The 57,069-nt window shown below is 72.4% G+C and carries 46 protein-coding genes; 32 read left to right on the forward strand and 14 right to left on the reverse strand.

Features of this window, described 5'->3' with window-relative positions:
• The 3 genes from ACJOT3_RS02170 to ACJOT3_RS02180 form a co-directional block, all read right to left on the reverse strand.
• A partial coding sequence (locus ACJOT3_RS02170; RefSeq protein WP_406968151.1) for an NAD(P)-dependent oxidoreductase occupies nucleotides 1–696 on the reverse strand: 696 nt, incomplete at its 3' end.
• Nucleotides 697–741: 45 nt separating this feature from the next.
• Nucleotides 742–960, reverse strand: a complete 219-nt coding sequence (locus ACJOT3_RS02175; protein WP_406968153.1) for a helix-turn-helix transcriptional regulator — start codon at nucleotides 958–960, stop codon at nucleotides 742–744.
• Nucleotides 953–1,426, reverse strand: a complete 474-nt coding sequence (locus ACJOT3_RS02180; protein WP_406968155.1) for a hypothetical protein — start codon at nucleotides 1,424–1,426, stop codon at nucleotides 953–955. Before ACJOT3_RS02180 ends, ACJOT3_RS02175 begins: the two co-directional genes overlap by 8 nt.
• Nucleotides 1,427–1,659: 233 nt before the next feature.
• On the opposite strand from ACJOT3_RS02180, the gene ACJOT3_RS02185 reads away from it, so the two are divergent.
• A complete protein-coding gene (locus tag ACJOT3_RS02185) occupies nucleotides 1,660–3,048 on the forward strand; it encodes an MATE family efflux transporter (protein WP_406968157.1) in 1,389 nt (462 codons plus the stop codon).
• Here ACJOT3_RS02185 and ACJOT3_RS02190 read toward each other — a convergent pair.
• Nucleotides 3,045–3,725, reverse strand: a complete 681-nt coding sequence (locus ACJOT3_RS02190) for a GntR family transcriptional regulator (RefSeq protein WP_406968159.1) — start codon at nucleotides 3,723–3,725, stop codon at nucleotides 3,045–3,047. The two genes, ACJOT3_RS02185 and ACJOT3_RS02190, sit on opposite strands and share 4 nt — an antisense overlap.
• Nucleotides 3,726–3,798: 73 nt before the next feature.
• Nucleotides 3,799–5,139, reverse strand: a complete 1,341-nt coding sequence (locus ACJOT3_RS02195; protein ID WP_406968161.1) for a molybdopterin-binding protein — start codon at nucleotides 5,137–5,139, stop codon at nucleotides 3,799–3,801.
• 78 nt (nucleotides 5,140–5,217) lie between these two features.
• Between ACJOT3_RS02195 and ACJOT3_RS02200 the strand changes: the two genes are divergently transcribed.
• From ACJOT3_RS02200 to fdhD, 5 genes are all read left to right on the forward strand, one after another.
• Nucleotides 5,218–6,201 (forward strand): 2-dehydropantoate 2-reductase, encoded by a 984-nt coding sequence (locus ACJOT3_RS02200; RefSeq protein WP_406968163.1) that lies wholly within the window; start codon nucleotides 5,218–5,220, stop codon nucleotides 6,199–6,201.
• A 112-nt stretch (nucleotides 6,202–6,313) separates the two neighbouring features.
• Nucleotides 6,314–8,278 (forward strand): molybdopterin oxidoreductase family protein, encoded by a 1,965-nt coding sequence (locus ACJOT3_RS02205; protein WP_406968165.1) that lies wholly within the window; start codon nucleotides 6,314–6,316, stop codon nucleotides 8,276–8,278.
• A 221-nt stretch (nucleotides 8,279–8,499) separates the two neighbouring features.
• Entirely contained in the window at nucleotides 8,500–10,542 is a 2,043-nt protein-coding gene (locus tag ACJOT3_RS02210; protein ID WP_406968167.1) for an NAD(P)H-dependent oxidoreductase subunit E, read from the forward strand.
• A complete protein-coding gene (locus ACJOT3_RS02215) occupies nucleotides 10,539–11,480 on the forward strand; it encodes a 2Fe-2S iron-sulfur cluster-binding protein (protein ID WP_406968169.1) in 942 nt (313 codons plus the stop codon). The genes ACJOT3_RS02210 and ACJOT3_RS02215 overlap by 4 nt, the downstream gene beginning before the upstream one ends.
• Before the next feature lie 135 nt (nucleotides 11,481–11,615).
• Nucleotides 11,616–12,497, forward strand: coding sequence for a formate dehydrogenase accessory sulfurtransferase FdhD (gene fdhD / locus ACJOT3_RS02220; protein ID WP_406968171.1), 882 nt, complete (start codon nucleotides 11,616–11,618; stop codon nucleotides 12,495–12,497).
• 120 nt (nucleotides 12,498–12,617) lie between these two features.
• Here the strand turns inward: fdhD and ACJOT3_RS02225 are convergent, their stop codons facing one another.
• The 3 genes from ACJOT3_RS02225 to sucC are packed head-to-tail and all read right to left on the reverse strand — an operon-like array spanning nucleotide 12,618 to nucleotide 16,303.
• A complete protein-coding gene (locus tag ACJOT3_RS02225) occupies nucleotides 12,618–14,180 on the reverse strand; it encodes an aldehyde dehydrogenase family protein (RefSeq protein ID WP_406968173.1) in 1,563 nt (520 codons plus the stop codon).
• Nucleotides 14,177–15,118 carry a succinate--CoA ligase subunit alpha gene (gene sucD / locus ACJOT3_RS02230; RefSeq protein WP_406968175.1) on the reverse strand — a complete coding sequence of 314 codons (942 nt, stop codon included), beginning with the start codon at nucleotides 15,116–15,118 and terminating at the stop codon, nucleotides 14,177–14,179. Before sucD ends, ACJOT3_RS02225 begins: the two co-directional genes overlap by 4 nt.
• Before the next feature lie 15 nt (nucleotides 15,119–15,133).
• On the reverse strand, nucleotides 15,134–16,303 hold the full coding sequence (gene sucC / locus ACJOT3_RS02235) for an ADP-forming succinate--CoA ligase subunit beta (protein ID WP_406968177.1): 1,170 nt from the start codon (nucleotides 16,301–16,303) through the stop codon (nucleotides 15,134–15,136).
• 141 nt (nucleotides 16,304–16,444) lie between these two features.
• Between sucC and ACJOT3_RS02240 the strand changes: the two genes are divergently transcribed.
• The 6 genes from ACJOT3_RS02240 to ACJOT3_RS02265 all read left to right on the forward strand — a co-directional run bounded on the left by ACJOT3_RS02240 (nucleotide 16,445) and on the right by ACJOT3_RS02265 (nucleotide 25,628).
• A complete protein-coding gene (locus tag ACJOT3_RS02240) occupies nucleotides 16,445–17,950 on the forward strand; it encodes an MFS transporter (protein WP_406968179.1) in 1,506 nt (501 codons plus the stop codon).
• Nucleotides 17,951–18,046: 96 nt separating this feature from the next.
• Entirely contained in the window at nucleotides 18,047–19,753 is a 1,707-nt protein-coding gene (locus ACJOT3_RS02245) for a thiamine pyrophosphate-binding protein (protein ID WP_406968181.1), read from the forward strand.
• 15 nt (nucleotides 19,754–19,768) lie between these two features.
• Nucleotides 19,769–20,998, forward strand: a complete 1,230-nt coding sequence (frc, locus tag ACJOT3_RS02250; RefSeq protein WP_406968183.1) for a formyl-CoA transferase — start codon at nucleotides 19,769–19,771, stop codon at nucleotides 20,996–20,998.
• Between the two features lie 4 nt (nucleotides 20,999–21,002).
• A complete protein-coding gene (locus ACJOT3_RS02255; RefSeq protein WP_406968185.1) occupies nucleotides 21,003–23,156 on the forward strand; it encodes an acetate--CoA ligase family protein in 2,154 nt (717 codons plus the stop codon).
• Nucleotides 23,157–23,427: 271 nt separating this feature from the next.
• Nucleotides 23,428–25,059, forward strand: coding sequence for an Nramp family divalent metal transporter (locus ACJOT3_RS02260; RefSeq protein ID WP_406968187.1), 1,632 nt, complete (start codon nucleotides 23,428–23,430; stop codon nucleotides 25,057–25,059).
• Nucleotides 25,059–25,628: a hypothetical protein gene (locus ACJOT3_RS02265; RefSeq protein WP_406968189.1), complete on the forward strand. Its 570-nt coding sequence runs from the start codon at nucleotides 25,059–25,061 to the stop codon at nucleotides 25,626–25,628. Before ACJOT3_RS02260 ends, ACJOT3_RS02265 begins: the two co-directional genes overlap by 1 nt.
• A gap of 101 nt (nucleotides 25,629–25,729) precedes the next feature.
• Here ACJOT3_RS02265 and ACJOT3_RS02270 read toward each other — a convergent pair whose 3' ends face one another.
• Both ACJOT3_RS02270 and ACJOT3_RS02275 read right to left on the reverse strand, forming a co-directional pair.
• Nucleotides 25,730–27,553: a calcineurin-like phosphoesterase C-terminal domain-containing protein gene (locus ACJOT3_RS02270; protein ID WP_406968256.1), complete on the reverse strand. Its 1,824-nt coding sequence runs from the start codon at nucleotides 27,551–27,553 to the stop codon at nucleotides 25,730–25,732.
• A 450-nt stretch (nucleotides 27,554–28,003) separates the two neighbouring features.
• Complete coding sequence (locus tag ACJOT3_RS02275; protein WP_406968191.1) at nucleotides 28,004–28,471, reverse strand: MarR family winged helix-turn-helix transcriptional regulator; 468 nt, start codon at nucleotides 28,469–28,471, stop codon at nucleotides 28,004–28,006.
• 175 nt (nucleotides 28,472–28,646) lie between these two features.
• On the opposite strand from ACJOT3_RS02275, the gene ACJOT3_RS02280 reads away from it, so the two are divergent.
• The 3 genes from ACJOT3_RS02280 to ACJOT3_RS02290 all read left to right on the forward strand — a co-directional run bounded on the left by ACJOT3_RS02280 (nucleotide 28,647) and on the right by ACJOT3_RS02290 (nucleotide 33,101).
• Nucleotides 28,647–29,408 carry a MerR family transcriptional regulator gene (locus ACJOT3_RS02280; RefSeq protein ID WP_406968193.1) on the forward strand — a complete coding sequence of 254 codons (762 nt, stop codon included), beginning with the start codon at nucleotides 28,647–28,649 and terminating at the stop codon, nucleotides 29,406–29,408.
• A 148-nt stretch (nucleotides 29,409–29,556) separates the two neighbouring features.
• A complete protein-coding gene (locus ACJOT3_RS02285; protein ID WP_406968195.1) occupies nucleotides 29,557–31,110 on the forward strand; it encodes an MFS transporter in 1,554 nt (517 codons plus the stop codon).
• Nucleotides 31,111–31,172: 62 nt separating this feature from the next.
• Nucleotides 31,173–33,101: a S9 family peptidase gene (locus ACJOT3_RS02290; RefSeq protein WP_406968197.1), complete on the forward strand. Its 1,929-nt coding sequence runs from the start codon at nucleotides 31,173–31,175 to the stop codon at nucleotides 33,099–33,101.
• 27 nt (nucleotides 33,102–33,128) lie between these two features.
• Here the strand turns inward: ACJOT3_RS02290 and ACJOT3_RS02295 are convergent, their stop codons facing one another.
• Nucleotides 33,129–33,314, reverse strand: coding sequence for a hypothetical protein (locus ACJOT3_RS02295; protein WP_406968199.1), 186 nt, complete (start codon nucleotides 33,312–33,314; stop codon nucleotides 33,129–33,131).
• Nucleotides 33,315–33,381: 67 nt separating this feature from the next.
• On the opposite strand from ACJOT3_RS02295, the gene ACJOT3_RS02300 reads away from it, so the two are divergent.
• Nucleotides 33,382–34,614: an RNA-guided endonuclease InsQ/TnpB family protein gene (locus tag ACJOT3_RS02300; RefSeq protein WP_406968201.1), complete on the forward strand. Its 1,233-nt coding sequence runs from the start codon at nucleotides 33,382–33,384 to the stop codon at nucleotides 34,612–34,614.
• A gap of 437 nt (nucleotides 34,615–35,051) precedes the next feature.
• Here the strand turns inward: ACJOT3_RS02300 and ACJOT3_RS02305 are convergent, their stop codons facing one another.
• Together ACJOT3_RS02305 and ACJOT3_RS02310 are read right to left on the reverse strand one after the other, a co-directional pair.
• Nucleotides 35,052–35,990, reverse strand: coding sequence for a CPBP family intramembrane glutamic endopeptidase (locus tag ACJOT3_RS02305; RefSeq protein WP_406968203.1), 939 nt, complete (start codon nucleotides 35,988–35,990; stop codon nucleotides 35,052–35,054).
• A 173-nt stretch (nucleotides 35,991–36,163) separates the two neighbouring features.
• Entirely contained in the window at nucleotides 36,164–36,808 is a 645-nt protein-coding gene (locus ACJOT3_RS02310; protein WP_406968205.1) for a hydrolase, read from the reverse strand.
• Nucleotides 36,809–37,170: 362 nt separating this feature from the next.
• On the opposite strand from ACJOT3_RS02310, the gene ACJOT3_RS02315 reads away from it, so the two are divergent.
• The 16 genes from ACJOT3_RS02315 (at nucleotide 37,171) to ACJOT3_RS02390 (ending at nucleotide 56,307) form a co-directional block, all read left to right on the forward strand.
• On the forward strand, nucleotides 37,171–38,223 hold the full coding sequence (locus ACJOT3_RS02315) for a pirin family protein (RefSeq protein ID WP_406968207.1): 1,053 nt from the start codon (nucleotides 37,171–37,173) through the stop codon (nucleotides 38,221–38,223).
• A 16-nt stretch (nucleotides 38,224–38,239) separates the two neighbouring features.
• The gene (locus ACJOT3_RS02320; RefSeq protein WP_406968209.1) at nucleotides 38,240–38,638 is read left to right on the forward strand and encodes a GNAT family N-acetyltransferase; all 399 of its coding nucleotides are present in this window, start codon (nucleotides 38,240–38,242) and stop codon (nucleotides 38,636–38,638) included.
• Nucleotides 38,635–39,093, forward strand: coding sequence for a carboxymuconolactone decarboxylase family protein (locus ACJOT3_RS02325; RefSeq protein WP_406968211.1), 459 nt, complete (start codon nucleotides 38,635–38,637; stop codon nucleotides 39,091–39,093). Before ACJOT3_RS02320 ends, ACJOT3_RS02325 begins: the two co-directional genes overlap by 4 nt.
• Nucleotides 39,094–39,122: 29 nt before the next feature.
• Nucleotides 39,123–40,406: a glutaminase gene (locus ACJOT3_RS02330; protein WP_406968213.1), complete on the forward strand. Its 1,284-nt coding sequence runs from the start codon at nucleotides 39,123–39,125 to the stop codon at nucleotides 40,404–40,406.
• A 398-nt stretch (nucleotides 40,407–40,804) separates the two neighbouring features.
• Nucleotides 40,805–41,113: a GNAT family N-acetyltransferase gene (locus ACJOT3_RS02335; protein ID WP_406968215.1), complete on the forward strand. Its 309-nt coding sequence runs from the start codon at nucleotides 40,805–40,807 to the stop codon at nucleotides 41,111–41,113.
• Nucleotides 41,114–41,149: 36 nt separating this feature from the next.
• A complete protein-coding gene (locus ACJOT3_RS02340) occupies nucleotides 41,150–41,404 on the forward strand; it encodes a (4Fe-4S)-binding protein (RefSeq protein WP_406968217.1) in 255 nt (84 codons plus the stop codon).
• A 95-nt stretch (nucleotides 41,405–41,499) separates the two neighbouring features.
• Nucleotides 41,500–42,384, forward strand: coding sequence for a VOC family protein (locus tag ACJOT3_RS02345; protein ID WP_406968219.1), 885 nt, complete (start codon nucleotides 41,500–41,502; stop codon nucleotides 42,382–42,384).
• Nucleotides 42,381–42,692: a MoaF-related domain-containing protein gene (locus ACJOT3_RS02350; protein WP_406968221.1), complete on the forward strand. Its 312-nt coding sequence runs from the start codon at nucleotides 42,381–42,383 to the stop codon at nucleotides 42,690–42,692. Before ACJOT3_RS02345 ends, ACJOT3_RS02350 begins: the two co-directional genes overlap by 4 nt.
• Before the next feature lie 2 nt (nucleotides 42,693–42,694).
• Nucleotides 42,695–43,090, forward strand: a complete 396-nt coding sequence (locus ACJOT3_RS02355) for a nuclear transport factor 2 family protein (RefSeq protein ID WP_406968223.1) — start codon at nucleotides 42,695–42,697, stop codon at nucleotides 43,088–43,090.
• 329 nt (nucleotides 43,091–43,419) lie between these two features.
• Nucleotides 43,420–45,306, forward strand: coding sequence for a S9 family peptidase (locus ACJOT3_RS02360; RefSeq protein WP_406968225.1), 1,887 nt, complete (start codon nucleotides 43,420–43,422; stop codon nucleotides 45,304–45,306).
• Between the two features lie 58 nt (nucleotides 45,307–45,364).
• A complete protein-coding gene (locus ACJOT3_RS02365; protein WP_406968227.1) occupies nucleotides 45,365–46,069 on the forward strand; it encodes a DUF3159 domain-containing protein in 705 nt (234 codons plus the stop codon).
• Nucleotides 46,070–46,091: 22 nt separating this feature from the next.
• On the forward strand, nucleotides 46,092–47,501 hold the full coding sequence (locus ACJOT3_RS02370) for an MFS transporter (protein WP_406968229.1): 1,410 nt from the start codon (nucleotides 46,092–46,094) through the stop codon (nucleotides 47,499–47,501).
• Complete coding sequence (locus ACJOT3_RS02375) at nucleotides 47,498–49,342, forward strand: carboxylesterase/lipase family protein (RefSeq protein ID WP_406968231.1); 1,845 nt, start codon at nucleotides 47,498–47,500, stop codon at nucleotides 49,340–49,342. Before ACJOT3_RS02370 ends, ACJOT3_RS02375 begins: the two co-directional genes overlap by 4 nt.
• 228 nt (nucleotides 49,343–49,570) lie before the next feature.
• Nucleotides 49,571–52,219, forward strand: a complete 2,649-nt coding sequence (locus tag ACJOT3_RS02380; protein ID WP_406968233.1) for an ATP-binding protein — start codon at nucleotides 49,571–49,573, stop codon at nucleotides 52,217–52,219.
• A gap of 393 nt (nucleotides 52,220–52,612) precedes the next feature.
• On the forward strand, nucleotides 52,613–54,265 hold the full coding sequence (locus ACJOT3_RS02385; protein WP_406968235.1) for an alpha/beta fold hydrolase: 1,653 nt from the start codon (nucleotides 52,613–52,615) through the stop codon (nucleotides 54,263–54,265).
• A 305-nt stretch (nucleotides 54,266–54,570) separates the two neighbouring features.
• On the forward strand, nucleotides 54,571–56,307 hold the full coding sequence (locus ACJOT3_RS02390) for a hypothetical protein (protein WP_406968237.1): 1,737 nt from the start codon (nucleotides 54,571–54,573) through the stop codon (nucleotides 56,305–56,307).
• A 6-nt stretch (nucleotides 56,308–56,313) separates the two neighbouring features.
• Here ACJOT3_RS02390 and ACJOT3_RS02395 read toward each other — a convergent pair whose 3' ends face one another.
• Nucleotides 56,314–56,859 carry a DUF3995 domain-containing protein gene (locus ACJOT3_RS02395; protein ID WP_406968239.1) on the reverse strand — a complete coding sequence of 182 codons (546 nt, stop codon included), beginning with the start codon at nucleotides 56,857–56,859 and terminating at the stop codon, nucleotides 56,314–56,316.
• Nucleotides 56,860–57,069 lie beyond the last annotated feature (210 nt).

A 57,069-nucleotide genomic window follows, 5' to 3' on the forward strand; every position in this document is an offset into this window, starting at 1 on the left:
CGCCGCCCCGCTCAGCGCCGAGGGCGTCCGGCGGCCGACGATCGCCGGCGCCTCGTGGACCAGCTCGTCGTTGGTGAGGGCGTCCACCATGAACAGCGCGAAGTCCACCCGGCGCGTGATGTTGCTCGTGAGCGCGGGGTCCCCGACGTGGCGGCGCCACACGGGCAGGCCCTGGCTCTCGCCCTCCTCCAGGTCGCTGCCGCGCACGACCGTCCACCGGGTGTCGCTGGCGAAGATCCGCCGGCACGCCTCCACCTGGTCGTCGATGTCGGCGAAGCGGGTCAGCCGCGCGATCGGGCCGAAGACCTTGATGAACGCCCTGAGCTTCCACGGGTACACGTCCCGCCCGTCGCGGGTGATGTGCCAGCCGCACGAGAAGACCAGGCGCGCCCCGGGGTCGGCCTGCTCCAGGACCGCCCGCGCCGTGCCCGTCGCGTAGCCGTGCACACCCCAGGGGACCAGGACGGTGAGCACGCCGTCGCACCCGGCGACCGCCCGTGCGATGACGTCTCGGTCGTCGGTCGCCCCCGCCACGACGGTGATGCGGTCCTTGAACTCGTCCAGCTTGCCCACGCTGCGCTCACGGCACACGCCGACGACCTCGTACCCCCGGTCCAGCGCGTGCCGCACCATGTACCGGCCGAGCTTGCCCGAGGCGCCGACGATGCAGATCCTCGGCCCGCCACGACTGTTCATCTTCGTTCTCTCCTTGTCATATCGGTCATGTCGGCCCCGAGCCGCTCATTCCTCGGGGTACTGGAAGACCTCGTCGAGCGGCACACCGAACGCCCGGGCGATCTGGAACGCCATCTCCAGCGACGGCGAGTAGCGCCCCCGTTCGATGGCGATGACCGTCTGGCGGGTGACACCGATGCGTTCGGCCAGGTCGGCCTGGGTCATCTCGCCGTGGGTGAACCGCAGGGCGCGGATCCGGTTGGTGACCCGGGTCGGCTTAACCATGGAAGGCACCGTGGTAGGCGCGAATCTTGGCGACGGCCCCCCACGTCGCTCCGATGGAGCCGAACAGGAACAGGGCGTTGCCGATCCAGAAGTGGTCCACTTCGAGCATCGCCAGCACCAGGACGCCCGCGGCGCCGAAGGCGGTGACGGCCTGGGCCAGGCGGTCGCCGTAGTGGTCGATCTGGCTGTCGCGCACGTCGCCCCGGGGCTGCACCTCCCGGCCGACGACGGCCGCCGCGATCGAGACGAGGATGCCCCCCACGATGGTGGCGACGAGCGTCGCGCCGATCGTCCACAGCATCGGACCGGCCCAGGCGACCTCCGAGGCGGGCTGGTCCCGCAGGTGGGGCAGGACCACGGCGAGGTAGACGACGGCCGCCGCGGGCGTGACGAAGGCGGCCACCCACGCGTTCCGCTGCCCGAACGTCATGGCGACGGGACCTTCCGGGTCGGCGTCTCGGATCATCGCCCTCTCCCTTCCATGTCAAGAATCATTAACATGCTTCAATGTAAAGCACCTTTGACATGAGGTCAATGATTCTAGACATGGAAGGGCATCGTCCCAGCGTGGACGACGCCCCTCCGGCACTCGCGCGGGGCCCGCCCCCGGCAGCCGCGGGCGCAGCGGGCGCCGCCGCGAGATCATGGCGAGGCCTTCACGGCAGGGGCGGGAGACGGGTGCGGGAGACGGGTGACCGGATGGGTGGGACGGACAGCGGCGGCCACACCACGCTGACCAGGCGCAACTTCGCGGGTTTCGCCTCGATGATGCTCCTGCTGGAGTTCATCATCGTGGGCATGGGGGCCGTCGACCTCCTGATGATCGCCCCGCTCGGGGTGGACCACATCGCCGCGCTGGGGCTGGGCGACCTCATCGCCATCGCGGTCTTCGCGTTCTTCACGGGCCTGGTGCACGCCTACGCCGGCCGGGTCGCCATCGCCGAGGGCGGGGGCGAGCTGTCCCGGCGCCTGCCGGTGCTGGCGGCCGCCTCCCTCGTCGTCCTGCTGGGGTTCCAGGCCCTGGGGGTGCTGCTGGCCGCGGTCATGGGGCCCGCGCTGTCCGCCATCGGCCAGGCCCCGGAGATCGTCCCGGCGGTCGACGCCTACCTGGACATCCGGTTGAGCGGGATCGTGCCCGCCCTCGTCGCCTCCGTGCTGGGTGTCACCCTGCGCGTGTGCGGGGCCCGGAACCGGGCGACGGTCGTCCTGGCCCTGGGGTTCACGGCCAACCTGGTGCTGGACTATCTGTTCCTGTACACGGGCCTGTCCGGGCTGTTCGCCACCCCCGAGAGCGGCGTCGCCTTCGCGACGGTGCTGGCCCAGACGCTGATGGTCCCGGTGGGGGCGTGGTTCCTGTTCCGGGTCCTACGGGACCGCGGCGACCGCCTCCCCCGCCCCGGCGCCGCGGCCGTCGGCGCCGAGCTGCGCAGCCTGGCCCCCACGGCGTGCGGGATCGGGGGCCGCCACGTCAACGACTACATGAGCGCCACCGTGCCCATCCTGTTCATCGGCACCCTGGGGGCGGGGGCCGTGGCGGCCACCGCGGTGGCGGGCAAGCTCTACACCCTGTACTGCCGCCTGCCCCAGTCGTGCTTCGAGGCGGCCTTCGTCTTCTACGGCTACGTCGGCGAGTCCTCCCGGGAGGTGCTCGTCAGAACGTTCCGGACGGTCACCGGCTACTCCGGCGTGGTCACGGCGGCCAGCGCCATGATCGCCCTGGCCGCCACCCCGTGGCTGGTGGCGGCGTTCTCCGGTGAGGGGGTGGACCGTGCCCTGGCGCAGTCGATGTTCCTGGCGTACATGGTCAGCATGCCGGTGTACTTCTTCGACCAGATCCTCGCCCGCTTCCTGGCCGTGCACCAACGCGGGAACGTGCTGTTCGGGGCCTCCACCCTGACCTACGCCGTCGCCCTGCCCCTGGCCTGGTGGTCGGTGTTCGTCCTGGACTCGGCCTTCTGGGCCATCGCGAGCAGGGGCGCCGTCTTCGCGCTGTCCGCCCTCGCCTTCTGGTGGGTGCTGCGGCGGATCTGGGCGGCGGGCCGCACCCCCGCCGAGGAGGCCGGTGCCGACCGCCCGCCCGCCACCTAATGCGCGCCGTCGACCTCTTCGTGGTAGGTGCGGCGGGTGCGCTCGGTGTGCTCGCTCATGAGCTCGCGGGCCCGGGCCGTGTCGCCCCGCTCGATGACCTCGACCAGCTGCTCGTGCTCGTCCCAGGAGGCCGAGCCGCGGATGCCCGCGACGGGTGCGTAGTACCAGCGGACCCGGCGGTCGACCTGGGCGGCGAGTTCGGCGAGGACCCGGTTGCCGGAGGCCTCGGTGACGGTGCGGTGGAAGTCGGCGTTGGCCTTGACGACGGCCTCGGTGTCCGCGCGGCCGGTGGCCTCCCGGCCGGCCGCGACCAGTTCGCGCATGAGCCGGATCTGCTCGGGTGAGGCGTGCTCGGCGGCGAGCCGGGCGGACTCGGCCTCCAGCATCGCGCGGACGGCCAGGAGCTGGTCGGCCTCGCTCTCGGTGGGGGTGTGCACGTACGCGCCGTAGCCGGGCCGCAGGTCCACCCAGCCCTCGTTGCTGAGCCGCTGCATGGCCTCGCGGATGGGCTGGCGGGAGACGCCGAGGGTCCCGGCCAGCTCGGTCTCGACCAGGTGCTGGCCGGGCGAGAGGGCCCGGGTGGTGATCAGGTCGAGGATGGCCTCGTAGACGGACTCCCGCAGTGGGACCGGGCGCTGGATCCGTCCTGCGACGGCGTTCAATCCCTGCGAGGCCATGAGGAGTCTCCAGATTCCGGCGGCGTGGTCGGGTTCGCTGTAGACAGTGTACGAAGTGCACGGGGTGCGCGGGTCACCAGGGCATCCCGACGAGTTCGACGCGCCCCGGCGGGCGGCCGGGCGGGACGACCGCGAGGGCGTCGGCGACGGCGGCCGCGCGCAGGTCGGCGGAGCCGGTGGCGGGCAGCTCCACGGCGAGGTCGCGGCTGACGCGCACCGGGACCAGCCGGACGTCGTGGGAATGGGGCCGGGTGTCGCCGATGAGCCGGACCCGGCGCCCGGTGTGCGCCGGGTCGCGGCGGCCGGCGCGGCCGCTCAGGGCGGGGACGAGCAGGGTGAGGGCGGCGGCCAGGGCCGCGCCGGGGTTGCCCGGCAGCCCGACGACCACGGTTCCGGAGGGTAGGACGGCCAGGAGCTGCGGGTGTCCGGGGCGGCAGGCCACCCCGTCGACCACGAACCTCGCGCCGAGGCCGGCCAGCGCCGCGCGCAGGTGGTCGGCCGGGCCCCGGGAGGAGGAGCCGCAGACGGCGACGAGGTCGGTCCCCGACGCCTCCCCCAGGGCCTCTTCGAGGTCCCTCCGCCGGTCCGCCAGCAGGTCGGGGGGCGCGCACGCACCTCCGGCCCAGGCCACCAGACCGGGCAGCACCGGGCCGATGGCGTCGCGGACCGTCCCGGGGCGCGGGACGCCCTCCCGCACCACCTCGTCACCGGTGATCAGAACGCGGACCCGGGGTCGGAGCACCGGCAGGGTGTCCCGGCCCAGCCCGGCGGCCAGGCCCAGGAGCGCGGGGGTGACGGGGCTCCCGGCGGGGGCGGCCACCGACCCGGCCGGGGTGGTCTCGCCCCGCAACCGCAGGTGCCGCCCCGGCTCGGTCTCCCCCCTCAGCAGGGCCGTGCCCCCTGGTCCGGGCGCGCCACCCGAGTCCCCGGCGGCCCCCGTCGGACCCTCGATGGCCCTCGGGTCCGCGGTCCGTCCCGGTCCGGCCGGGCTCAGGGTGGCGCGCTCGTAGGGGAGGACGGAGGTGGTGCCGTCCGGTACGACGGCGCCCGTGGCTATCTCCACCGCCTCTCCCCGGTCCAGGCGGGCCACGGGCCCGCGGTGTCCGGCCAGTGTTCGTCCCAGGACGGTCCAGGGCCCCTCGCCGCAGACGGCGTAGCCGTCCATGGCGGCGCTGTCCAGGACGGGGACGTCGACCGCGGAGACGAGGTCGGCCCCGAGCGTGGCGCCCAGGGCCGCGGGGAGCGGAACCTCCGCCACGGGCGCGACGCCCCCGGCGACGGCCCCGGCGGCACCCTCGGCGCCGACCTCGCGCGCCAGTTCGCGGGCCCGGAGCCAGGACGTCGGCGCGTGCTCCCGCCGACGACCGTGGAGACGAAGAACCGGAGAAGTTTCCGAGGTGACCGAGTCGGGCATTCCTTCTCTCCCTGCCGTGGTGAGGAGACGTCACGGCAGAGCATACTGTATACAGTATGGCGAATGGAAGGAGTTCCCATGCGCATCGCCGTTCTCGGCGCCGGAGCGATCGGCGCCTACGCGGGCGCCGCGCTGCACCGCGGCGGAGCCGATGTCCACCTCATAGCCCGCAACGAGCACCTGCGGGCCCTGCGCGAGCGGGGCGTCCGGGTGCTCAGCCCCCGCGGCGACTTCACCGCGCACCCCCACGCCACGGACGACCCCGCCGAGATCGGCCCGGTGGACGTCGTCCTGCTCGGCCTCAAGGCCCAGCACTACGCCGGGTGCGGCCCGCTGCTGCGCCCGCTCCTGGGCCCGAACACCGCCGTGGTCGCCGCGCAGAACGGCATCCCGTGGTGGTACTTCCACGGGGTGCCGGGCCCGCTCGCGAACAGGAGGATCGAGAGCGTCGACCCGGGCGGCGCGGTCAGCCGGGTGATCCCGGTCGAGCGCGCCATCGGCTGCGTGGTCTACGCGGCCACGGAGATCGTCGAGCCGGGGGTGGTCCGGCACATCGAGGGCACCCGGTTCTCCATCGGTGAGCCGGACCGCTCCGACTCCCGGCGCTGCCGCGACCTGTCCGCGGCGATGGTGGCCGGCGGGCTCAAGTGCCCGGTCGAACCCGACCTGCGGGTGGACATCTGGGTGAAGCTGATGGGCAACATCGTCTTCAACCCGCTCAGCGCGCTCACCCGCTCGACCATGGCGCAGATCTGCCGCCACCGCTCGACCCGGGACCTGGCCCGCACCATGATGCACGAGACCCTGGACGTGGCCGCCCGGCTGGGCGTGCACCCCGACATCTCCGTCGAACGCCGGCTCGCGGGCGCGGAGCGGACCGGCGACCACCGCACCTCCACCCTGCACGACCTGGAACGGGGCCGACCCATGGAGCTGGACGTCATCCTGTCCGCCGTGGTCGAACTGGCCGACCTGACCGGGGCTCCCGCGCCCACCCTGCGCGCGGTCGACGCCGTGGCCGGCCTGCTGAACCAGCGGGTCTCCGAGCCCGCCCCCGTCTAGCCCGCCGTTCGGAGTCCCCTTCCCCTCCCCCTTCCAGCGGTCGCCCATTGCCCCGACCCGTAACATTGCATACAGTATTCTCTTCAAGGCCACGAACGCCAAGCGAGGCCACATGCGTCGTTCCGAAGACTTCTCCGCCCCCTACGACCGACTCACCCGCCCCCTGGTCCGCGAACACGGCGAGCTGCGCCCGGCCTCCTGGGAGGAGGCCCTGGACCGCGCCGCCGCCGGGTTCCGGCAGGGCATCGACCGCTACGGGCCGAACTCCTTCGGCATGCTCTCCTGCGCCCGGGCCACCAACGAGATGAACTTCGTCGCGCAGAAGTTCACGCGCGTCGTCGTAGGCACCAACAACGTCGACTCCTGCAACCGCACCTGCCACGCGCCCAGCGTCGCGGGGCTGTCCGCCGCCTTCGGGTCCGGCGGCGGCACCTCCTCCTACGCCGAGATCGAGGACACCGACCTCATCGTCATCTGGGGCGGCAACCCGCGCTTCGCGCACCCGATCTTCTTCCAGCACGTGCTCAAGGGCGTGCACAACGGGGCCCGGCTCTTCGTCGTGGACCCCCGGCGCACCCCCACCGCCGAGTGGGCCGACCGCTGGTTCGGCCTCAACGTGGGCACCGACATCCCGCTGGCGCACGCGGTCGGCCGGGAGATCCTGCACGCCGGGCTCGCCAACGAGTCCTTCATCGAGCGCGCCACCAGCGGCATCGACGAGTACCGCGCGCTGGTGGAGCCGTGGACGCTCGCCGCGGCCGAGGCCGAGACCGGCGTACCGGCCGAGGCCGTCCGCGAGCTCGCCCACGCCTACGCCCGGGCCGAGCGCGCCCAGCTGTGCTGGACCCTCGGCATCACCGAACACCACAACGCGACCGACAACGTGCGCTCGCTGATCAACCTGTCCCTGCTGACCGGGCACGTCGGCCGGCACGGCTCCGGGCTCAACCCGCTGCGCGGCCAGAACAACGTGCAGGGCGGCGGCGACATGGGCGCCATCCCCGACCGGCTGGTCGGGTTCCAGGACATCCTGGACCCGCGGGTCCGGGAGCCGTTCGAACGCGCCTGGGGCCGGCCGATCCAGGGGCGCAAGGGCCTGAACCTCACCCAGATGTTCGAGGCCATGGAGGAGGGCGAGCTCAAGACCCTCTACGTCATCGGCGAGAACCCCGTGCAGTCCGAGCCCGAGACGCACAAGACCACCGCCCGGTTGCAAGCCCTGGACCACCTGGTGGTCCAGGACATCTTCCTCACCCGCACCGCCGAGCTCGCCGACGTCGTGCTCCCGGCCAGCGCCGCCTGGTGCGAGTCGGACGGCACGTTCACCAACAGCGAGCGCCGGGTCCAGCTGGTGCGCAAGGCCCTGGACCCGCCCAAGGGCGCCAGGGACGACATCGAGATCATGTGCGAGCTGGCCACCCGGCTCGGCCACCCGTGGGAGCGCCCGGCGGCCGAGGAGATCTGGGACGAGGTGCGCTCGCTGTCCCCCATGCACCGGGGCATGACCTACGCACGCCTGGCCGAGCTGGACGGCATCCAGTGGCCCTGCTACTCCGAGGACACCCTGGAGCCGAGCTACCTGCACTCCCGCCTGTGGTCCAAGGACCCGGAGCTGCGGGGCGAGCCCGCGCCGTTCGGGATCGTGGGCCACTCGCCGCCGGTGGACCTGCTGGACGAGGACTTCCCGTTCCGGCTCACCACCGGCCGCCGCCTGGACGACTACAACACCGGGGTGCAGACCGGGGGTTTCTCCTCGCCGCTGCGGCGGGGTGAGCTGCTGGACCTGTCCCCGGAGGACGCGGCCAAGCTCGGGATCGAGGACGGCGAGACGGTCCGGGTGACCTCCCGCCGCGGTTCGGTCCTGGTCCCGGCCTCGATCACCGCGTCCATGCGGCCGGGACTGGTGTTCATGACCTTCCACTTCCCGCACCAGGTCGACACCCAGCTGCTGACCATCGACGCCACCGACCCCATCGCGGGGACCGCCGAGTACAAGGCGGCCGCCGTACGGATCGAACGCCTGGGGCCCCGGCCCGCGGCCGAGCGGAGGGGCGCCCCGGACGAGGTGCTCCGCTAGCCCGCTGGCCCGCCGACCTGTGAAAGGCGAAGGGCGGACCGTCCCCCCAGCCCCCTGGCGGGACGGTCCGGCCCGTGTCCGTTGGACCGGACGCCCGGAGGGACCGCCTCCGCCACCGGATTCGCATCGGTGACGAGGGTTGTCAATCCGGAACCCCCATCCTACTGTCTCCTGTATACAGAATCCTGTGATCTGTCTTACACGATTGAGGTGATCCGGGCGTGGACCTGCGCATTCAGGACGAGGCGGCCACCGCCGCCGAACGCGACGCCGTCGACTCACTCTTGGGCACGCCCGAATCCGGCTGGGACGGCGGCACCCGCCAGGACTCCGACCTGCGCTACGCCCGCGGTGGGCACGCCGCCCGCGACCGGCGCGACCTGCTGCTGCCCGCCCTGCACGCGGTCAACGACCGGGTGGGCTGGATCAGCCGCGGGGCGCTCGACCACATCTGCCGCAGACTCACCGTCCCCCCGGCCGAGGCCTACGCCGTCGCCTCCTTCTACGCCATGTTCGCCCTGCGCGAGCGCCCCCGGCGGGTCGTGCACCTGTGCACCGACATCGCCTGCGCGGCGGCGGGCTCGGGCGCGCTGCGCGACCGGCTGGCCCAACGCCTGGGCCCGCCCGGATCCCACACCGACGCCGCCGACCCCGACGCCCCCGCCACCACCTGGCACGAGAGCCCGTGCCTGGGCATGTGCGAACGCGCCCCCGCGGCGCTCGCCCTCCAGGCCGGGGCGCCGGCCCGGTACGCGGTCGCGGCTCCGGCCACCCCCGAGGGCCTGGACGCCCTCGCCGACGGCGCGCCCCGCGGGCAGGAGCCGACCAACGGTCACCGCTCCCCCGGCTCCGGGGCCGCCACCACCTTCCACCCCGACCCCCTCCCCGGCGCCTCCCCCGAACCCGCCCCCGAGGACGCCGTCCCCGACGCGGGAGCCCCCCACCACGTCCTGCTGCGCCGGATCGGCCGCGTCGACCCGCTCAGCCTGGACGACTACCGTTCGGCGGGCGGCTACGCGGCGCTGCGCGAGGCCCTGCGCCTGGGCCCCGCCGGGGTGATCCGCGAGGTCACCGACTCCGGGCTGGTCGGCCGGGGCGGGGCCGCCTTCCCCACCGGGCGCAAGTGGAACGCCACCGCCCAGCAACCGGACACCCCGCACTACCTGGTGTGCAACGCCGACGAGAGCGAGCCGGGCACCTTCAAGGACCGCGTCATCATGGAGGGCGACCCCTTCTCCGTGGTCGAGGCCATGACCGTCGCCGGGTACGCGATCGGCGCCCGCACCGGCTACCTCTACATCCGCGGCGAGTACCCCCGGGCCCTGCGGCACCTGGAGAACGCCATCGCCCTGGCCCGGGAGCGCGGGCTGCTCGGCGCCGACATCCTGGGGTCGGGCTTCTCCTTCGACATCGAGATCCGGCGCGGCGCGGGCGCCTACATCTGCGGCGAGGAGACCGCCATCTTCGGCTCCATCGAGGGCCGGCGCGGCGAGCCCCGCACCAAGCCGCCGTTCCCGGTGGAGAAGGGGCTGTTCGGCAAGCCGACCACGGTGAACAACGTGGAGACCCTGGTCAACGTGCTCCCCGTCCTGCTGATGGGCGGGCCGGCGTACGCCGCCGTGGGCACCGAGGGGTCCACCGGCCCCAAACTGTTCTGCCTGTCCGGCGGGGTGCGCCGCCCCGGCCTGTACGAGCTGCCGTTCGGGGCCACCCTGGGCGACCTGATCGAGGCGGCGGGCGGGCCGCCGCAGGGGCGTTCGATCCGGGCCGTGCTCCTGGGCGGGGCGGCCGGGACCTTCGTGCGGGCCGACGAGCTGGACATCCCGCTGACCTTCGAGGGGGCGCGCGCCGCCGGGGCCTCGCTGGGTTCGGGCGTGGTGCTGGTCCTGGACGACACCGCCGACCTGCCCGCGATCCTGGCCCGCGTGGCCGCCTTCTTCCGCGACGAGTCCTGCGGGCAGTGCGTGCCCTGCCGGGTCGGCACCGTACGGCAGGAGGAGTCCCTGCTGCGCCTGCGCGCCGGGGCCTCCCCCGCCACGGAGATCCCGCTGCTGCGCGAGGTCGGCCTGGCGATGCGGGACGCGTCGATCTGCGGGCTGGGCCAGACCGCCTGGAACGCCGTGGAGTCCGCGATCGACCGGCTCGGCCTCTACGCCGAGGACCGCCCCGCCACCGACACCCCCGACCCCGCTCCCGCCGCCGCCCCCGGCGGCACGGCGACCCCGGCCCCGGGCGACCGGGCCGCGACCGAGGAGGCCCGATGACCGTCCCCGTACTCCTGCCCACCCCCCGACGGCTGATCGACGCGACCATCGACGGCGAGGCCGTCCGCGTACCCGAGGGCACCACCGTCCTCGAAGCCTGCGAGGCGGCCGGGACCGACGTGCCCACCCTCTGCTACGGCGACACGCTCACCCCGCGCAACGCCTGCCGCGTGTGCGTGGTGGAGGTGGAGGGCGCCCGCACGCTCGCCCCGGCCTGCTCGCGCGAACTGGAGGCCGGCATGAGCGTGGCCACCGACTCCGAACGGGTGCGGCACAGCCGCAAACTGGTCCTGGAGCTGCTGGGCTCGTCCGTGGACCTGTCCACCACCCCCGAGGTCGCCGAGTGGATGGAACGCTACGGGGCGCGGCCCGAGCGGTTCGGCCCCCGGGCCGAACCCGCCGCCCTCGGGGTCCGCGACGCCCGGCACGCGGGAGAGCACGAGCCCGGCGACGGCTCGGTGGCGGCGACCGTCGAGCAGCCCGCCAAGGTGGACAACGACCTCTACGTGCGCGACTACTCCAAGTGCATCACGTGCTACAAGTGCGTGGACGCCTGCGGCGACCAGTGGCAGAACTCGTTCGCGATCGGGGTGGCCGGGCGCGGGTTCGACGCCCGCATCTCCACCGAGCACGACGTGGCGCTCCCCGACTCGGCCTGCGTGTACTGCGGGAACTGCATCGAGGTGTGCCCGACCGGGGCGCTGTCGTTCGCCACGGAGTTCGACATGCGCAGGGCCGGGACCTGGAACGAGGAGGCGCAGACCGAGACGACCACGGTGTGCACCTACTGCGGGGTCGGGTGCAACGTGACCCTGCACGTGCAGGACAACCGGATCGTCAAGGTGTCGTCCCCGCACGACAACCCGGTGACCCACGGCAACCTGTGCATCAAGGGCAGGTTCGGCTTCCAGCACGTACAGCGACGCGGCGACGCCTGAACGCGGCGCGGCGGCCGGGCCCCGACGCGGCGGCCCGGCCCCGCGCACCGATTCGACGCTTCATCCCCTCGACACCGACATGTCGGGAGGAGTAGACCAGTAGACGGCTCGAACGCCGGGAGGCGGTGGTGGGGCATGGGACGGGTGACCGCCCGTGAGAAGGTCCTCAGGATCAGGGAGGGGGTCGAGAGCGAGCGCGTGGACACCCTGGTCGTGGAGGAACCGCTGGAGATCAGGCTGGACGGCTCCCCGCTGAGCATCACCATGCGGACCCCCGGGAGCGATTTCGACCTCGCCGCCGGGTTCCTGGTGAGCGAAGGGGTGGTGTCCGAGGCCTCGCAGCTCACCGCCATCCGCTACTGCGCCGGGGCCACCGAGGACGGGTCCAACACCTTCAACGTGCTGGACGTGTCCCTGGCCCCCGGGGTGCCGCGCCCCGACACCTCGCTGGAGCGCAACTTCTACACCTCGTCCTCGTGCGGACTGTGCGGCAAGGCCAGCCTCGACGCCGTGCGCACCAAAGCGCGGTGGCCCGTCACCGACGACGGACTGCGGATCGACGTGCCCACCCTCACCGCGCTCCCGGACCGCCTGCGCGCGGCCCAGCGGGTGTTCGACCGCACCGGCGGACTGCACGCGGCCGGGCTGTTCACCGCCGCGGGCGAGCTGCTGGCCCTGCGCGAGGACGTGGGACGGCACAACGCGGTGGACAAGCTGGTCGGCTGGGCGCTGCGCTCGGGCCGGCTCCCGCTGCGCGAGACGGTGCTGATGGTGTCGGGACGCGCCTCCTTCGAGCTGGTCCAGAAGGCGTGGATGGCGGGCATCCCCGTGATGGCCGCCGTCTCGGCCCCCTCGTCCCTGGCCGTCGAACTGGCCGCGGAGGCGGGCATGACGCTCGTCGGCTTCCTGCGCGGCACCTCCATGAACGTCTACAGCGGAAGGGACCGCGTTCTCCTGGAGAGGGCGCTCACCGCGCCCTCGGCGGCCCCAGGGGCCTCGCACCCTCCGCACCGGTAGGCGCGGCCCTGGCCGGTGCGTTCCAGCCCCCCGTACCGACCAGGGCCGATACCGGACTCCTCGCATATCCGCGTGGCCGACGGGCCCGGAGGGCACACCCTCCGGGCCCGTTCGGTACGCCTAGTGCACCGCCCCCTCCCAGCCCCGGGGGCGCAGGGTGTAGTGCGGGAAGTTGCCGGGCGGCCGCTCGCCGGCGGGCCCCCGGGTGACCGCGTGCACGAGGAGCGCACCGCCCACGAAGGCACCGCGCCAGGAGTCGCCCAGGCCGCCGAACAGCTCGTCGCGGTCGCCGCGCGAGCGGGGGCGGTTGACGCCGACCTTGAAGGCCCGCACCCCGGCGGCCAGGCGCACGGCCGTGTCGGTGTCGTCGCAGGAGAGCGTGGCGACCAGGGCGCCGTTGCTCGCGTTCATCGCCGCCATGAGCTCGGCCTCGGTGTCGACCAGCACGATCGAGTCGACCGGCCCGAAGGGCTCGGCGTGGAAGAGCGGCGAGGACCTGGGCGGCTCCAGCAGGGCCACGGGGGCCACGTAGGCGTCGGTGTTCTGGTCGGGGAGCAGCAGGGCGTCGGCCAGGGACCCGCGGTACAGGGGCACCGCCCCGCCCGCGACGGCCTCCGCCACCCGGTCGTTGAGCTCCTTGGCCTTGGCCGCGTTGATCAGCGGCCCGAAGTCGAGTTCGGGCAGGTCGTCGGCGGGGGCGGCGACCGCGAGCGGGTGGCCGAACCGCACCCCGGCCGCCGCGGCCAGGTACGCCTGGAGGAAGTCGGCGAACCGGGAGCGCTGCACCACGAACCGGGGGTAGGCCGTGCAGCGCTGCTTGGCGTAGTCGAAGGTCTTGCGGATCTGGCCGGAGAGGGTGTCCCAGTCGTCGAACTCCCACACGCCCCAGCAGTTCAGCCCCTCCTGTTCCAGAATGTGGGGCCGGTCCAGGTCCGCCAGGTCGGCGGCGACGCGGCCGCCGGTGTCCCGGCCGCCGACGAAGGACACGCAGCCGATCTCCGGGCTGCGCACCAGTGCCGGGGCGAGGTCCCGGCCGCCCCCGCCGACCAGGGTGAACGGCAGGCCCGCCCGCGCGGCCAGGGCGACCGCGAGGGTGAGGCAGACGAGCCCGCCGTCGGTGGGCGTCTTGGCGATCACCCCGTTGCCCGCCAGGGCCTGCACGCACATGGCGTGCGCCAGGACGCTCATCGGGTAGTTCCAGCTGGCGATGTTGCTGACGGGCCCCTCCAGCGCCCGCCTCCCGTCCAGCATCCCGTCGATCTCGTCCAGGTACCACTCCACCCCGGAGATGGCGCGGTCGACGTCCTGGCGGGCCAGCCGCCAGGGCTTGCCGATCTCCCAGACGAGTGCCAGGGCCAGGGTGTCGCGGTGTTCGCTCCAGGACCGGACCGCGGCGCGGACACGGGTGCGCCGCTCGTCCAGCGGGACCCGGGCCCAGGCGCGGTGTTCGACCGCGGCCGCCGCCACGGCCCGGGCCGCGGTGGCGGCGTCGAGCATGGGCGGCCCGGCGATCTCGGTGCCGTCCACCGGGGAGTGGGAGGTGCGGGGCAGCCCGTCGGCGCGCCACCGGCCGCCCCAGCGGTTGTGCACCCGGTCGGGTCCGAAGGCCTCGGGGGCCGCCTCCCGGCAGCGGGCGTACAGGGCCGCCCACTCCGTCCCGGGTTTGAGGATCGTCGCCGTCATGGGGTCGCGGACGCCCGCGCCGGGGCGCGGCCGTCCTCCTCCTCTCGGCCGTCGGCGGCCGCCAGGGCGGACCGGGTGAGCCGGGCCGTTTCGCTGGGGGTCTTGCCGACCTTGACGCCGGCGGCCTCCAGGGCCTCCTGCTTCGCGGCGGCCGTGCCCGAGGAGCCCGACACGATGGCGCCCGCGTGGCCCATGGTCTTGCCCTCCGGGGCGGTGAAGCCCGCGACGTAGCCCACGACGGGCTTGGTCACGTTCTCCTTGATGAACGCCGCCGCCCGCTCCTCGGCGTCGCCGCCGATCTCACCGATCATCACGATCACGTCGGTGTCCGGATCGGCCTCGAAGGCCGCCAGGGCGTCGATGTGGGTGGTGCCGATGATCGGGTCGCCGCCGATGCCCACCGCGGTGGAGAAGCCGATGTCGGACAGCTCGTACATCATCTGGTAGGTGAGCGTCCCGGACTTGGACACCAGCCCGATCCGCCCCGGCTTGGTGATGGTGGCGGGGATGATGCCGGCGTTGGACTGGCCCGGGGTGATCAGCCCGGGGCAGTTGGGGCCGATGATGCGGGTGGTGTTGCCCTTGCTCTGGGCGTAGGACCAGAACTCGGCGGTGTCGTGCACCGGGATGCCCTCGGTGATCACCACGGCCAGGCCGATGGAGGCGTCGATGGCCTCGATCACGGCGTCCTTGGTGAACTTGGGCGGCACGAAGATCACCGTGACGTCCGCGCCGGTCTTCTCGATCCCCTCGGCGACCGTGCCGAAGACGGGGATGTCGGTGCCGTCGAAGTCGACCGACTGGCCGGCCTTGCGCGGGTTGACCCCGCCCACGATGTTGGTCCCGGAGGCGAGCATGCGGCGGGTGTGCTTGGTGCCCTCCGAGCCGGTCATGCCCTGGACGAGGACCTTGCTGTCCTTGGTGAGGAAGATGGCCATGGTGTGTTGCTCCCTCTACTTCGCCGCGAGCTGCGCGGCCTGCGCGGCGGCGCCGTCCATCGTGTCGACCTGTCGCACGGCCGGGTGGGCGCGATCGGTGAGGATCTGCCGGCCCAGCTCGGCGTTGTTGCCGTCCAGCCGGACGACGAGCGGCTTGGTGACGTCCTCGCCGCGGCCCTCCAGCAGCTCCAGGGCCTGGACGATGCCGTTGGCGACCGCGTCGCAGGCGGTGATGCCGCCGAAGACGTTGACGAACACGCTCTTGACGGCGGGGTCGCCCAGGATGATCTCCAGGCCGTTGGCCATCACCTCGGCCGAGGCGCCGCCGCCGATGTCGAGGAAGTTCGCGGGCTTGACGCCGCCGAACTCCTCGCCGGCGTAGGCGACCACGTCCAGGGTGGACATGACCAGCCCGGCGCCGTTGCCGATGATGCCGACCTCACCGTCGAGCTTGACGTAGTTCAGGCCCTTGGCGGCCGCCCGGGCCTCGCGCTCGTCCGTGCCGTGCGGGTCCGCGAAGCTCTGCCGCTCCGGGTGCCGGAACAGGGCGTTGTCGTCCAGGGTGACCTTGCCGTCCAGGGCGATGACCCGGCCGTCCTTGGTGAGGACGAGCGGGTTGACCTCGACGAGCGTGGCGTCCTCGCCCTCGGTGACGTCCCACAGCCGGGTGATCACGGCGGCGACGGCGGCGCGGGCGTGGTCGGGTATCCGGGCGGCCCGGCAGATGTCCAGGGCCTCCCCCACCGTCACCCCCGCGGGGCCCACCGGGGTGCGCACCACGGCGCCGGGGTCGTTGTGGGCGACCTCCTCGATCTCCATGCCGCCCTCGGCGGAGCAGATCGAGAGGAAGTTGCGGTTCGCGCGGTCCAGCAGGAAGGAGAAGTAGTACTCCTCCGCGATGTCGGAGGCCTCCTCGACCAGGACACGGTGGACCGTGTGGCCCTTGATGTCCATGCCGAGGATCCGCTCGGCCTTGGCCTGGGCGTCCTCGGGGCCCTCGGCGACCTTGACGCCGCCGGCCTTACCGCGGCCACCGGTCTTGACCTGGGCCTTGACCACGACCCTGGAGCCCAGGGCGCCGGCCACCGCCGCGACCCGCTCCGGGGTGTCGGCGATCTCGCCCCGGACCAGCGCGACACCGTACTCGTTGAAGATCTGTTTGGCCTCGTACTCGTAGAGATCCAAGGCTTCTCCTCCTTGCGGTTCGTCGCCCCCTCCCACAGTGATACTCCACACTGTATGCAGTATTCAATAGGCACGTGATCGGAGATTCCCCCTTCACAAGCCACCCCTCATTTTGCATACTGCATACAAGGAGGTGCCGCCATGTTCCCCCGACACCTGCCGGAACCCCCGGCCCGCCGCCCCCCGCCCCCGACACCGGTCCCCGCCGCCGCATCCGCCTCATCCGCCACGGCCGTCACGGCCGTCACCGACGTCCGCGACTGGCGGGGCAGGCGGTACACGGTCGGCCCCTCCGCCCGGACGCTGACCGGCCTGCCCCGGTCCGCCCTGCTCCTGCGGGCCCTGACCGCCGCCGCGGCCGTGGGCGTGCTCCAGTTCGGCTACGGCGCGGCGGTCCCCGCGCTGATCGCGGCGCACGGCTGGTCCCCCGCCCAGGCCCTGGCCCCGTTCCTGGTCTGGGCGCTGGTCCAGGGCTCCTTCGCACCCGTCCCGCGCCTGCTGCGGGCGCACGGCCTGCTCGGCCCGGGCCCGGCGATCTGCCTCGGCGCGGCGCTGTGCGCCGCGGCCCTGTACGCGGTCGGCCACCTCGCCGACCCACTGGCCGCCGTGGTGGGCTACGGCCTGCTCGGCGGCGCGGGAGCGGGGCTGGTCTACCACTCCTGCGTGGACCTGGTGGAGGGCTGGTTCCCGGACCGGCACACCGTACGCCTGGGTTCGGTGGGCGGGGCCTTCGCCCTGGGGTCGGTCCCGCTGCTGCCCGCCCTGGTGCTGGGCCTGTCCCCCGCGTCCCTGGCCGCGGCCTCCACCGCCCTGGCCCTGGGCGTGCTCGCCCTGGGCGCGGCGGGCGGGATCGGGCAGCGCGCGGCCCCGGAGCACTGGTGGCCGCCGGGGCGCGACCCGCGCGCGGCCGCGCTGCGCCCCGGCGCCGATCCCCCGGCCGCACGCGACTTCAGCGCGGGCCAGGCCTGGGCGAGCGGTCGCTCGCTGCCCGCCCTGCACACGATCGTGGCGCTGTCGGGGACGGTCGGCCTGTTCACCCTCGTGGCGCTGCCCGCGCTTCTGCTCTCCCTGGGCCGCGACCCCACCGAGGTCGCGGCGGTGATCACGGCGTTCGCCCTGGCCAGCGGACTGGGAAGGCTGGCCGCGAGCGGCGTCGCCGAACGCGCCGGACGGCGCCGGACCCTCACCGCGCTCCTGGCCGCGACCGCCCTCGGGCAGGTCGGCCTGGCCGCCGCGATCCCCGCCGGACCGCTCCCCGTCCTGGTCGCCATGGGGCTCGTGGTGGGCGCGGGGACCGGGTCCTGCTACCCGCTGACCAGGGCGATCACCGAGGGGCATTTCGGTTCCGGGCAGCACAGTGGTTCCGGGCAGCACAGTGGTGCCGGACGGCACGGCGGCCCCGGGCGCTCGGCCGACCTGGCCGGGCTCGTCCACGGCTCCAAGGCGGTCGGCGGCCTGCTGGGGGTGGGCGGCGCCATCGCGCTGCCGTCCCTGGCCCCGGCCGGTTCGCACGTCCTCTGCCTGGCGGCCTCCGCGCTGCTCCCGGCCGGGGCGGCCGTCCTGGCGGCGCGGCTGCGCCGGCCGCTGCCGATCCGGACGCTTCCGCACAGGGTCTGGACAGCGGGCCGCCGGAGTGCTCCAATGTGATGCACACGGTATACAGTATCCGAACTTCCCATCGACTCCCCCGCAACAACCGGTGAAGCAGGCAAGTCCTCCCGCACGAAAGGGGTCGTCGCACCGATGGCCGACGGCAAGGTAACCACCGAAACCCACAGCGACAACACCACCATCTCCGGTGGCCACCTGGTGGCCAAGGCGCTCAAGGCCGAGGGCGTCGACGTGATCTTCACGCTCTGCGGCGGCCACATCATCGACATCTACGACGGCTGCGCCGACGAGGGCATCGACGTCATCGACGTCCGGCACGAGCAGGTCGCCGCCCACGCCGCCGACGGCTACGCCCGGATCACCGGCAGGCCCGGCTGCGCGGTGGTGACGGCGGGCCCGGGCACCACCGACGCGGTCACCGGCATCGCCAACGCCTACCGGGCCGAGAGCCCCATGCTGGTCATCGGCGGCCAGGGCGCCCTGAGCCAGCACAAGATGGGCTCCCTCCAGGACCTGCCGCACGTCGACATGATCAACCCGATCTCCAAGTTCGCGGCCACCGTCCCGCACACCGCCCGGGTCGCCGACCTGGTCTCGATGGCCTTCCGCGAGGCCAACAACGGCGCCCCCGGACCGGCCTTCCTGGAGATCCCCCGCGACGTCCTGGACGCCAGGGTCCCCGTGGAGCAGGCCCGCATCCCGGCCGCCGGGCGCTACCGGGCGTCCACCCGCCAGGCCGGCGACCCCGCCGCCGTCGAGCGCCTCGCCGAGCTCATCGTGCGCTCGGAGCGGCCCAGCATCCTGCTCGGCAACCAGGTGTGGACCACCCGGGCCACCGGCTCCGCCGTCGAGCTGGTCCGCGCGCTCAACATCCCGGCCTACATGAACGGCGCGGGGCGCGGCACCCTCCCGCCCGGCGACCCGCACCACTTCCAGCTCTCCCGGCGCTACGCCTTCACCAACTCCGACCTCATCATCATCGTCGGCACCCCGTTCGACTTCCGGATGGGCTACGGCAAGCGCCTGTCCCCCGACGCCACCGTCGTGCAGATCGACCTCAACTACGCCACCGTCGGCAAGAACCGCGACATCGACCTGGGCATCGTGGGCGACGCCGACGTCATCCTCTCCTCGGTGCTCCAGGCGGTCTCCGGCTACGGCGACACCGGGGCGCAGGCCCGCAAGGGCTGGCTGGAGGAGCTGCGCACCCAGGAGCAGGCCGCGCTCGACAAGCGCGCACACCTGCTGACCTCCGACTCCACCCCCATCCACCCGTACCGCCTGGTCGGCGAGATCAACGAGTTCCTGACCGAGGACTCCATCTACGTCGGCGACGGCGGCGACATCGTCACCTTCTCCGGCCAGGTCGTCCAGCCCAAGTCCCCCGGCCACTGGATGGACCCGGGGCCGCTCGGCACGCTCGGCGTCGGCGTCCCGTTCGTGATGGCGGCCAAGTACGCGCGGCCCGACAAGGAGGTGGTCGCGCTGTTCGGCGACGGCGCCTTCAGCCTCACCGGCTGGGACTTCGAGACCCTGGTCCGCTTCGACCTGCCCTTCGTGGGGATCGTCGGCAACAACTCCTCGATGAACCAGATCCGCTACGGCCAGATCGCCAAGTACGGCGCGGACCGGGGCGAGCTCGGCAACACGCTGGGCGACGTGCGCTACTCCGAGTTCGCCAAAATGCTCGGCGGCCACGGCGAGGAGGTCACCGACCCTGCCGAGATCGGCCCGGCCCTGCTCCGCGCCCGCGAGTCCGGCAAGCCCTCCCTGATCAACGTCTGGATCGACCCCGAGGTGTACGCCCCGGGGACCATGAACCAGACGATGTACAAGTAGCCCGGAAGGAGAGTCATGGGCAAGGCACTCGACGGGGTCCGCGTCCTGGACATGACCCATGTCCAGTCGGGACCGTCCGCGACCCAGATCCTCGCGTGGATGGGCGCCGACGTCGTCAAGCTGGAGGCGCCCTCGGGCGACATCACCCGGCGCCAGCTCCGGGACAAGCCCGGCGTGGACAGCCTCTACTTCACGATGCTCAACTCCAACAAGCGGAGCATCACCCTCAACACCAAGAGCCCCCAGGGCCGGCGGATCTTCCTGGACCTGGTGCGCCGCAGCGACGTCCTGGTGGAGAACTTCGCACCCGGCGCCCTGGACCGGATGGGGTTCACCTGGGAGGTGCTCGCCGCGACCAACCCCAGGCTCGTCTACGCCTCGATCAAGGGCTTCGGCCCGGGCGTGTACGCCGACTTCAAGGCCTACGAGGTGATCGCCCAGGCCATGGGCGGCTCCATGAGCACCACCGGGTTCGAGGACGGCCCGCCACTGGCCACGGGCGCGCAGATCGGCGACTCGGGCACCGGAATGCATACAGTGGCCGGTATCCTCGCCGCGCTCTACCAGCGGGTGCACACCGGCCGGGGCCAGCGCGTCCAGGTCGCCATGCAGGACGCGGTGCTCAACCTGTGCCGGGTCAAGCTGCGTGACCAGCAGAGGCTCGCCCACGGCCCGCTCGCGGAGTACCCCAACGACGACTTCACCGACGAGGTCCCGCGCTCGGGCAACGCCTCCGGCGGCGGACAGCCCGGCTGGGCCGTGCGCACCGCGCCCGGCGGACCCAACGACTACGTGTACGTGATCATCCAGCCCGCGGGCTGGAAGCCCATCACCGAGCTGATCGGCCGGCCCGAACTGGCCGAGGACCCCGAGTGGGCCACCCCCGAGGCCCGGCTGGACAAGCTCGACAAGGCCTTCGCCCTGATCGAGGAGTGGTCCCGGGAGCAGCCCAAGTGGGACGTGCTCGCCGCGCTCAACGCGCACAACATCCCCTGCGGGCCGATCATGTCCACCCGGGAGATCATCGAGGACCCCACCCTGCGCGAGAACGGCGTGGTCACCGAGGTCGAGCACCCCGAGCGCGGCAGCTACCACACCGTGTCCTCGCCCATCCGCCTCTCCGACTCCCCGGTGGAGGTCCGCCGGTCCCCCCTGCTCGGCGAGCACAACGCCGACATCTACCGCGACGAGCTGGGCCTGACCGCCCAGGAGCTGGCAGAGCTCTCATCGAACGGAGTGATCTGAGCGCATGGCCGTCTACACACCCGAGCGTTCCGACCGCGACACCGCCCCGGTCCGCGCGGTCCTGGACCGGGCCCGGGCCGAGGGCCGGTCCGCCCTCACCGCCCCCGAGGGCCGTATCCTCGCGGAGGCCTACGGCATCCCCGTCCCCGGCGAGGCCCTGGCCCGCACCGCCGAGGAGGCCGCCGCGCTGGCCGCCGAACTCGGCCTGCCCGTGGCCGCCAAGATCGTCTCCCCCGACATCCTGCACAAGACCGACGCGGGCGGGGTGGAGATCGGGTTGGACAGCGCCGAGGAGGTCGCCGCCGCCTTCGACCGCATCACCGCCAACGCCCGCGCCCACGACCCCGACGCGCGCATCGACGGCGTGCAGGTCCAGCAGATGGTCCGGGGCGGCCTGGAGGTCCTGGTCGGCGCCACCACCGACCCCACGTTCGGCAAGGTCGTGGTGTTCGGGCTGGGCGGCGTCCTGGTGGAGGTCCTCAAGGACGTCTCCTTCCGCCTGGCCCCGGTCACCCGCGAGGAGGCGCTGGCCCAGGTCGCCGACATCCGGGCCGCCGAGGTCCTGGACGGGGTCCGGGGCGCCGAGGCGGTCGACCGGGGAGCCCTGGCCGACCTGCTGGTGCGCCTGTCGGAGCTGGTCACGGACTTCCCCGAGATCGCCGAGGCCGACCTCAACCCCGTGTTCGCCTCCGCGTCCGGGGCCATCGCCGCCGACCTGCGGTTCGTCCTGGACTTCGAGCCCGCCCCGGGTCCCCGCAAGTTCGGGCGGGAGGAGATCCTGGCGTCCATGGAGCGCATCTTCAAGCCGCGCTCCATCGCCGTGATCGGCGCCTCCAACGAGGTCGGAAAGATCGGCAACTCCGTCATCCGCAACATCGTGGACGGCGGCTACCAGGGCGGCATCCACCCGATCAACCCCAAGTCGGCCGAGGTCAACGGCCTCACCTCCTACAAGTCCATCACCGACGTGCCCGGCGAGGTGGACGTCGCGGTCTTCGCCATCCCGGCCAGGTTCGTGGCCGGGGCCCTGGAGGAGGCCGGGCGCAAGGGGGTGGCGGGCGCCATCCTCATCCCGTCCGGGTTCGCCGAGACCGGCGAGCAGGAGCTCCAGGACGAGGTGCTCGCCGTGGCCCGGCGGCACGGGGTCCGCATCCTGGGACCCAACATCTACGGGTACTACTACACGCCGCAGAAGCTGTCCGCGACCTTCTGCACGCCCTACGACGTGGCCGGGGGGACCGCCCTGACCTCGCAGTCCGGCGGGATCGGCATGGCGATCCTGGGGTACAGCCGCAGCACCCGCACGGGTGTGTCGGCGATCGTGGGGGTCGGCAACAAGGCCGACATCGACGAGGACGACCTGCTCACCTTCTTCGGCCAGGACGAGAACACCAACGCCGTCGCCATGCACCTGGAGGACCTCAAGGACGGCCGGGCGTTCGTGGCCGCCGCCCGCGAGGTGGTCCCCAAGAAGCCCGTGGTCGTGCTCAAGGCCGGCCGCACCTCCGCCGGGGCCCGCGCCGCCGGGTCGCACACCGGCGCGCTCGCCGGGGACGACAAGGTCTACGACGACATCCTGCGCCAGGCGGGCGTGGTCCGCGCGCCCGGCCTGACCGAGCTCCTGGAGTACGGCCGCGCCCTGCCGGTCATGCCCGCGCCGACCGGCGAGAACATCGTGATCATCACCGGTGCGGGCGGCTCGGGCGTGCTGCTGTCGGACGCGGTGGTGGACAACGGGATGTCGCTGTACGAGATCCCGCCGGACCTGGACGAGGCCTTCCGCGCCTTCATCCCGCCGTTCGGGGCGGCCGGGAACCCGGTGGACATCACCGGCGGCGAGCCGCCCTCCACCTACGAGAAGACCATCCGCCTGGGGCTGGAGGACCCCCGCGTGCACGCGCTGGTCCTGGGCTACTGGCACACCATCGTCACGCCGCCGCTGGTCTTCGCCGACGTCGTGATCGACGTGGTGAGCAAGGCCCGCGCGGCCGGGATCGACAAGCCGGTGGTGGCCTCCCTCTCCGGTGACACCGAGGTGGAGGCGGCGAGCCGGAGGCTGTTCGACCACGGGATCGTCGCCTACCCCTACACGACCGAGATGCCGGTGAAGGTTCTGGGCGCGAAGTATCGCTGGGCCCGCGCCGCCGGGCTACTCTGACCGAACGCCCGGTCGGGGCCAACCGCTCCGACCGGGCCGCCACGACACGGCCACCGACCGACCACCACATCGAACGCACCAGCGACACAGTCACACAGCCCGGCAGCCTGGGAGCCGCCGCCGCAAGGCCGCCGGGCCCCGTCACCGCGGATACAGCCACGTCCGAGCACGGTGACCCCTCCGCGTACCCGACACAGGCAGGAGGTGCCGCACCACCCGGGGGCGACATGCGAACCATCGACTCGCATTCGCGCACACACGGAGTATCGCCATGGATTCCTCACCCCCCGCCCCCCAGTCCTCCGACCCCCCGGCCTCGCCCGGAACCCGGGGAGCCCACATCCCGGCGCAGCGCCGCGCCCACCCCTCCGAGTCCGTTCCCCCCGCCGAGCCGGCGACCGCCGCCGGCACCGACTCCCCCGCCGACCCCCCGGCCGAGACCGCCGCCGCGCCCCCGCGGGAGGAGCGGTACTGGAAGGCGGGCCGGCTGGAGCCGATGCCCATCCGGAGCCTGCCCAAGGCTCCCCCCTCCATCCACATCCTCGGACCCACCGTGTTCCTCGTCGCCCTGGGCGTGGGCATGGGCGAGTCCTACATGTGGCCGCGCCTGGTCCTGATCTTCGGCCCCGAGATCCGCTGGCTGTTCCTGATCGGCCTGTCCCTCCAGGCCGTGGTCATGCTGGAGATGTCCCGCTACGCGATGGCCACCGGGGAGAGCATCTTCTACGGCGCCGCGCGCGTGTTCAAGCCGCTGATGTGGTTCTTCTTCGTGACGGCGATCCTGGTCTACATCTGGCCGGGCCACCTGTCGGCGGGGGCGTCCGCCTTCGAACGGGTGACCGGCATCCCCTGGCAGGCCACGGCGGTGGCCGGCATGATCCTCGTCGGCGTGGTCTTCACCCTCGCCAAGGTCATCTACGACCTGCTGGAGAACGTGCTCTCCCTGTGCATCGGCGTGCTGGTGGTCGGCACGTCGGTGGTCGCGGCGCTGGTCGGCGACCTGTCCGACCTCTCCTCCACCATCACCGGGATGTTCGCGTTCGGGTACCTGCCGGACGAGGCGATGACGGCGGCCTGGTTCCCCATCATCGTCGGCGCGATCGCCTTCGCCGGGCCCTCCGGCATGCAGCAGATGTGGTACACGCTGCACCTGCGCGACAAGGGCGCGGGCATGGGCGTGCACATCCCCAAGATCCGGGGGCTGCGGCACGCCGGGGAGCAGGAGACCATGCCCTCCCGCGGGTTCATGTTCGACACCTCCGACCCCGCGGAGATGGAGAAGTGGAAGGGGTGGCGCCGCTGGGTCACCTTCGACGCCCTGGTGCTGTTCTGGGGCATCACCATGCTGGTGACGATCTCCTTCACCGTGCTGGCCCAGTCCGCGGCCCGGTTCGACCCGGAGGTGACGCAGCTGATCCGGGCCGGTGACCGGGAGGCGTCGCTGGACGCGATGGCGGGCGCCTTCTCCGCCGCCGGGAGCCCGATCCTGGGCACGGTGTTCTTCCTGTTCATCGCGCTGATCGGCCTCAACGCGACGCTGGGCCTGTTCGACTCCTTCTCGCGCGGCCAGGCCGACATGACCTACAACTTCGTGCCGGGCGCCAAGCGGTTCGGGCTCTCGAAGCTGTACAGCATGTTCCTGTGGGGGCTGATCGCCTTCGGCATCCTCATCCTGCTGTTCGGGCCGGCCGACGGACCCGCGGCCATCCTGGACGTGCTGGCGTTCCTGTCGGCGTTCGCGATGGGCGCGTACTGCGTGGTGCTGCTGCTGGTCAACAACATCACGCTGCCCAAGCCCATCCGTCCCGGGATCGTCTCCAACGCGGTCATCGCGTTCGCGGCCGTGTTCTACCTGGGCGCGCTCTTCTACTCGCTGATCGCCTTCGGGGCGGTGGTCGACTGATGCCCGCCTCGTCCGCCCTCCGTCTGAAGGGCAGTGCGGTCGGCCACCTGGAGGTCGCGGTCCCGGGGGCGGCGATCGGCGTCGTCGCCGGGCTGTTCGCCGCGGGTGTCGGGATGGTGGCGGGGCTGCCGCCGGCCGTGACCGGCACCGTGGGAGCGGCCCTGGGCCTGCCGCTCGCCGCCTTGGGCGCCGCCTACAGCGTGCTGCTGGCGCGCGGGGTCTTCCCGATCGGCGCGGTGGCCCCGCCGGCGCTGTACTGGCTGCTCGGGTTCCCGGCCGCCCGGCTGTTCGACACCCACCTGGTGGCGTGGGTGACCGGCGCTCCCGCGCTGCGCGAACCGCTGCCGTCGTTCCTGGCGTTGCAGGCCATGCTGAGCTTCGGCTTCGCCATCGGCTTCCTGTGGCTGCACGAGCGGACCATGCCGCACTGGCTGCTGCGCGTGCGCGGCCACAACCCGGTGGCCGAGTCGCTGTTCCAGCGCTACCTGGAGCACGCGGCCCACCTGCACCGCCGGCGCGGCGGGGGCGGGCCGCGCCGGGCGCCCCGCGGGCGCGGGCGTCCGGGCTGACCCACGCGCCTCCCGCGACGGGAACCGAAGGACGGCCCCGGCGGCCCCGCCCGCCGGGGCCGCCACCCCTGGGGGTGACGGCCCTCCCGGGTGGAACCCGCTCAGGGCAGGTCCACGACCTCGAACTCCAGGGTGTCGGTGAACTCGCGCCCGTAGGCGTCGGTCGCGGTCACCTCGGCGGTGTGCGACCCGGCGTCGAGGTCGCCGGGCAGGTCGAACCGCCACAGGTGCATCGTCCGGTCGGCGACGCTGCCGCCGTGGACCAGCTGCTGGGAGACGGCGTAGGGGTCGGAGTACTCGACCCCTACGTTGACGCCCTCGCCCTCCAGCCGCTGGGTGCGCACCGCCTCTCCGGCCGGGCCGCCGTCGAGGCTCACCTCCACGGTGGAGCCGGTGGAGCCGAGGAAGAAGTTGGTCGTCACCCAGGTGCCCCCGGCCAGGTCGTCCCGGTCGAGCACCAGGGGCTCGTCCAGTTCGGGTGCCTCGCCGACGGGGTCGGAGTTCCACTCCCGGCGCTCGTCGAACCAGGTGCGGTAGGTCGGGCTGTTCAGGCCCAGCCGCGTCTGCACCCCGTCGGGCTCGCCGGTGACGGTGTAGCGCTCCCGGAACGTGTCGCCCTCGATGTCCAGGGTCACCACGCCGGGGCGGCCGCCGTCGCGGCCGATCGCGGTGGGGTAGCCCTCCTCGCCGACCTCGCCGGAGTACCAGTCGCCCGAGATCGCGCCCACGGTGAGGTGCGGGAAGGGCAGCCCCTCGATGCCGAAGAGGTCGCGCCAGCCCCGGACGTCGTCGCCCTCCTTGAGGTTCTCGATGGTGTGGCTGTGTCCGGCGACCGCCACGGCGCTGCGCCCCTCCAGGAGCTCGTGCACGCGGGCGACCTGGTCGACCTGGTGCACCGGGGAGCCCTCGTCGGCGTAGTTGAGCAGGCCGATGTGGCCCGCGACGACGATCAGCTTGTCCCGGTCGACGTGGGCCAGGTCGCGTTCGAGCCACGTGAGCTGGTCGTCACCGATCCGGCCGTTGTAGGAGGGGCGGCCCTGCGGGTCGGCGCAGTGCCGCTCGATGCCCTCGGGGCTGTCCTCGGCGGCAGTGCACGGGTAGTCGACGGTGTTCAGGGCGATGACGTGCACGTCACCGACGTCGTAGGAGTAGTACGCGGGGGCCAGCTGCGCACGGAAGGTGTCGAAGGAGTGCTCGGCGCTGGGGGCGTCGAAGTCCAGGTCGTGGTTGCCGGGCAGGAAGCGGGCCGGGCCGTTGGTCTCGGCGACCAGCTCCCTGATGGCGGGGTAGAGCGACAGGTCGTCGCCGGCCACGTCGCCGACGAACAGCGTGCCGCAGCCCGCGTAGTCGTCGCGCTCGGACAGGTCCTTGATGGCCCCGGCCCGCGCGTACTCGATCTCCTGCTCGTTGTAGGTCTGCAGGTCGCCGGCGATGACGCAGCTCTGTGCGTCGGCGGCGGTCAGCTCGCTCTCGACGAGCGGGAAGTTGACCTCGGAGGGCAGCGGGCCGGTCGGTTCGATACCGCCGTAGCGCAGCTCCGGGGAGCCCTCCGGCAGGTGGTTGTAGTGGAACTGCGGGACGTTGTGCTCGTCCAGCGGCACCTGGTAGCCGGACGGCTGGGTGATCGAGACGGTCATGTTGTCGAACGCGGGCAGCCGGTACCGGCCCCTGCGGTCGGTCAGCACCACGTCGCGGCCGTTGGTGACCGCGACCCCGGCCAGGCCGCGTTCGCGGCGGTCGCTCGTGCTGTCGCGGTCGGTGTCGACGAACACCGTGCCGGTCAGCTCCGGGGTGTCCGGGGAGTCGTCGGGGGTGCGGATGATCTCGATCCCGCCGCGGTAGACGGTGTCGTCCCCGCCCTCGGCGGGCGACGCCGCGGCCGGGGAGGCTGCCACGGCCAGGGGGCCGGTGAGGAGGACCGCCATCGAGGCGGTCAGCGCGGCTCGGAGTCGGCGGCGCGCCCGCGGGGCGCGCGACGTGTGCACAGGTGAGGAGTGTGTCGTGAGCATGCGGTTTGCTCTTCGATACGTGAGGGTTCCGACCGGTCGGGGGGACCGGCGGTCAACCACCCTTCTCGACACCGTTGAACACGGGCACAGACGCCGACCAACAGACGACTACCGTTGGATGTCCACTGGTGTCACTCCGTGAGCGCCGCGGCCCGGGACCTCCACCGCACCGGACCTTCGGGATAGGAGGGGCGGGTGTCGGCGGCGACCACCCGGCCCGGGCCCACGGCGAAGGCCCCGCCGATCCGTGCCCACGTGCCCACGTGCGCCGGCTGCCGCGGCCGACCGGATTCCGGCCGGTCGTCGCATGCAGGCCGGTCGCGGACATGAGCGTGTGCCGCTGGAAGACCAGGCCGGGCCGCCGGGTCAGTCCGGATGTTTCTCCAGGTGGTCCAGGACCCGCTGGGAGAGCCGGCCGAAGGTGCTGAGCTGGTTGGGGGTCAGGGCCTCGACGAACAGGCGGCGGACGTGCTCGGCGTGCACGGGTGCGGCCTCCCGGATCGCCTCGTAGCCGAGCGGGGTGGCGGCGATGAACGCTCCGCGCCCGTCGTCGGGGCAGTCCCTCTTGGTCACGAGCCCGCGTTTCTCCATCCGCGTGACCTGGTGGGACATCCGGCTCTTCTCCCACTCGACGAGTTTGGCCAGCTCCAGGAAGCGCAGCTGCCCCTCCTCCGCCTCGGTGAGCTTGGCGAGCACGATGTAGTCGGACGCGGACATGCCGGAGTCGGAGCGGACGAGCCGGGACAGGCGGCCGATGAGCGTCTCCTGCATGCGGATGAAGCTCTCCCAGGCGGCCTGCTCCTCCGGGCCGAGCCCGCGCGGCGTCGCAGTCATGGACGCAGTGTAACGAAGTCATTGACACTTCATCTACCTGCGCTCGAATGCCGCAGGTGGAACGCGGTGGCTTGTAGGGCCCGGCGGCGCCGCTGTACCGTGGTCCCACAGCCCGCCCGGTCCACCGGGCCCGTCCTGGCCGCGCCACGCGGCCCGGACCCCGAGGAGCCGCCCGATGCTCAGCAGTGAGCTCGCCGAACTGGCCGGTGTCACCGTGCGCACACTGCGCCACTACCACCAGATCGGACTGCTGCCCGAGCCCCCGCGCTCGGCCGGGGGCTACCGGCGCTACGACGTCGGCCACCTGGTGCGGCTCCTGCGCATCACGAGGATCACGGCGCTCGGCGTACCGCTGTCCGTCGTACCCGAGGTGCTGGACGATCCGGCGGCCGCGGAGAAGCTGCTCGACGAGCTCGACGGCCGCGCCGCCGCCGAGATCGAACGGCTGACCGCCCGCCGGGCCGACATCGCCGCTCTCCGCAGGAGCGGCGCACCGCCCGACCTTCCCCCCGAGCTGTCGGGGTGGCGTTCGGCCACCGCGGCCGGGGTGTCGGCGGACATGGCCCGGCACGAACACGACCAGCTGATCCTGCTCGCGCACCTGCTCGGCGGGGACGGCCCGACGGGGTTCGCCGCCCTGATCGACAAGGCGGGCCAGGACACCGTCGCGCAGATGGGACCGCTGACGGCGCGCTTTTCCGCCCTGGGGCCCGACACCCCGGACGAGGAGGTCACGGCCCTGGTCGAGGAGTGGGTCGCGCGGCTGGGACCGGTGGCGGCGCAAATGTCCGATTCACCCGTACCCGACCCGCGGATCCCGGCTCTGCTGGACGAGCTGAACGAGCGGAGCCTCAACCCCGTCCAGCACCGGGTGCTGCGCCGGCTCCAGCTGCGGCTGGCCCAGGAGCCGCGCCCGACCGAGCCCGAACAGGGCTGACCCCACCCCGAGCACCGGCCCGTGTCCCGCCGTGTCCCGGTCCCGCCGTGTCCTGTGGCGCGGACCACCCCATGTGGCCTTGACCCCGACGCGACGTCGGAGTTTTGACTGAGCGGCGTCCGCACAGACCGACCCTCGGGGACCCATCATGACCAGTCCACCCAAGGCCACAGCCAAGAGCTGGCTCGGCCTGGCCGTTCTCGTCCTGCCGCTGCTGCTGATCACCATCGACGGGACCGTCCTGGTCCTGGCCCTGCCGGCGATCTCCGCGGAGCTGAGCCCCACGGGCACCGAGCAGCTGTGGATGATCGACATCTACTCACTCGTCCTCGCCGGCCTGCTCCTGGCGATGGCGACGCTGGGAGAGCGGTTCGGCCGGCGGCGGAACCTGCTCATCGGCGCCGTCCTCTTCGCCCTCGCCTCGGTGCTCGGCGCGGTCGCGACCTCGCCGTGGATGCTGATCGGCGCCCGCGCGCTGCTGGGCGTGGGCGGCGCGATCATGATGCCCTCGACACTGTCCCTGGTCCGCAACATGTTCCCCGACCGCCACCAGCGCCGTTACGCGATGGCGGTGTGGGGGGCGATGGCCTCCGTCGGCGCGGCGGCCGGACCGATCGTCGGCGGCTGGGTCATCGAGACGTTCAGCTGGCAGGCGGCGTTCCTGATGAACATCCCCGTCATGCTGGTCCTGCTGGTCCTCGGCCCGGCCCTGCTGCCCGAGAGCCGCAACCCCGACCTGCGCAGTATCGACCTCCCCAGCGTCGCGCTCTCCTTCGTCGGCCTGATCGGCCTCGTCTACGGCATCAAGGCGCTCACCGGGGACAAGGGCATCGCCCTGGGCGTCGCGGCCCTGGTCGTCGGCCTGATCGCGATCGCCCTGTTCGTCCGCAGGCAGCTCGCGCTCCCCACCCCGCTCCTCGAAGTCCGGCTGTTCAAGGTGCGGTACTTCCGCGGGGCCGTCATCACGGACGTCCTGTCGATCTTCGCCATGGTCGGCGCCCTGGTGGCACTCGTCCAGTTCCTCCAGCTCGTGCTCGGCCTCAGCCCGCTCCAGGCGTCCGTCTGGCTCCTGCCCCAGGCACTCCTGGCGGCCACCGCCGCGTTCATCGCCGCCACCCTGGTCAAGCGCTTCCTGCCCGCCTACGTGATCGTGTTCGGGCTCCTGATCGCGGTGACGGGGTTCGTGCTGACCGTCTTCCTGACGCCGACGTCGAGCCCCGCGCTGATCGCGGCCTCGCTCTCGCTGGTCGCGCTGGGTGCGGGCATCGGGCTGACCCTGAGCAACGACATCATCATGAGCTCCGTCAGGCCCGAGCGCGCCGGACAGGCCGCCGCGACCTCGGAGACCGCCTACGAGATCGGGACGACGCTGGGGACCGCGGTCCTGGGCGGGGTGCTCGTCGCCTGGTACACCAGGGCCGTCACCGCCGGGAGCCACGCGTTCGACCTGACGGCGGGCCTGGCCGAACGGGTGTCCTCGACCATGGCGGAGGCGCTGCTGGTGGCCGCCGAGGTCGGCGGCGACACCGGGGCCTCCATCCTGGAGCTCTCCCAGGCCGCCTTCACCGAGGCGATCACCGTCGCCGGCCTCGCCGGTGCCGGCGTGATGCTCTTCGCCGCACTCTGGGCCCTGGTCACCCTCCGGGGCGCGTCGGCGCACCAGGACCTCGCGGCGGAGCACGAGCACGAGCTCGAACACTGACCCGCGGCCGCCCTTTCGACCTGCGAGCTGTTCGACCTGTGGAAAACCCGAGAGGAACCGTCATGACCACCGCATCGGCGCTGATCACCGTCGAGGAGTTCTTCGGCCCGCCCACCCGCAGCCGGGCCGTGCTGTCCCCGAACGGCGACAGGGTCGCCTACCTGGCCCCCTGGCGGGGCCGCCTCAACGTGTTCGTCCGCGACCTGGACTCGGACTGGTCCGTCCCCGACGACGCCGAGCACTCGGGGGCGCGCCGCGTCACCGCCAACGACCGGCGCGACATCGAGGCCGCCTTCTGGACCGCGGACGGCCGCTACCTGCTGTTCCAGCAGGACAAGAACGGCGACGAGAACACGCACCTGTTCCGGGTCGACCCGACCCGGCCCGAGGAGGGCGAGGTGGACCTCACACCCTTCGAAGGGGTGCGCCTCATGGGCACCGGCCAGTCCCCGGACCGGCCCGGCAAGGTGTACGTGCAGCTCAACAAGCGCCGCCCCGACATCATCGACCTGTTCGAACTGGACCTGGAGACCGGCGGGCCGACCACCGTCGCGCGGAATCCCGGCGAGGTCCTCGTCTGGTTGACCGCCGGCACCCGCGTGCTGGCCCTCACCATCGAGGAGGACGGCGATGACGTCTACTCGGAGTGGAGCGAGGGCGGGCCGCGCCCGATCACACGCTTCCCGGGCACCGACGCGCCCTTCGGGATCTCGCCGGCGGTGCCCACCCCCGACGGCAAGGGGCTGTGGATCGGCTCCTCCCGCGACTCGAACCTCATCCGCCTGGTCCACCTGGACCTGGACACCGGCGAGGAGACCGAGGTGGACGGCCACCCCGACTTCGACCTGGACACCCCGCGGCCCGAGGCGGACGTGCGCCACCCCTCCTCGGTGATCGTGCACTCGACCACCGGGGAACTGCTCGGCGCCCGCTACCTCGGCGCCCGCCAGGAGATCCACGCGCTCGACCCGCACTTCGCCGAGGTCCTCCCGAACCTGGCCGGGCTCTCCGACGGCGACCTGGCGCACGTGTCCTGCGACGCCACCGGGCAGCGGTGGGTGGTCGACTTCACCCACGACCGCGACCCCGGGGTGACCTGGTTCTACGACCACACCACGGGGCGGGCGCGCCGCCTGTTCCGGCCCTTCCCGCACCTGGACCCGGCCCGGCTCGCCCCGGTCACCCCGATCACCATCACCGCCCGTGACGGCCTGGCCCTGCCCGTCCACCTCACCCTGCCGATCGGTGTCGAGCAGCGCGACCTGCCCACGGTGGTGCTGGTGCACGGTGGACCCTGGTATCGCGACGCCTGGGTCTACGACCCGGAGGTGCAGCTGCTGGCGAACCGCGGCTACGCGGTGATCCAGGTCGACATGCGCGGCTCCACCGGCTATGGCAAGGCCCACACACAGGCCGCGATCGGCGAGTTCGCGGGCAGGATGCACGACGACCTGATCGACGCCGTCGACCGGGCCGTGGCCCAGGGCCACACCGACCCCGACCGGGTCGGGATCTACGGCACCTCCTACGGCGGCTACTCCGCCCTCGTGGGAGCCGCCTTCACCCCGGACCGGTTCGCCGCCGCGGTCAGCTACACCGGCATGTCCGACCTGGCCGACCTGGCCGACCTGGCCGAGGGGATCGTCCCGTTCGCCCGCCGCAGCCTCGTGAACAACTACCTGCGCTACTTCGGCGACCCCGCGATCCCCGGGCAGCGGGCCGACATGCCGGCCCGTTCGCCCATCAGCCGGGTCGACGACATCACCGCACCGCTGCTGCTCATCCACGGCGCCAACGACGTCCGTGTACCGCGCCGCCACGCCGACCGGATCTTCGACGCGCTCCGCGCCCGCGGCGCCGAGGTCGAGTACCTGCTCAACGAGAACGAAGGGCACTGGTTCATCAACGCCGACAGCAACATCGAGCTGTACACCACGCTGGAGCGCTTCCTCGCCCGGCACCTGGGCGGACGGTCCGCGACCCCGTCCTGACGCACACCGGCCGGGCGGGCCGCCCCGCTACACCTCGGGGTCGGGGCGCTGCCGGAGGTGGAGGTGGGCGCGGTACAGGACGTCGCGCTGGGCCTCGTTGTAGAGGTCGGCGATGGCCCGCATCGCGATCTCCCCGGCCCGGTCCGGGGTCTTGGTCAGGCGGCTCTCCGGGTACTTCATCGATGTGTCGGGGGTGGAAACCCGGTCCTTCATGACCGGGAGAAAACACCCTTCTCTTTCCCGGTCGGGTATTCACAAACAAGCTGATAAAATGTGAGCCATGGCGAGGAAGATCGTGAAGCGGGCGTTCAAGTACCGCTTCTACCCCACAGATGCGCAGGCGGCGGAGCTGTCGCGCACCTTCGGGTGTGTCCGCCTCGTCTACAACAAAGCCCTCGCCGCCCGCACCCGGGCCTGGTACCAGCGCCAGGAGCGGATCAACTACAACGCGACCTCGGCGATGCTCACCGGCTGGAAGAAGACCGCCGATCTCGCCTTCCTGGCCGAGGTCTCCTCGGTCCCGTTGCAGCAGACGCTGCGACACCTGCAAGGGGCGTTCTCCAACTTCTTCGCCGGTCGTGCCAAGTACCCGCACTTCAAATCCCGCAAGAAGTCACGTGCCAGCGCGGAGTACACCCCCAGCGCCTTCCGCTACCGCGACGGTGGACTGTTCCTGGCGAAGATGTCCGAGCCGTTGGACATCCGCTGGTCCCGCCCGCTGCCCGAGGACGCCACCCCGTCCATGGTGACGGTGTCCCGGGATGCGGCCGGGCGGTGGTTCGTGTCGATCCTGTGCGAGGACACCGTCGAAGCCTCCCCGGCCCCGAATGACGCGGTCGGTATCGATGCCGGGATCACCTCTTTGGTCACCCTGTCCACGGGGGAGAAGATCACCAACCCCCGGCACGAGCGGGCCGACCGAGCGCGGCTTGCCAAGGCCCAGCGGGTGCTGTCCCGCAAACAGGAGAGGTCGGCCAACCGGGCCAAGGCGCGGCGGAGGGTGGCGCGGGTGCACGCCCGGATCGCCGACCGGCGCAGGGATTTCCTGCACAAGCTCACCACTCGTCTCGTCCGCGAAAACCAAGTGGTCGTGATCGAGGACCTGACTGTGCGCACCCTGGTCGAGAACCGCAGCCTGGCCCGCGCCATCAGCGATGCCGCGTGGTCGGAGCTGCGGTCGATGCTGGAGTACAAGGCGGACTGGTACGGGCGGGAGCTGGTCGTGGTGGACCGGTTCTTCCCCTCCACCCGTGTGTGCTCGGCCCCCGGGTGCGGGTACGTGCACGGGAAGCTGCCGCTGGACGTGCGGGCGTGGACCTGTCCCCGGTGCGGGACGGTGCATGACCGCGATGTGAACGCGGCGAACAACATCAGGGCCGCCGGGCTGGCGGTTGCTGCCTGTGGAGCCGGTGTGAGACCTCAACGGGAGCCTTCCCGGACGGGGCTGTCGGCGTCGAAGCAGGAAGGCCGCGGGGCGACCCGCGACGGGGCGAATGCCCCGAACCACCGGTAAGTGGTTCCGGACTCCCCCTCCTCCGGGAGGGAGAGGAAGTCAACCAGGGGTGGTTCCGCCGGTGCTCAGCGAGGACGCACGCCACGCATTCAGCCAGGCGCCGGCGGGTGCCCTCGTCCGCGTCGGGCGGCAGGAAGCCGACCAGGTCGAACCGTTCGGTGATCTCGCTCTGTGCCGGCCTCGCGAACGCCAGCGCGGCGCTCGGCGATCCGGTGTCCGGCCGCTGCTCCTGCGGCTCCGCCGGAGCGCACGCCGCCAGGAGGCCGGCCAGCGCGAGCAGGCCGGCCCCCTTCGCGGCCGCGCTCCGACGCCCCGGAGGCCCGGCTCTCCACCGTGGCCGTTGGTCCCTCATGTCCGCCCCCTTCGGTACGACCGATGTTCCGGGGGACAGTGGACACCGTGTTTCCGGAACAGGGTCAAGCCGCCTCGGGACAGGGTCAGGCCAACGGTGTCCTGGCCGGGCCGGAGCGCCGGGTCCGGAACCACACGACCGCCGCCGTACCGATGAAGACCGTGGTCCCGGTGATCAGCAGGACGCTGTCCAGGCCACCCGCCGAACGGTCGAACCTGGCCGAGATGTCGGCGTTCAGGGCGATCCAGAAGATGAAGGTCAGGGTGTTGAGGGCCGCGTGGACGACGACCGCGATCTCGACCCCGCCGGTGCGCCAGGTGACGTATCCCGTGGCGAAGGAGAAAAGGAGGTAGAACACGTTCCACCACGGGTCGCTCGCGGTGTGGATGACGCTGAACAGGGCGGCCGACACCCCGATACCCAGGATCAGGGACGTCCACCGACCGCGCCCCCAGCCGGCCGCGATGCGGAAGACGAGCCCGCGCAGACCGTACTCCTCGCCGGCCGACTGCAGGGGCACGAGCAGGACGGTCACGACGAGCAGCCAGATGACGTCGCCGTGCCGCCACATGGCGGTCTCCCCGGGGGACACGGTCTCGAAAACGGCGAGCGCGATCAGGAAGGCCGGGGTCACCGTCAGTACGGCCCGCCCGAAGAGGTCGAAGCGGAATCCCGACGCGACCGAGCTCAGCGAGGCACCCCGCACCCCGTAGAGCCATCGTTGGAGGAACATGCTCCACGGGACGACCAGCCCGACGGCGATCAGACTGCCGGCGTGGGCCAACGGGGTGAGGACCAGGCGCTCGTCGCCCGGAACACCGGGCCACAGGATGCCGTCGATCCATCCGCCCACCAGCTGGAACGCGATAATGGCGCCGAACATGCCCCCGAGGAGCAGGACGATGGCGAGGATGCCGCGGCCGATGCGGCGTTCCTCCCCCGCCAGCACCCGGTGGTATTCGACTCCCGGCGGAACGGATTTCAGTGTTCGGGGCTCTCGGGGTTCTCGTGCCGTAGCGGTCATCGGGCCACTTCTCCTTGTTCGGTCGGCCTGCTCGGACGCCGCCCAGTCAAAACTCCGACGTCGCGTCCGGGTCAAGACCGCATGATGTGGCCCGCGCCACAGGAAAAGGCGGCGGGAACGGACCCCCACCCGCCCTGGGTGGGGGTCCGTTCCGCGGCCGTGTCGGCCCCGTCTCAGGCGCGGTCGGCCAGCAGCTGCATCTCCCAGGCGAAGGCGACGCCGCTGGCGCCGCCGTGCCGCATCAGGATCTCGGCCTGACCCTGCACGGTCTCCTCGCGGGCCCAGTCGCGCTGCCACTCCGCGACCACGGCCAGCCAGGTGAGCGGCGACACGCCGGCCTGGACCATGCGCCGCACGGCCATGTCGTGCGCCTCCGCCGACACACCGCCCGACGCGTCGGTGACGGCGTAGACCTCGAAGCCTTCGCCCGCCGCCTGGATCGCCGGCATGGCCACACAGATCTCCGTCCACAGGCCGGCCATGATCAGCTTCCTGCGGCCGGTCGCCCTGACGGCGTCGACGACCCGCTCGTCCTCCCAGGTGTTGATGAGCGTGCGGTCGATCGGCTTCTGGTCGGGGAACACGTCCTGGACCGCCTGGACGAGGTGGCCGCCGCGCTCGGCGAGCACGGTCGTCAGGACGGTCGGGACGTCGAACAGCACGGCGGCCTCGGCTAGGCCGACGGCGTTGTTGACGACCATCGACGGCTCGTGGCTGTGCAGGTTGGCGACCTGGAACGGCTGGTGGTCGATCAGGAGGAGGACGCTCTCCTGCGGGGTCAGCAGCGCGTCGAGTCCGTTCTTGGATTCGGTGCTCATGGGGGGTCCCTCTCCGGGGTCTCGTGTTCCGGCGGCCCGGACGGCACGTCGCCGTCCGGTCGGGCCGGTTGATCGGGCCGGTTGATCGGGCCGGCCGATTGGTTGATTCATCATCCAATAGCATTATTGGATGATGGGTCAACCAAACACGGATCCGGGCCCCGTACCCCCGGGGGGCTTCGCGCAGAAGTTGATTCATCATCTAGCATCGGGGTGACGCGGCACCGGGTTCCAGCGGTTCCCGCCGCCCCACGAGGCCGCCGCGGACCTCGGGCAGCGGGACCGCCCCGCACCGGAGGACGACCCCTCCGATGGCACGCGACCTCCGCTCAGGGAAACGACGATGTCCGAGGAGGACCACGATGACCAACACAGAGGCCCACCCGGACACCCACGTGTGCGCTGAGGGCGGCCTCCCCGGCCCCCTGGCCGCGCGCGGGAGCGGCGCCCCGGTCGAGATCATCACCGCCCGCACCGTGCCCCTGGGCGGGCTGCGCGCGACGAACGTGCGCCGCACCCTGCCCCAGCGCCAGCGTTCACTGATCGGCGCGTGGTGCTTCGTCGACCACTACGGGCCCGACGAGGTGGCCGACACCGGCGGCATGGACGTGGCCCCGCACCCGCACACGGGGCTGCAAACGGTCAGCTGGCTGTTCGAGGGCGTCATCGCCCACAACGACTCCGGCGGGCACGCCGCCCACATCCTTCCCGGGCAGATGAACCTGATGACGGCGGGTGCGGGCATCTGCCACTCCGAGACGTCCACCCCGGACGCGGAGCGGATCCACGGGGTGCAGCTCTGGGTCGCCCTGCCCGAGGAGGCCCGCCACAGCCCCGTCCGCGGGTTCGAGCACTACTCCCCCGAACCCGTCGAGTTCGCCGCGGGCTCGGCGCTCGTGTTCCTCGGTTCGCTGCTCGGCTCGCGGTCGCCGGTGCGCATGTACACGCCGCTGGTGGGGGCCGAGCTCAGGATCCGCCCCGGCGGTGTCCTCGACCTCCCGGTCGATCCCGGGTTCGAGCACGGCCTGCTGGTGGACACGGGTGGGAACGTCACGCTCGAAGGCGTGCACGTGCCCAAGGACGCCGTGGGCTACACCGGTGTGGGGTCCCGGACCCTGCGTGTGGCCAACGACGGCGATGAGGCGGCCAGGCTCGTGCTCCTGGGCGGCGCCCCCTTCGGCGAGGAGGTCGTCATGTGGTGGAACTTCCTGGCGCGTTCGACGGAGGAGATCGAACGCTACCGGGAGGAGTGGCAGAACCACGGCGAACGGTTCGGGCGGGTGGAGGGGTACGTGGGGCACGGCGGCCCGGGGAGGAACCGCGAGGGGATGGCGAGGATCCCCGCCCCGGAGCTGCCGCCGGTCCGGATGCGCCCGCGGAAGAACCCGCCGCCCCACGCACAGCTCGACAACTGAGAAAGAGATATCCGCAATGACCGGACAACGAACCGACAAGACCGGCGCCACCGCGCACATCGAGCTCGACCGGGCACGCGCCATCAGCGCCTACACCGTGAGCGTGGACGACGGCGTCCTCGCCGGGCGCGCGGACTTCGTCGACCCGCCGCAGGCCGCCGACGAGCGGGTCTTCTTCCACACCGAGGTCGCCCCGGAGTTCGGCGGCCGGGGCCTGGCCGGGCTGCTCGTCCGTGAGGCGCTGGCCGACGCCATCGACAAGAACCTCACCGTCGTGCCCGTGTGCCCGCTCTTCGCCGCGCACCTGAAGAAGCACGGCGACGAGTACGCGGCCCAGGGCGGCAGGTTCCGCCGGCCGCGGCCGGCCGACCTCGCCCTGGTCAAGGAGACGGTCGAGAACGCGGGTGGCGCATGAGCGCGGAGCGCCCCTACATCGACAAGGAGCACCCCCTGGTCTACCGGGCGATGATCAAGGCGGCCGCGGCCTCCCGGACCGCGGCGCACGAGGCCGGCCTGGGCGACGACCTCATCGAGATGGTCAACATCCGGGTGTCCCAGATCAACGGGTGCTCGACCTGTCTGAGCATCCACCTTCCCAAGGCGCGCAGGGCCGGGGTGGCGCAGAGCACCCTGGACGTGCTGGCGGCCTGGCGCGAGACCGACCTGTTCACGGATGCGCAGCGGGCCGCGTTCGAGCTGGCGGAGTCGCTGACCGCGATCGACCCGGCCCTGGACCGGCAGGCCGTCAACGCCCGTGCGGCCGCCCACCTGACCACCGCCCAGATCTCCGCGGTGGAGTGGACCACCACCCTGATCAACGCGTTCAACCGCATCTCGATCGCCAGCGGACACCCGGTGGTCAGGCAGTAGGGGGCGGTGGAAGAGGGAAGGAGTGCCGTATGCGATCACCGATCCCCGACTACCTCGTCGAGGCGCTGGAGTCCGTCGAATCCGACGGCTCGGGCGCGCTCGCGGACTACATCCCCGAACTCGCGGGGGCCGACCCCGAGCGTTTGGGCACGGCCTTCGCGACGGTGGACGGCGAGGTCTACGCCGCCGGTGACGCGGACCACGCGTTCACGATCCAGTCGATCTCCAAACCCTTCGCCTACGCGCTGGCGGTGGCGGACCGCGGGCTCGACGCCGTGCTGGAGAAAGTCGGCGTCGAGCCCTCGGGAGAGGCGTTCAACGAGATCTCCCTCCAGGCGGGGACCGGCCGACCGCTCAACCCCATGATCAACGCCGGCGCGATCGCCACCCACTCCCTGGTCGGCCCCGAGCGGGCGGACGCCGCCGCCCGGCTGGAGCGGGTCGTGGAAGGGCTGTCCGCGTTCGCCGGGCGCCGGCTGCACCCGGACGAGTCGGTGTGCACGTCGGAGATGGAGCACGCCCACCGCAACCTGGCGATCGCGCACATGCTCCGCACCCACGGGATCCTCACCGAGGACCCCTACACCGTGGTCGAGGGCTACGTCCGGCAGTGCTCGCTGCTGGTCACCGTGCGCGACCTCGCGGTGATGGCGGCCACCCTGGCCAACAACGGCCGCAACCCGGTCACGGGAGAGCAGGTGGTGCCGGGTCCGGTGGTGCGGCAGGTGCTGAGCGTGATGTCGACCTGCGGCATGTACGACTCCGCGGGCACCTGGGCGACCCAGGTGGGGATCCCGGCCAAGAGCGGCGTGGCCGGAGGGCTGATCGGGTCCCTGCCCGGGCAGGTCGGGATCGCCACGTTCTCCCCCCGGCTCGACCCCTTCGGGAACAGCGTTCGCGGCGTCTCGCTGTTCAAGCGCTTCTCCGCCGACATGGGGCTGCACCTGATGGAGGTCCCGGCACCGGCCCGCGCGGTCGTGCACGGCACCCGGGTGGTCGGTGCGGGGGCGGACGCGGTGCGGGTCGTGGAGCTCCAGGGCGCGATCCGCTTCTCGGGCGCGGAGCGGCTCGTGCGCGACATGGTGGCCACCGCGCCCGGCGAACCGGGGGTGGCCCTGGACCTGACGCTGGTCCACTCCCTCGACGACGTGGCCCGCCGGATGCTGCTGGAGGTCGTACGGCGGCTCACGCTCGACGGCCACGAGGTCTACCTGGTCGACCCGGAGGACGTGGTGCCCGAGCCCGACCCCGGCGACGGCGGCCGCGTCACCGTGGTCGGCACCGTGGAGGAGATCGAGCGCCTCCAGGCGTGACGGCGGGGTGTGACGGCAGAGCGTGACGGCGGGGCGCCGTGCGGGCGCGCCCGCTCATCGCCGTTCGGACGGAACGGTGGCGGGCTGCCGGCCCGGCCATCCCGGAGGCCGGGGCGGGCGGGTGTTCGCCGCCCTGGGAGGGCCGGGGCCCGCCCGGCCCCGGCCCGGGGGCCGGTGCCCCCGCCGACTCGACGACCGTGCACCGGCCGCCTTCATCCGGTTGACCGATCATCGACTTCGCGGCCCCGCGGATACCGCGGAAGACTGCCCTGACATGGGATTTCGAGGCTTTCGACAGCGGTGACCTCGGGGCCTTTTTGCCAACTCATGTGTTGATGGATCAACTATTCGCTGCTAGCGTGACGGCCAGATCGGACCGAACGACCCAGGGGGCGCACATGGCGGTCGAAGTGAAGGACGCACCCGAGGCGCGGCGCTACGAGGCCCGCGTCGACGGAGAGCCCGCGATCGCGGGCGTGGCGCAGTACATCCGCACGGACGAGCTCATCGCGTTCGTGCACACCGAGGTGGAGCCGGAGCACGAGGGCCGGGGGGTCGGGTCCGCGCTGGCCCGCACCGCCCTCGACGAGGCCCGGGCCGCGAACCTGCGCGTGCTCGCGACCTGCCCCTTCTTCGCGGGCTGGATCTCCCGCCACCCGGAGTACCGGGACCTGGCGTACCAGTCCCGCAGCAAGGTCAGCGACTGAACGACCGAGGCGGACACGGCGACGAGGAGGAGCGGCATGGGCGAGGGACCCGACAGGAAGACGTACGAGGGGCGGTCGATCACGGTCACCTTCGAGGCCGGGCGCTGCCGGCACGCGGCCGAGTGCGTCCGCGGCCTGCCCGAGGTGTTCGACATCGGCCGGCGCCCGTGGATCCGGCCGGACAACGCCGACGCCGACCGCCTGGCCGAGGTGGTGGCGCGCTGCCCCTCGGGCGCGCTGCGGTACCGACGCGCCGGCGGCGGGACCGATGCCTCGGACCGGCCCGCATAGGCCGCCTCCGGCGGCCCTCCCGTCCGGGTCCGCGGCCGCCCGCGACAACGTTCGTCGCGGAAATATTTGAACGTTCAAGCAAGTTGACGGACAACATGAGCACAGACACACACCTCTCGGCCGGCACCTCGATGGGCGCCGTCACCCTGAACGTCGCGGACCTGGACGCGATGACCGCCTACTACCGCGACGGGGTCGGCCTGACCGTGCTGGAGCAGGTCGGGCCGCAGGTCACCCTCGGCCGCCCCGGCCGGCCGGTCGTCGTCCTCGTGCAGACCCCGGGCCTGCGCCACGCCTCACCGCACGAGGCGGGGCTCTTCCACACCGCCATCCTCTTCGACACGGAGGCCGCCCTGGCCGCTGCGGTGTACTCCGTCGCGCGCCTGCACCCGGGGACGTTCACCGGCTCCAGCGACCACCTGGTCAGCAAGGCGTTCTACTTCGACGACCCCGAGGGCAACGGCGTCGAACTGTACTGGGACCGCGACCGCACCCAGTGGAGCTGGACCCACGGACAGGTCGAGATGAGCACCCTCTTCCTCGACCCCAACGCCTACCTGCGCGAACACCTCGACGAGCGCGGGCTCGCCGGGGAGACGACCGGGGACGCGCGGGTCGGCCACATCCACCTCTCCGTCGGCGACGTCGCGACCGCACGCGATTTCTACGCCACCAGGCTCGGCTTCGACGTGACGATGGCCCTGGGCGACCAGGCCGTGTTCGTCAGCGCCGGCGGATACCACCACCACATGGCGATGAACGTGTGGAGGAGCCGCGGCGCCGGCCGCCGACAGCAGACCCTCGGCCTGGGGCGGGTCGACATCGAGGTGCCGTCCGCCGACGACGTCGGCGAACTGACCGAGCGCATGCGGCACTACCGCGTCCAGATCCAGGACGACGGCGCGACGGTCCGCTTCGAGGACCCCTGGGCCAACGCCGTCCGCCTCAGCGTGGCCCCGACCGAAGGAGAAGACCGATGACACGGCAGCTGATCGGCAGGAGCTACCGGTTCGACCTGGGGCCGTTGAAGGTGAGGTTCACCTTCGACTCGGCGTCGCAGGGCAGCTTCGTCGTCGAGGAGGGCGGCGGGCTCGCACCGGACGGCCACGCCGAGACCGTCGCGCTCGACCTGAGAAAGATCCGCGAGGGCGTCTACCTGAACTCGTGGACCGAGGCCGGCGGCGCCACCGTGACCCATGTGGAGGACTTCGCGAACGCGACGCTGTACTCCAACGTCACCGTCGACGGCACCCTGTACAACCTCGTCGGAACCATCACGGAGGCCTGACCATGAACACCGACACCGCGGCCGCGAGCGACCAGGCCGCGCGCAACACCGAGATCGTGCTCACCGCGATGCGCGAGCTCTTCACCGAGAAGGACCTCACCGCGCTGGACCGGTACTGGGCCGAGCCGTACGTGCAGCACAGCCCGCAGATGCCCGACGGCCTCGACACGCTGCGCGCCGTGGTGCCCGGCCTGGAGGGGTTCTCCTGGGAGCCGCAGCGCACCGCGGCCCAGGGCGACCTCGTGTTCACCCACAGCCTCGTCCACGGCTGGGGTCCCGGCCCGGTGGTGATCGTCGACATCTTCCGGCTGGAGAACGGCCGCATCGTCGAGCACTGGGACGTCGTCCAGGACCTCACCCCGCCCGAAGCGACGGCCGGCGGCAACCCCATGGTCTGAACCCGTCCGGGAACAGGCCCTTCCCTGGGCCACGACCGGGACACCCCGAGGTCCGCACGGTCCGACGAGAACCCTCTCGTCGGACCGTGCGGCCTTTTCGGCCGGATCACGCCCCTCCCCTCCCCTCCGTACGCAGAGTCGTTCTGTGCGCAGGGTCGTCGCGCAACAGGGACGTCGCGGAATACGGCGATGACACCACGTCATGCCCCGACCCGCACGAATGTCACGGCGGGGTGCTGACACGGCGGCACTACTCCGTGAACGGCCCGGCGGCTTGAATCCAAGAGCACCCGATCACCGGCAGAACCACAGGCCAAGGAGTGGAGAACATGGCGCTTCCCGACCTCTACACCATCGAGGACCTTTTCGACTCACCGCAGCGCACCAGCGCGGCGATCTCCCCCGACGGCACCCGGATAGCCTTCCTCTCACCCTGGAAGAACCGGCTCAACGTCTGGGTCCAGGACCTCGAACCCGGTTCCGAGCCCCGTCCCGTCACCGCCGACGAGACCCGCAGCGTGCAGGGCTTCGAATGGGCCGACGATCCGCGCTACCTGCTCTACCTCCAGGACGAGGGCGGGGACCAGAGGTGGCACCTGTACCGGGTCGACCTCGACACCCCGGAATCGGCGGCGGTCGACCTCACCCCCTTCCCCGGGACCACGGTCCTGGGATTCGCCCCGTCCCCGGTCACCCCGGGGAAGGTGACCCTGTTGCTCAACACCCGCGACGCCGCGACGTTCGACTCCCACGAGCTCGACATCGCCACGGGCGAGCTCGGCCTGCTGGCCCGGAGCCCCGGCCCCGGCAAGATCTGGGTCCAGGCCGGTGACGGATCGCTGTTCCTCTCCGAGCTGACCGCCCAGGGGAACGTGGAGTTCTCCCGCCGCGACCCCGCAACCGGCGAGCCGCGCAAGGTCCTCGAATGGGAGGGCGCCGACTACCCCGTGGGGTCGCCGTGGCAGATCACACCGGACGGGACCGGCCTGTGGATCGTCTCCAACCGGGGCACCGACCGCACCCGGCTGGTCCGGGTCGACCTGGCCACCGGCGAGGAGACCGAGGTCGACGCTCACCCGGCCTTCGACGTCGACGCGCGCATGATGGTCGATCCGGCCGTGCCCGAGCCGCTGATCCGCGACCACCGGGGTGAGCTGCTGGGCGTGCGCTACTACGGCGAACGCCAGGTGGTCCACGCCCTGGACCCGCACTTCGCCGAGGTCCTGGGCGGCCTGGAGAAGCTCTCCGAGGGCGACCTGGCCCATGTGTCCTCCGACCGGGAGGGCCGGCGCTGGGTCGTCTCCTTCGCACACGACCGCGACCCCGGCGCCACCTGGTTCTACGACCACGCCACCGGGGAGTCCCGGCTGCTGTTCCGCCCCTTCCCGCACCTGGACCCGGAGAAGCTGGCGCCGATGCGCCCGGTCACGATCACCGCCCGGGACGGACTGGAGCTGCCCTCCTACCTCACCCTGCCGGTGGGGGTCGATCCCACCGGCCTGCCGCTGGTGCTGCTGGTCCACGGCGGGCCGTGGGCCCGTGACTCCTGGGGGTTCGTCCCCGCGGTCCAGCTGATGGCCAACCGCGGCTTCGCGGTGCTACAGGTCAACTTCCGCGGCTCGACCGGGTTCGGCAAGGCCCACACCCAGGCCGCGATCGGCGAGTTCGCGGGCAAGATGCACGACGACCTGATCGACGCCGTCGACTGGGCCGTGGCCCAGGGATACGCGGACCCGGACCGGGTGGCGATCGTCGGCGGCTCCTACGGCGGGTACGCGACCCTGGTCGGCGTGACCTTCACCCCCGACCGGTTCGCGGCGGCCGTGGACGTCGTCGGGATCTCGGACCTGGCGAACTTCATGCGGACCCAGCCGCCGTTCGTCCGGCCGGGCCTGATCAACAACTGGTACCGCTACGTCGGCGACCCCGACGTCCCGGAGCAGGAGGCGGACATGCTCGCCCGCTCCCCGATCACCCGCATCGACAGGATCCGCACCCCGTTGATGGTGGTGCAGGGTGCCAACGACCCCCTGGTCGTGAAGGCCGAGTCCGACAACATCGTCGAGGCCCTGCGCTCGCGCGGTGTGGAGGTCGAGTACCTGGTCTTCGACGACGAGGGGCACGGGTTCGTGAACCCGGAGAACCAGATCGCCCTGTTCGACGCCGCCGACCGCTTCATCGCCCGGCACCTGGGCGGGCGATCCGGGCGGGGCTGACCGCCCGCGCACCGCGGTGCACAGCCCCGACCGGCCCGCACGACAGGAGAGACCCGACGTGAACTTCCACGAACCCGCCCATGACGTCACCGACCGCACCACGATCACGAACACCGACCGGAACGAACCGCCCGCGGACCTCAAACGGGAGGTGCTCAAGGGCCTGGGCGGCCCGTCGGGGCTGGTGTACTCCACCCTGCCGGTCGTGGCCTTCGCCGCGGCCGTGCCCTTCACCGCCCTGGGAATCGCGATCAGCGCCGCCCTCGCCCTCGCCCTGGGACTGGGCGCGTTCCGGATGTGGCGGGGCGAGTCGCCCGTCACCGCGATGGGCGGCGTCATCGCCGTGGCGGCCGCGGGCGGGATCGCGGCCTTGACCGGGTCGGCCAACGACTACTTCCTGCTCGGGATCTGGGGCTCCCTGGCGCTGGCGCTGCTCACCCTGGCCTCGGTCCTGGTGCGGCGCCCGCTGACCGGGGTGGTCTGGAACCTCTTCCACGGCAACACCCACCCCTGGCGCCGGGACCGGCCCTCGCTGCGGGTGCACGACCTCGCCACCCTGGCGGTGACCGCCGTGTTCGCCGCCCGGTTCGCCGTGCGGCAATGGCTCTACCTGGCCGATTCCACGACCGGGCTCGCGATCGCCGACACGGTGACGGGCTTCCCGCTGACGGTGGCGGCCGCCGTCGTGGCCGTCTGGGCGTTCCGCCGCACGACCAGGCGGCTGATCGGACCGGACCGGTCCGCGCCCGAACCCCGTGACTGACCACGAAAGGAGGCCGGCCACCGTGCGCCGCAGCCCGACGATCTACTTCTCCTCCTACGCGCTGTCCCTGCTGGGGTCCGGGATCGCGAGCGTGGTGATACCGCTCCTGGTACTCGACCGCACCGGCGACGTGCTGGCGGCGGGGATCATGGCGACCGCGGGCATGGCCGTCTCCGCTCTGACGGGGCTCTTCTCCGGGCTGGTCGTCGACCGGGTGGACCGGCGCGCGGTGTCGGTCACCGCCAACCTGCTCAGTGCGCTGTCGATGGCGGCGCTACTGGTCATCGACACGGTGTGGGGCCTGAACCTGGCCTGGTTCCTGGCCCTGTCCGTCGTCGGTGCGGTGATCCGGGTGCCGGGCATGACGGCCCAGGAGACCCTGCTGCCCGCCCTGGCCCGCCTGGGCGCCGAGGCGGCCGGCGGGGACGGGCGCCCGGTCCGGATGGACCGGCTGGTCGCCGTCCGCGAGACCGTGGGCAACGTGCTCCTGCTGGCCGGGCCCGGGCTGGGCGGGCTGCTGGTCGCGCTGCTCGGCCTGTCTCCGGCCATCCTGCTCGCCACCGCGGGGACCGGACTGCTCGCCGCGCTGGCCACGCTCCTGATCGACCCGCGGGCCGGACGGGTCCCGGCCCGGGACCCCGGGCCCGTCGAAGTGTCCGGGGGCAAGATGTCCGGGGGCGGAGCGTCCGGGGGGCCGGTGTCCCAGGGCCCGCTGCGGCGGGCGGTGGCCGACCTGGCCGACGGGTGGCGGTTCCTGTTCCGCCACCGGCTGGTCCTGGGATCGACCCTGGTCTCCGGGGTGTTCATCGCGGTCCTGAGCGTTCTCCAGACCACCCTCATGCCCGCCTACTTCACCGAGCAGGGCCTTCCCGCGCTCACGGGTCTGACCCTGAGCGCGATCGCCGCCGGGAGCATCGCGGGCTCGGCGCTCTACGCCGTCTTCGCGCTCCGGGTCCGCAGGCGGGTCTGGTTCGTGATCGGGATGGCGGGCGCGCTGGTCGGGTTCGCCGCGGTGGGCAGCATGGCCTCGCCGTGGCTGGTGCTGGGCGGCGCGGCCCTGGCGGGGTTCCTCTTCGCCCCGGCCGGAGGTGTGCTCGGGGTGCTGACCATCGAGGCCACCCCGGACGCCGTGCGCGGTCGTGTGCTGGGCGCGCAGAACACCGTGATGCTGTCCGCGCCGGCCCTGGTCAGCGCCCCGCTCGCGGCCGTGGCCTCGGTGGCCGGGCTGCCCGTGGCCGGGGCCGTGGTCGCGGTCCTCGTCGGGGTCACGGCGCTGGCGGCGCTGGCCGCTCCGGCCTTCCGCTCGATCGACGAGCAGGTGTCCGAGGGGCAGGTGTCCGGGGAGCAGGTGCCCGAGGAGGGGGACGCGGAGCCCGGCCCACCGGTCGGTTCCTCCGGAGCGGCGTCGACGGAATCAGAGGGTGAACGGTGAGAACCGAGAAACGACAGTGGTACCCGGGCGGTACCGTCCGGCGTGGGCTGCCGCTGCTGCCGATCGCGGCGGTCGCCGGTGTGATCGCCTGGCTCGGCCAGAGCCCGTGGTGGGGGTGGGCGCTCGTCGCGGCGCTGCTCGCGGCCCTGTGGGCGACGGCGCGTCGGTGGCTGCGAGGGCACGCGCTCGTGCGGGCCGGGGCGTGGCTGCTCGCGGGTGCGCTGGTGTGCGCCACGGCCGTGCTGGCCTACCCGCCACCGCAGCAGCGCCCGGCGGGCGGCCTGGACCCGTCACCGTCCGCGCTCGTCGACACGCGTCAGGGTGCCGTCGAGGGGGTGCTCAACGACCGGGGCACGGTGGAGATCTTCGCGGGGATCCCCTACGCGCAGCCGCCCGTGGGGGACCTGCGCTGGAGCGCGCCCCGGCCGCCCCTGCCGCGGGAGGAAGTGTTCATCGCCGACCGCTTCTCCGCCGTCCCCGTCCAGAGCGGGTCCTCGTTCACCACACGCGCGCTCGCACGCGTCGTCGACGTGCCGCTGGAGGAGACCCTCCTCAACCCGTACCCGGTCGCCGAGGACAGCCTGACCCTCAACATCTGGCGGAGCACCGCACCCGTCCCGGAGAAACTCCCGGTCCTCGTCTACATCCCCGGCGGGGGCTTCGCGACCGGCTCCGGCGCGCTGCCCCTCTACGACGGCGAGGCCCTCGCCTCCCGCGGAGAGGTCGTCACCGTCACCCTCAACTACCGGCTGGGCGTCCTCGGGTTCCTCTCCCACCCCGACCTGGCCGACGAATCCGGGAACGGCGCCGCGGGCAACTACGGGATCCAGGACCAGATCGCGGCCCTGGAGTGGATCCGCGACAACATCGCCGCCTTCGGCGGCGACCCCGACCGGGTGACCGTCGCGGGCGAGTCGGCCGGCGGCGAGAGCGCCTGCATCCTCGGGGCGACGCCTCTGGCCGAAGGCCTGGTGGACGGCATCATCGCCGGCAGCGGCGCGTGCATGGGCACGACCGGGGACACCGGCAACGGCGACCAGTTCGACACGCGGGAGGCGGCCATGGACGCCGGGCTCCGGCTGAGCGAGGCACTCGGCGGGGCCACCCTGGAGGAGATGCGCGCGATGCCCGTCGACCGCGTCCTGGACGCGGCGGACTCCCTGAGCGGCCACTGGCGGCCCTCCGTCGACGGCCACGTCCTGCCCGCACCACCCGCGGACATCTACGCCGCCGGCGACCAGCTCGACGTACCGACCCTGGTCGGCAGCAACGCGGACGAGGCCTCCCTCGCCCTGGCCCTGCCCCCGGACACCGACGTCGACGAGTACCGCGCCTCCGCGCGGGAGACGTACGGCCCGGACGCCGAGCGGTTCCTGGAGCTGTACCCCGGTCAGACGCAGGAGCAGGTCCTCGACTCCCTCCTCCAGGCACAGACCGACATGGTCATGACCAGGGCGATGCACCGCTGGGCCCGCCTACAGACACGGACCGGCGAATCGGACGCCTACCTCTACTTCTTCTCCCACGTCCCGCCCGAACCCGGGCTGGAACGGTACGGCGCCTACCACGGCGCGGAGGTGGCCTACGCGTACGACAACCTCGGCGCCGACGGGAACGCCGACTACACGGAGACCGACCACCGGCTCCGCGACCAGATGAGCGGCCACTGGATCAACTTCGTCCGCACCGGGGACCCCAACGGCCCCGGCCTCCCGGTATGGTCCACGGTGGCGGAGGACCCCGACCAGGTCATGGAGTTCGACGGCGGCGGCTCGATGTCGCCCCGCCCGCGCCCGGAGGCCGTCGACTTCTGGATGGAGTACGACGGCCCGATCCCCTGACGGTGAAAGCTCGCGACGGCCCGGGCCGGAGGGCGTCGGCTCCTGACGGCTTGAGCCGTGTCGGTACTTCGACTCCGCGGGGCGGGATGAAAAACGTTCAGTGCGCCTTGGCACCGCGGATCGCTACGCACTTGTGACTGCGGTCCCCGGAAGCCGGCAAGGCTGTGGTGCTGTAATGGCCACAGGCGGACAGAAGGGGCGGCTGTGCGGGAGCGGAAACGACGAGATGTGAGCCGCAAGCGTGGACTTCTCCTCGCAGCGACGTCCATTATCACGGGAATCGGTGGCGCCGTCACCAATATCGTCACCGGCCAGCAGGTCGTTCAATGGTGGCTGGTCGGCCTGGTCGTCGCGCTCCTCGCGCTGAGCGCGGTCCTCGCCTACCTATACGAAAGGGAACCGCAACCGGCCACCGGTCCCGATGAAGGATCCGAAGGCGACCGGACCGGTAAAGACAATCGGGGAGGAACGGGCCTGTTCACCCGGACCGGCGAAGTCGTGCACCAGCACCGGCACCAGTACACACGTGTACGGGAATCCCCCGGCCCCGTCAACTCGCTTCCGGCAAAGCTCCCCGGTTTCATCGGACGCCTACCGGAACTGACGGAACTACGGTCCCGCATCGGATCGGACGAACGCACATCCGCCACGATTCTCGCCATTGACGGTATGGGTGGAGTCGGTAAGACGGCGCTTGCGGTCCACCTCGCCCACGAGCTCATCTCGCACTTCCCCGACGGAGTGCTCTTCCTCGACATGCGCGCGCATGTCGCAGGCCAGGATCCATATCGGCCGGCAGAGGCGATCGAAGCCCTCCTGCTCCAAGTGGACCAAGAGAATACCGGGATCCCCCTGCAATCCGAAGCACTCGAAGCACGCTGGCGGGCCGAGCTGAACAGTCGGCGCCTCCTTGTCGTGATCGATAACGTCTCCGACGAAGAGCAGGTCCGGCCATTGCTCGCGGGGGAAGGACGATCAGCCATTCTGCTGACCTCGCGTTCCCGTTTGTCCCTCCCCGGCATACGGTCGATCTCCCTGTACCCCCCACCGGACAAGGAGGCCGAGGAGATGTTCGCCAATGCCCTGGGCGACCACGCCGAATCGGGGCGCCGCGAAGAGATCTCGGCTGTACTGAGGACCCTGGGAAATCTACCGCTCGCCGTCATTCTGGCGGCGACGTGGATGGCGCACCGGCCCAACTCGGCGATGGAGGAGCTCCTCAACCGCCTGTCCTCCCCGCACCGGGCGGTCGAGGACATGCTGGAGCTCTCCTACAGTGAGCTTTCGGATGATCTGCAGAGGTTCGCGCGGCTCATCGCGCACCATCCCGGCACCATGATCACCCCTCCCGCCGCGGCGGCCCTTGCCGATCTGTCCCTCCCACGCGCCGAGGAGTCCCTGGACGACCTCTACGACCTCCATCTGATCGAGGCGGATGAGAGGTCGAGCGGCCAGTACCGCCTGCACGACCTGGCACGTTCGTTCCTGCTGGAGGTTTCAGCCCGTACCGAGACCGCGGCACAGGCCGAGCAGGCGCTCGCACGGCTCGCGAAAGCCTACTACGTGCTGGCCAAGGGAACCGAGGCAGAGGACTACGTCGCGCTCGATCAGGACCGGGAAGGGCTGCTCCAGGTCACCGAGCGTGTGGTGGAGTCCGGCCTGCTTCCCTGGGCCTGGAAGCTGCCGGCCGGGATAGCCCCTTACCTGAAGATGCGCGGCCTCGCCCGCACAGGTGTGGACCTGTGCAACCGGGCCCTGACCGCCATGAGACCTGTGCGCGACCGAAAAGCCAGGGCACACCTGCACGAGAGGCTCGCCCATCTCCTCCGGGTCGTGGCGAACCCGCGCGAGGAACGGACCCACCTGAGAAAAGCGCGCCGACTCGCACTGCTCAGCCCCGACCTCGTACTCGCCGCGAGTATCGAAATCTCCCTGGACGATCACTCAAAAAAGAAACCGAGGCAGGACGGTCCGATCGCCCAATGGCTATCGGAGAAGATATACGTGCGGATGGCCGGCGAAAGCGATCCCAAGAAAGCAGGCCACGCCCTCCTGCAGTGGGGATCGGAGCTTCGCCGCAACAGGAACCCGACCCGCGCCGAAGAGGTGCTGGAGCAGGCATCACGAAAACTCATCGATGCGGGGGACCTTCACTGCGCCTCGTCGGCCTTGACCCGCCTCGCCCGCTTGCAGTGGCACGAAGGTGATTTCGACAAGGCTCGTCACACCGCGTCCAGGGCCCTTACCTGCAGCACCCGCCTCGGCTGCAGCTATTGCACGGCCATGGACGAGCTGATGCTCGCCGACTACCAGCGGAACGGCGGAGACGACGAGGCGGCCAAGGGCCACCTGCGCACCGCGATCTCGATCTTCTCAGAGAGCGGTGCGGTCTACGACCAGTTCAGAGCCATCTTGAGGCTCGCAGATCTGCACCATCGGCTCGGAGAGCGAGCCGCGGCCGAAGCGGCCCTCGAACAGGCGGCGGGCACCGTTCGTGCCGACGACTGGTCCCTGCAGGCGACCGTCCACCGGCGGCGCGCGTCGTATGCGGCCGACACCGGGGACATGGAGGCCGCGCAACGCGATCTGTCCGCCGCGTTCGGGCTGCTGACCATCATCGATGGCCCCGACGCCAGGGACGACCGCGCGCACACCTACCTCGACATGGCGGCCCTCATGAGAAGAACGGGCGACATCGAGGAAGCCGACCGCATCGCACTGCGAGCGCTGGTCATGTTCCAAGAGCTGGAGCAGGTCGAATGCCAGGTGGCCGCGCACCGGGAGCTCGCCGAGATCAATGAGGCGGCGGGAGACATCCGACGCGCGGAGAAGCACCGGAGGAAAGAAAAGGAACTGCGGGAGTTCTCCGATTTTTGATTTCCATCCGACGGCCGCAGGCGCGAATCCTTCCGGCAGCGCATGCGGCCGGGGTGGGGACGATGCGGGCAGAGCCGATCGACCGGTTGGGGCGGGTATGGCCGGTATGCCCCCGCAGCGGGGAGGGACGGGGCCCCACCGCACCGAGTCCGCCACCGTTCGGCCCCGCCCCACCGACGTCCGCCACCGTTCTCCCGAACCCTGGGCGGGCCACCCGGCCGCGGGCCGCACCCGCCCTCCACCGGGGCGGGAGGGTGGCCACTTCCGGCCAAATCGTATTACCAATGACTTTCGGCTTCTTTCCGAGTGGGGCGGTGCATACGGTGGCCGGGCCGATGCACACCCCGGCGTCGCCCCCGCGGCCCCGGCCGGAGAAGCAAAGGAACACCCCCCGTGCGCACAGCGCCCCTGCTCACCACCGCGGGCACCCTGGTGCTCGCCCTGGCGGCATCCCTGGCGGCCGCACCGGCCGCCGCCGACGACCCCCTCCGGGAGTTCCACGAACAGGAGGTCGTCTGGGCCCCCTGCGAGGAACACCTCCTGCGCGAGGTGGAGTGCGCCTGGATCGAGGTCCCGCTCGACTACGACGCCCCCGCAGGCGAGCGCGCCTCCATCGCCATCAGCCGCAACCGCGCCACCGACCCCGATCGGCGCCGCGGCATCCTGCTCACCAACCCCGGCGGCCCCGGCGGCACGGGCCGTCAGATGGCCGTCGGCGACCGCCCCGACCACGATTTCTCCTCCCTGGGAGCACAGCGCGTCGCCGAGGTCTACGACGTGATCGGGATGGACCCGCGCGGCAGCGGCGCCTCCACCCCCTACCTGGACTGCGGAACGCACTACCCGGCCACGTGGTCCCGGCCCACCGACGACGAGCTCTCCGGCCACACCCGCGCGGTGATCGCCGCACAGCGGGCCTGCGAGAGCGCCCACGGCGACCTGATCCCGCACATGACCACCGCGAACACCGCCCGGGACATGGACGTGATCCGCGCCGCCCTGGGCGAGGACGAGATCTCCTACCTCGGCCGCTCCTACGGCACCTACCTCGGCGCCGTGTACGGCAGCCTGTTCCCCCAGCGCCTGGACCGCAGCGTCCTGGACGCCGCCGTTCCGCCCGAGGGCATGTGGCGCGACGTGTTCACCCGGCAGAGCGAGGGCTACCGCGCCAACGTGGAGCGCTACACCGCCTGGGTGGCCGAGCACGACGACGTCTACGGGCTGGGGGCGACACCGGAGGAGGTGCTGGCCGCCTTCGAGCAGACCCGCGCGCGGCTGGCGGAGGACCCCCGCCGCAACGAGGGGCCGGACGGTGGGGAACCGTGGTTCCTCACGGCGGACCTGTTCGACTACCTGGTCGGCTACGCGGTACGCGAGCAGCACGAGTGGAGCCACTGGACCGCCGATTTCTGGCACATCGTCAACGACCTGCCCTACCCCGAGGTCGAAACACCCGAGGACCCCGGGTTCCCCGAGGACGGGGAGTGGCCGGAGCCGGGGATCGAGTTCGACAATCCCTCCCTGATGATGGCGGTGCTGTGCGAGGCGCCCTGGCCCACGCGCCTGTCGGGCTACTACGCCGACGTCCGCCAGGTCCGCGAGTACAGCCCCTACGGCGTCGGGGCCGGGTGGCACGTGCCCCAGCCCTGTACGTTCGCCTCGCACACCCCCGACCCGCTGGTGGAACCGGAGCGGGAGGGCTACCCGCGTGGCCTGGTCATCGGGGGCGAGTACGACGCCAACACCGTCTACGAAGGGTCCGTGCAGATGGCCGCCCGGCTGGACAACGCGCTCGTCACCGTCGCCGATGAGGGGTTCCACACCTTCTACGGCCGCGAGGGGATGGACTGCGTGACGGCGGCGGTGGACGCCTACCTGGTGGACGGCGCACCGCCCCGGGACACCCGGTGCGCCGGGCGTCCGCGCTCGGTGGACCCCCTCTCCCCGGAGGAGGAGATGGGAGGAACGAACCTGGTCCTGGACGCCGGACCGCTCCACGACCCGCTGCGGGACGGCCCCCTCATCCGGGAAGGGCCGCGGGACTGACCGCATCGCAGGCGGACGGCCCGCACCGCGGCTGCGCCGCGCCCCGGAGGCCGGACCGGGAGAACCGGTTCCGTCTCCAGGGCGCACGCTCCGGCTCGGTCCGGCGGGACGCGCAGGGCCGTTCACCGCAGGCACCGCCCCGGCGCTTCGCGCACGGCCGCGGCCCCTGGCCCATCGGCGTGGCCGGGGCCGGGAACGCCCACCGGACGGGACTTTCGGGACATAGGTGACGGGTATCGGCGTTCGGCGGGTGCGGCGCGCCCGCGGTCCCTAGGCTCGCTCGGAAAGATCCCCGAGGAGCCACGATGCCCACTCCCCCGGCGCGCCCCCTCCCCCGCGACCCGTACCGGAACCTCGTCCTGCTGGCCCTGCTGACGCTGTCGGGGCGGCCGCCCGCCCGCGACCTGCTGCCGGGTGCGCACCGGCTGGTGTCGCGCGCGCTGCCGTGGGGGCGGCGCAATCCCCGGGCGCACGAGTATCCGCGGGTGCGCCTGCGGGTGCTGCGCCGGGCGCTGCGGGGCAGGCGGCCGCGGGCGCGGCGCGGGGCGGCCGGGCTGCGGGTGTCGCCGGTGGAGGGGATCGGTCCGTTCGAGCGGGCGCTGGCGCCGCTGGACGGGCTGGACCCGGCGGCGCGCGCCGGGTACGCGCTGCTGCGGGTGGAGGCGCTGGCGCCGGAGGAGGCCGCGGCGCTGCTGCGGCGGGCCGGGGCGGCCGACCCCGAGGGGGCGCTGGATCGGGCGGCCGCGGTGGTCGACGGGTTCCGCCCGCCGGACCCGACGGTGGTGCGGGTGAGCGGGCGCGGGGCGCCGCCCGCCCGGAGTGTCCTGGCGGTGGCCGGGGCCGGGCTGCTCGCCTTGGCGCTGGTGGCGGCGGTGCCGGCGCTGAAGGCGGGGCCCGGGCGTTCGGGGTCGGCGGCCGCGCCGGTGGCGGTGACCTCGGTCGCCGACGGGGACGCCTGGCGGGAGAGCTTCCGCCTGGACCTGACCGCCTGGCCCGCCCGGGGCGACGCGGTCGGGGACCGGGAGCTGGCCGACGCCGCGCTGGCCGCCTGGGCCGACCACGACGGGCGGCCGCCGCGCGACCCGCGCCTGGTGTTCGCCGGCCGGGTGGACGGCCGCGACGTGGTGCTGCTGCACGACACCCCCTGGACGGCCCGCTACACCCGGGACGGGGACGCCGAGGAGGTGGAGGTGTTCGCCGAGCCCGCGAACGGGGTGGCGAACTGGCCCGCGGTCCGCCTGTCCGAGACCGCCGAGGGGGTGCGCTACCTGCTGCCGCCGTGGGTCACCGAGGCGGCGTCGGCGTCCCTGGGCGCCCCGGAGGAGGGCTGGGCCGAGGTGGCGCGGGACGGGCACGGGGTGACCGGTCCGCTGCCCGCGGACGGGCACTGCGGGACCGGCCCGGTGCTGCGGCTGCGCGCCCCCGAGGTGGCGCACGGGCAGCCGTACACGGTGGTGGACCTGGGCGGCCCGGCCACCGCCCACCTGGGGTACATGCCCCCGCCGCCCGCCGAGATCCGCCGGCTGGGCCCGCACGAGGTGCTGGACCCCGAGCACGGGTTCGGCCTGTGGGGCGAGGTCGCCTGCGCGGGAGGCCCGCCGCGTGGACCGGTGGTGACGGCGACGGCCTGGGAGTTCGCCGTGCAGGACCTGCCCGGCGGCGGCGAGGGCCGGTGGGTGTGCCTGCGCTACGGCACCCACGACGGCGGCGGGCTGGCCCGCGCCGTGCTGGTGGCGACCACCGACGCGGGTACGCGGACGGTGGTCGCCGGGGAGCGGGCGGGCGGCTGGGAGTGCAGCAACCTGGACCGGCAGGTGGTGGCGGGCGCCTGGTGGCAGGACCCCGGCGGCCGGTGGCACTACCTGGCGGCGGCCTCGCGCGACGCCGCCGCCATCACGGTGTCGGGCGGAATCGAGGAGGAGGGCGAGGGCCCCGTGCTGGCGGTGGCCGGTCCCCGCCGCGGCGACGGCCCGCCCGCGGTCCCCGTGGAGGTGAACGCGGTCGACGTGCGCGGCGACGCCATGACAGTCCTCACCGGCTGACCCCGCTCACCGGCCCACCCCGGCGTCGGGTCGGCCCCCGCGCGGCAGGGCCCGGGACAGGTGCACGGTGGACAGCGCGAAGAAGACACCGCCGAGCAGCCAGTAGGGCGACCACAGGAACAGGTGCCAGTACAGGACGGGGGCGAAGGTCTCCGACACCTCGACGGCCCCGGACGCCATCAGGAGCTGCTGCACCAGGCCCGCACCGCCGTACAGCACCAGCAGCCCGGCGGCCAGCCAGCCGCCGCCCACCAGGAACCAGCCGGGGAACCACCGCCCCCAGCGCTGGAGGAGGCCGAGCGCCGCCACCGCGGCGGCGAACTTGACCGCGACGGAGGCCCACACGGCCGCCACGACCGCCGGGTCGCCGCCGCGCGCGGGTTCGGTGACGGCCGCGCCGATGGTGTCCAGCAGCCACTCCCCGCCCAGCGCCCAGTACAGACTGAGCAGGGCGAACGCGAACGCCCAGAGGAAGGTCGCGTACGCGGGCCAGCGCGGGGTCACCACGGGGGCGAAGGGGGACGCGGGTGCCGCGGGTCCGGTCGTGCTCATGGTCGCTCGGCTCTCCGATCTCGGGGGCGGATCTCGGGGCGGACGGGGCCGGCCGCGGACGCTGTCGTGGTCGAAGGTACCCGCGCGCCCGGAGCGCCCGGTCCCCGCCCCGGGCGTCCCCAACGACCGCAAAGCCCGACCACTGGCCGCTTCCGGACAAGCACGAGAATCCGGACAGGGTGTGTACGCCGGGTGCGCGAGTGGTATCAC

Origin of the sequence: Nocardiopsis protaetiae, assembly GCF_045446735.1 — a bacterium.
GTDB classification, from domain to species: Bacteria; Actinomycetota; Actinomycetes; order Streptosporangiales; family Streptosporangiaceae; genus Nocardiopsis; species Nocardiopsis protaetiae.

What these genes read in the sequence shown, in the direction of transcription:
- ACJOT3_RS02175 (WP_406968153.1), bottom strand. Translation starts at nt 960, where the DNA reads ATGGTTAAGCCGACCCGGGTCACCAACCGGATCCGCGCCCTGCGGTTC.
- ACJOT3_RS02180 (WP_406968155.1), bottom strand. Translation starts at nt 1,426, where the DNA reads ATGATCCGAGACGCCGACCCGGAAGGTCCCGTCGCCATGACGTTCGGG.
- ACJOT3_RS02185 (WP_406968157.1), top strand. Translation starts at nt 1,660, where the DNA reads ATGGGTGGGACGGACAGCGGCGGCCACACCACGCTGACCAGGCGCAAC.
- ACJOT3_RS02190 (WP_406968159.1), bottom strand. Translation starts at nt 3,725, where the DNA reads ATGGCCTCGCAGGGATTGAACGCCGTCGCAGGACGGATCCAGCGCCCG.
- ACJOT3_RS02195 (WP_406968161.1), bottom strand. Translation starts at nt 5,139, where the DNA reads ATGCCCGACTCGGTCACCTCGGAAACTTCTCCGGTTCTTCGTCTCCAC.
- ACJOT3_RS02200 (WP_406968163.1), top strand. Translation starts at nt 5,218, where the DNA reads ATGCGCATCGCCGTTCTCGGCGCCGGAGCGATCGGCGCCTACGCGGGC.
- ACJOT3_RS02205 (WP_406968165.1), top strand. Translation starts at nt 6,314, where the DNA reads ATGCGTCGTTCCGAAGACTTCTCCGCCCCCTACGACCGACTCACCCGC.
- ACJOT3_RS02215 (WP_406968169.1), top strand. Translation starts at nt 10,539, where the DNA reads ATGACCGTCCCCGTACTCCTGCCCACCCCCCGACGGCTGATCGACGCG.
- fdhD (WP_406968171.1), top strand. Translation starts at nt 11,616, where the DNA reads ATGGGACGGGTGACCGCCCGTGAGAAGGTCCTCAGGATCAGGGAGGGG.
- ACJOT3_RS02225 (WP_406968173.1), bottom strand. Translation starts at nt 14,180, where the DNA reads ATGACGGCGACGATCCTCAAACCCGGGACGGAGTGGGCGGCCCTGTAC.
- sucD (WP_406968175.1), bottom strand. Translation starts at nt 15,118, where the DNA reads ATGGCCATCTTCCTCACCAAGGACAGCAAGGTCCTCGTCCAGGGCATG.
- ACJOT3_RS02240 (WP_406968179.1), top strand. Translation starts at nt 16,445, where the DNA reads ATGTTCCCCCGACACCTGCCGGAACCCCCGGCCCGCCGCCCCCCGCCC.
- ACJOT3_RS02245 (WP_406968181.1), top strand. Translation starts at nt 18,047, where the DNA reads ATGGCCGACGGCAAGGTAACCACCGAAACCCACAGCGACAACACCACC.
- frc (WP_406968183.1), top strand. Translation starts at nt 19,769, where the DNA reads ATGGGCAAGGCACTCGACGGGGTCCGCGTCCTGGACATGACCCATGTC.
- ACJOT3_RS02255 (WP_406968185.1), top strand. Translation starts at nt 21,003, where the DNA reads ATGGCCGTCTACACACCCGAGCGTTCCGACCGCGACACCGCCCCGGTC.
- ACJOT3_RS02260 (WP_406968187.1), top strand. Translation starts at nt 23,428, where the DNA reads ATGGATTCCTCACCCCCCGCCCCCCAGTCCTCCGACCCCCCGGCCTCG.
- ACJOT3_RS02265 (WP_406968189.1), top strand. Translation starts at nt 25,059, where the DNA reads ATGCCCGCCTCGTCCGCCCTCCGTCTGAAGGGCAGTGCGGTCGGCCAC.
- ACJOT3_RS02270 (WP_406968256.1), bottom strand. Translation starts at nt 27,553, where the DNA reads ATGGCGGTCCTCCTCACCGGCCCCCTGGCCGTGGCAGCCTCCCCGGCC.
- ACJOT3_RS02275 (WP_406968191.1), bottom strand. Translation starts at nt 28,471, where the DNA reads ATGACTGCGACGCCGCGCGGGCTCGGCCCGGAGGAGCAGGCCGCCTGG.
- ACJOT3_RS02280 (WP_406968193.1), top strand. Translation starts at nt 28,647, where the DNA reads ATGCTCAGCAGTGAGCTCGCCGAACTGGCCGGTGTCACCGTGCGCACA.
- ACJOT3_RS02285 (WP_406968195.1), top strand. Translation starts at nt 29,557, where the DNA reads ATGACCAGTCCACCCAAGGCCACAGCCAAGAGCTGGCTCGGCCTGGCC.
- ACJOT3_RS02290 (WP_406968197.1), top strand. Translation starts at nt 31,173, where the DNA reads ATGACCACCGCATCGGCGCTGATCACCGTCGAGGAGTTCTTCGGCCCG.
- ACJOT3_RS02295 (WP_406968199.1), bottom strand. Translation starts at nt 33,314, where the DNA reads ATGAAGGACCGGGTTTCCACCCCCGACACATCGATGAAGTACCCGGAG.
- ACJOT3_RS02300 (WP_406968201.1), top strand. Translation starts at nt 33,382, where the DNA reads ATGGCGAGGAAGATCGTGAAGCGGGCGTTCAAGTACCGCTTCTACCCC.
- ACJOT3_RS02305 (WP_406968203.1), bottom strand. Translation starts at nt 35,990, where the DNA reads ATGACCGCTACGGCACGAGAACCCCGAGAGCCCCGAACACTGAAATCC.
- ACJOT3_RS02310 (WP_406968205.1), bottom strand. Translation starts at nt 36,808, where the DNA reads ATGAGCACCGAATCCAAGAACGGACTCGACGCGCTGCTGACCCCGCAG.
- ACJOT3_RS02315 (WP_406968207.1), top strand. Translation starts at nt 37,171, where the DNA reads ATGACCAACACAGAGGCCCACCCGGACACCCACGTGTGCGCTGAGGGC.
- ACJOT3_RS02320 (WP_406968209.1), top strand. Translation starts at nt 38,240, where the DNA reads ATGACCGGACAACGAACCGACAAGACCGGCGCCACCGCGCACATCGAG.
- ACJOT3_RS02325 (WP_406968211.1), top strand. Translation starts at nt 38,635, where the DNA reads ATGAGCGCGGAGCGCCCCTACATCGACAAGGAGCACCCCCTGGTCTAC.
- ACJOT3_RS02330 (WP_406968213.1), top strand. Translation starts at nt 39,123, where the DNA reads ATGCGATCACCGATCCCCGACTACCTCGTCGAGGCGCTGGAGTCCGTC.
- ACJOT3_RS02335 (WP_406968215.1), top strand. Translation starts at nt 40,805, where the DNA reads ATGGCGGTCGAAGTGAAGGACGCACCCGAGGCGCGGCGCTACGAGGCC.
- ACJOT3_RS02340 (WP_406968217.1), top strand. Translation starts at nt 41,150, where the DNA reads ATGGGCGAGGGACCCGACAGGAAGACGTACGAGGGGCGGTCGATCACG.
- ACJOT3_RS02345 (WP_406968219.1), top strand. Translation starts at nt 41,500, where the DNA reads ATGAGCACAGACACACACCTCTCGGCCGGCACCTCGATGGGCGCCGTC.
- ACJOT3_RS02350 (WP_406968221.1), top strand. Translation starts at nt 42,381, where the DNA reads ATGACACGGCAGCTGATCGGCAGGAGCTACCGGTTCGACCTGGGGCCG.
- ACJOT3_RS02355 (WP_406968223.1), top strand. Translation starts at nt 42,695, where the DNA reads ATGAACACCGACACCGCGGCCGCGAGCGACCAGGCCGCGCGCAACACC.
- ACJOT3_RS02360 (WP_406968225.1), top strand. Translation starts at nt 43,420, where the DNA reads ATGGCGCTTCCCGACCTCTACACCATCGAGGACCTTTTCGACTCACCG.
- ACJOT3_RS02390 (WP_406968237.1), top strand. Translation starts at nt 54,571, where the DNA reads ATGCCCACTCCCCCGGCGCGCCCCCTCCCCCGCGACCCGTACCGGAAC.
- ACJOT3_RS02395 (WP_406968239.1), bottom strand. Translation starts at nt 56,859, where the DNA reads ATGAGCACGACCGGACCCGCGGCACCCGCGTCCCCCTTCGCCCCCGTG.